This window comes from Mucilaginibacter tolerans, from assembly GCF_030519375.1.
Taxonomy (GTDB): domain Bacteria; phylum Bacteroidota; class Bacteroidia; order Sphingobacteriales; family Sphingobacteriaceae; genus Mucilaginibacter.
The window spans coordinates 230,687-287,813 of sequence record NZ_JAUMKB010000006.1; the positions used below are offsets into that span (position 1 = coordinate 230,687).

57 protein-coding genes, 2 tRNA genes and 1 pseudogene (2 of these 60 cut by a window edge) are annotated in these 57,127 nt (G+C 41.9%); 26 read left to right on the top strand and 34 right to left on the bottom strand.

All coding sequences use genetic code 11. From position 1 onward, the window contains the following. The 3 genes in view from Q3A68_RS10940 to Q3A68_RS10950 are tightly spaced (at most 12 nt apart) and all read left to right on the top strand, a layout consistent with a single transcriptional unit that may run on beyond the window. Window positions 1-717, top strand: partial view of a sensor histidine kinase gene (locus Q3A68_RS10940; RefSeq protein ID WP_302901124.1) — the end only. The gene continues 1,410 nt to the left of window position 1, outside the view; only the last 717 of its 2,127 coding nucleotides appear in the window; the start codon falls outside the window, past its left edge; its stop codon occupies window positions 715-717. 12 nt (window positions 718-729) lie between these two features. Beyond that, complete coding sequence (locus tag Q3A68_RS10945) at window positions 730-1,815, top strand: hybrid sensor histidine kinase/response regulator (RefSeq protein ID WP_302901125.1); 1,086 nt, start codon at window positions 730-732, stop codon at window positions 1,813-1,815. Window positions 1,816-1,817: 2 nt separating this feature from the next. After that, window positions 1,818-2,237 carry a response regulator gene (locus tag Q3A68_RS10950; RefSeq protein WP_302901126.1) on the top strand — a complete coding sequence of 140 codons (420 nt, stop codon included), beginning with the start codon at window positions 1,818-1,820 and terminating at the stop codon, window positions 2,235-2,237. On the opposite strand, the gene Q3A68_RS10955 is transcribed toward Q3A68_RS10950, so the two are convergent. The 3 genes from Q3A68_RS10955 to Q3A68_RS10965 all read right to left on the bottom strand — a co-directional run bounded on the left by Q3A68_RS10955 (window position 2,238) and on the right by Q3A68_RS10965 (window position 3,654). After that, the gene (locus Q3A68_RS10955) at window positions 2,238-2,681 is read right to left on the bottom strand and encodes a response regulator (protein WP_302901127.1); all 444 of its coding nucleotides are present in this window, start codon (window positions 2,679-2,681) and stop codon (window positions 2,238-2,240) included. A gap of 150 nt (window positions 2,682-2,831) precedes the next feature. Continuing rightward, complete coding sequence (locus Q3A68_RS10960) at window positions 2,832-3,233, bottom strand: putative quinol monooxygenase (protein ID WP_302901128.1); 402 nt, start codon at window positions 3,231-3,233, stop codon at window positions 2,832-2,834. 25 nt (window positions 3,234-3,258) lie between these two features. Beyond that, window positions 3,259-3,654, bottom strand: a complete 396-nt coding sequence (locus Q3A68_RS10965) for a (R)-mandelonitrile lyase (RefSeq protein WP_302901129.1) — start codon at window positions 3,652-3,654, stop codon at window positions 3,259-3,261. A 575-nt stretch (window positions 3,655-4,229) separates the two neighbouring features. On the opposite strand from Q3A68_RS10965, the gene Q3A68_RS10970 reads away from it, so the two are divergent. Beyond that, window positions 4,230-5,015, top strand: a complete 786-nt coding sequence (locus Q3A68_RS10970; RefSeq protein WP_302901130.1) for a hypothetical protein — start codon at window positions 4,230-4,232, stop codon at window positions 5,013-5,015. Between the two features lie 103 nt (window positions 5,016-5,118). Here the strand turns inward: Q3A68_RS10970 and Q3A68_RS10975 are convergent, their stop codons facing one another. The 10 genes from Q3A68_RS10975 to Q3A68_RS11020 form a co-directional block, all read right to left on the bottom strand. Next, window positions 5,119-5,979: an ATP-grasp domain-containing protein gene (locus Q3A68_RS10975; RefSeq protein WP_302901131.1), complete on the bottom strand. Its 861-nt coding sequence runs from the start codon at window positions 5,977-5,979 to the stop codon at window positions 5,119-5,121. Between the two features lie 349 nt (window positions 5,980-6,328). Then, window positions 6,329-6,700, bottom strand: coding sequence for a response regulator (locus tag Q3A68_RS10980; protein WP_302901132.1), 372 nt, complete (start codon window positions 6,698-6,700; stop codon window positions 6,329-6,331). A 98-nt stretch (window positions 6,701-6,798) separates the two neighbouring features. Then, on the bottom strand, window positions 6,799-7,491 hold the full coding sequence (locus Q3A68_RS10985; RefSeq protein WP_302901133.1) for a TapB family protein: 693 nt from the start codon (window positions 7,489-7,491) through the stop codon (window positions 6,799-6,801). A 112-nt stretch (window positions 7,492-7,603) separates the two neighbouring features. Beyond that, window positions 7,604-8,326 carry a peptidase associated/transthyretin-like domain-containing protein gene (locus Q3A68_RS10990; protein ID WP_302901134.1) on the bottom strand — a complete coding sequence of 241 codons (723 nt, stop codon included), beginning with the start codon at window positions 8,324-8,326 and terminating at the stop codon, window positions 7,604-7,606. A 62-nt stretch (window positions 8,327-8,388) separates the two neighbouring features. Continuing rightward, window positions 8,389-9,186, bottom strand: coding sequence for an alpha/beta fold hydrolase (locus tag Q3A68_RS10995; protein WP_302901135.1), 798 nt, complete (start codon window positions 9,184-9,186; stop codon window positions 8,389-8,391). 24 nt (window positions 9,187-9,210) lie between these two features. Next, a complete protein-coding gene (locus Q3A68_RS11000; protein ID WP_302901136.1) occupies window positions 9,211-9,438 on the bottom strand; it encodes a hypothetical protein in 228 nt (75 codons plus the stop codon). A 2-nt stretch (window positions 9,439-9,440) separates the two neighbouring features. Then, window positions 9,441-9,812 carry a DoxX family protein gene (locus Q3A68_RS11005; RefSeq protein ID WP_302901137.1) on the bottom strand — a complete coding sequence of 124 codons (372 nt, stop codon included), beginning with the start codon at window positions 9,810-9,812 and terminating at the stop codon, window positions 9,441-9,443. Window positions 9,813-9,873: 61 nt separating this feature from the next. Next, entirely contained in the window at window positions 9,874-10,371 is a 498-nt protein-coding gene (locus Q3A68_RS11010; RefSeq protein WP_302901138.1) for an SRPBCC family protein, read from the bottom strand. Continuing rightward, window positions 10,355-10,693: an ArsR/SmtB family transcription factor gene (locus Q3A68_RS11015; RefSeq protein WP_302901139.1), complete on the bottom strand. Its 339-nt coding sequence runs from the start codon at window positions 10,691-10,693 to the stop codon at window positions 10,355-10,357. The genes Q3A68_RS11010 and Q3A68_RS11015 overlap by 17 nt, the downstream gene beginning before the upstream one ends. 198 nt (window positions 10,694-10,891) lie before the next feature. Beyond that, window positions 10,892-11,767 carry a glycoside hydrolase family 25 protein gene (locus tag Q3A68_RS11020; RefSeq protein ID WP_302901140.1) on the bottom strand — a complete coding sequence of 292 codons (876 nt, stop codon included), beginning with the start codon at window positions 11,765-11,767 and terminating at the stop codon, window positions 10,892-10,894. Between the two features lie 244 nt (window positions 11,768-12,011). Between Q3A68_RS11020 and Q3A68_RS11025 the strand changes: the two genes are divergently transcribed. Both Q3A68_RS11025 and Q3A68_RS11030 read left to right on the top strand, forming a co-directional pair. Continuing rightward, the gene (locus Q3A68_RS11025; RefSeq protein WP_302901141.1) at window positions 12,012-13,094 is read left to right on the top strand and encodes a hypothetical protein; all 1,083 of its coding nucleotides are present in this window, start codon (window positions 12,012-12,014) and stop codon (window positions 13,092-13,094) included. Between the two features lie 147 nt (window positions 13,095-13,241). Then, window positions 13,242-14,144, top strand: a complete 903-nt coding sequence (locus Q3A68_RS11030; RefSeq protein WP_302901142.1) for a metallophosphoesterase family protein — start codon at window positions 13,242-13,244, stop codon at window positions 14,142-14,144. A gap of 2 nt (window positions 14,145-14,146) precedes the next feature. Here the strand turns inward: Q3A68_RS11030 and Q3A68_RS11035 are convergent, their stop codons facing one another. Together Q3A68_RS11035 and Q3A68_RS11040 are read right to left on the bottom strand one after the other, a co-directional pair. After that, window positions 14,147-14,857, bottom strand: a complete 711-nt coding sequence (locus Q3A68_RS11035) for a LytR/AlgR family response regulator transcription factor (protein ID WP_302901143.1) — start codon at window positions 14,855-14,857, stop codon at window positions 14,147-14,149. Next, complete coding sequence (locus tag Q3A68_RS11040) at window positions 14,850-15,908, bottom strand: sensor histidine kinase (protein ID WP_302901144.1); 1,059 nt, start codon at window positions 15,906-15,908, stop codon at window positions 14,850-14,852. The genes Q3A68_RS11035 and Q3A68_RS11040 overlap by 8 nt, the downstream gene beginning before the upstream one ends. Before the next feature lie 304 nt (window positions 15,909-16,212). On the opposite strand from Q3A68_RS11040, the gene Q3A68_RS11045 reads away from it, so the two are divergent. Continuing rightward, window positions 16,213-16,896 (top strand): GNAT family N-acetyltransferase, encoded by a 684-nt coding sequence (locus Q3A68_RS11045; RefSeq protein WP_302901145.1) that lies wholly within the window; start codon window positions 16,213-16,215, stop codon window positions 16,894-16,896. A 57-nt stretch (window positions 16,897-16,953) separates the two neighbouring features. After that, the gene (gene xth, locus Q3A68_RS11050) at window positions 16,954-17,727 is read left to right on the top strand and encodes an exodeoxyribonuclease III (RefSeq protein WP_302901146.1); all 774 of its coding nucleotides are present in this window, start codon (window positions 16,954-16,956) and stop codon (window positions 17,725-17,727) included. 22 nt (window positions 17,728-17,749) lie between these two features. On the opposite strand, the gene Q3A68_RS11055 is transcribed toward xth, so the two are convergent. After that, window positions 17,750-18,604, bottom strand: a complete 855-nt coding sequence (locus Q3A68_RS11055; protein WP_302901147.1) for a hypothetical protein — start codon at window positions 18,602-18,604, stop codon at window positions 17,750-17,752. A 44-nt stretch (window positions 18,605-18,648) separates the two neighbouring features. Then, a complete protein-coding gene (gene thiL / locus Q3A68_RS11060) occupies window positions 18,649-19,689 on the bottom strand; it encodes a thiamine-phosphate kinase (RefSeq protein WP_302901148.1) in 1,041 nt (346 codons plus the stop codon). Window positions 19,690-19,888: 199 nt separating this feature from the next. Between thiL and Q3A68_RS11065 the strand changes: the two genes are divergently transcribed. Next, window positions 19,889-21,499, top strand: a complete 1,611-nt coding sequence (locus tag Q3A68_RS11065; protein WP_302901149.1) for a hypothetical protein — start codon at window positions 19,889-19,891, stop codon at window positions 21,497-21,499. Window positions 21,500-21,610: 111 nt separating this feature from the next. Here the strand turns inward: Q3A68_RS11065 and nadA are convergent, their stop codons facing one another. Continuing rightward, the gene (gene nadA / locus Q3A68_RS11070) at window positions 21,611-22,603 is read right to left on the bottom strand and encodes a quinolinate synthase NadA (protein ID WP_302901150.1); all 993 of its coding nucleotides are present in this window, start codon (window positions 22,601-22,603) and stop codon (window positions 21,611-21,613) included. 408 nt (window positions 22,604-23,011) lie between these two features. Between nadA and nadB the strand changes: the two genes are divergently transcribed. Together nadB and Q3A68_RS11080 are read left to right on the top strand one after the other, a co-directional pair. Continuing rightward, the gene (gene nadB, locus Q3A68_RS11075; protein ID WP_302901151.1) at window positions 23,012-24,604 is read left to right on the top strand and encodes an L-aspartate oxidase; all 1,593 of its coding nucleotides are present in this window, start codon (window positions 23,012-23,014) and stop codon (window positions 24,602-24,604) included. 72 nt (window positions 24,605-24,676) lie between these two features. Then, window positions 24,677-25,168 carry a hypothetical protein gene (locus Q3A68_RS11080; protein ID WP_302901152.1) on the top strand — a complete coding sequence of 164 codons (492 nt, stop codon included), beginning with the start codon at window positions 24,677-24,679 and terminating at the stop codon, window positions 25,166-25,168. A gap of 5 nt (window positions 25,169-25,173) precedes the next feature. Here Q3A68_RS11080 and Q3A68_RS11085 read toward each other — a convergent pair. Continuing rightward, window positions 25,174-25,246: transfer RNA gene (locus tag Q3A68_RS11085), tRNA-Gly, on the bottom strand. A gap of 81 nt (window positions 25,247-25,327) precedes the next feature. On the opposite strand from Q3A68_RS11085, the gene Q3A68_RS11090 reads away from it, so the two are divergent. Continuing rightward, entirely contained in the window at window positions 25,328-25,852 is a 525-nt protein-coding gene (locus tag Q3A68_RS11090) for a gamma carbonic anhydrase family protein (protein WP_302901153.1), read from the top strand. On the opposite strand, the gene Q3A68_RS11095 is transcribed toward Q3A68_RS11090, so the two are convergent. From Q3A68_RS11095 to Q3A68_RS11115, 5 genes are all read right to left on the bottom strand, one after another. Continuing rightward, a complete protein-coding gene (locus Q3A68_RS11095) occupies window positions 25,830-27,389 on the bottom strand; it encodes an Ig-like domain-containing domain (protein ID WP_302901154.1) in 1,560 nt (519 codons plus the stop codon). The two genes, Q3A68_RS11090 and Q3A68_RS11095, sit on opposite strands and share 23 nt — an antisense overlap. Window positions 27,390-27,583: 194 nt before the next feature. Continuing rightward, window positions 27,584-29,446: a tRNA uridine-5-carboxymethylaminomethyl(34) synthesis enzyme MnmG gene (gene mnmG, locus Q3A68_RS11100; protein ID WP_302901155.1), complete on the bottom strand. Its 1,863-nt coding sequence runs from the start codon at window positions 29,444-29,446 to the stop codon at window positions 27,584-27,586. A gap of 39 nt (window positions 29,447-29,485) precedes the next feature. Further along, window positions 29,486-29,734: a CBU_0592 family membrane protein gene (locus tag Q3A68_RS11105; RefSeq protein WP_302901156.1), complete on the bottom strand. Its 249-nt coding sequence runs from the start codon at window positions 29,732-29,734 to the stop codon at window positions 29,486-29,488. Further along, window positions 29,735-31,603: an ABC-F family ATP-binding cassette domain-containing protein gene (locus tag Q3A68_RS11110; protein ID WP_302901157.1), complete on the bottom strand. Its 1,869-nt coding sequence runs from the start codon at window positions 31,601-31,603 to the stop codon at window positions 29,735-29,737. Next, window positions 31,600-32,256: an NAD(P)H-binding protein gene (locus tag Q3A68_RS11115; protein WP_302901158.1), complete on the bottom strand. Its 657-nt coding sequence runs from the start codon at window positions 32,254-32,256 to the stop codon at window positions 31,600-31,602. The genes Q3A68_RS11110 and Q3A68_RS11115 overlap by 4 nt, the downstream gene beginning before the upstream one ends. A gap of 95 nt (window positions 32,257-32,351) precedes the next feature. On the opposite strand from Q3A68_RS11115, the gene Q3A68_RS11120 reads away from it, so the two are divergent. From Q3A68_RS11120 to Q3A68_RS11135, 4 genes are all read left to right on the top strand, one after another. Continuing rightward, complete coding sequence (locus Q3A68_RS11120; protein ID WP_302901159.1) at window positions 32,352-33,062, top strand: pirin family protein; 711 nt, start codon at window positions 32,352-32,354, stop codon at window positions 33,060-33,062. An 88-nt stretch (window positions 33,063-33,150) separates the two neighbouring features. Continuing rightward, entirely contained in the window at window positions 33,151-33,927 is a 777-nt protein-coding gene (locus Q3A68_RS11125; protein ID WP_302901160.1) for an MlaE family ABC transporter permease, read from the top strand. 1 nt (window position 33,928) lies between these two features. Further along, the gene (locus Q3A68_RS11130) at window positions 33,929-34,708 is read left to right on the top strand and encodes an ABC transporter ATP-binding protein (protein WP_302901161.1); all 780 of its coding nucleotides are present in this window, start codon (window positions 33,929-33,931) and stop codon (window positions 34,706-34,708) included. Further along, entirely contained in the window at window positions 34,705-35,487 is a 783-nt protein-coding gene (locus Q3A68_RS11135; protein ID WP_302901162.1) for an MlaD family protein, read from the top strand. The genes Q3A68_RS11130 and Q3A68_RS11135 overlap by 4 nt, the downstream gene beginning before the upstream one ends. 48 nt (window positions 35,488-35,535) lie before the next feature. On the opposite strand, the gene Q3A68_RS11140 is transcribed toward Q3A68_RS11135, so the two are convergent. The 4 genes from Q3A68_RS11140 to Q3A68_RS11155 all read right to left on the bottom strand — a co-directional run bounded on the left by Q3A68_RS11140 (window position 35,536) and on the right by Q3A68_RS11155 (window position 40,316). Next, a complete protein-coding gene (locus tag Q3A68_RS11140; RefSeq protein WP_302901163.1) occupies window positions 35,536-36,048 on the bottom strand; it encodes a glutathione peroxidase in 513 nt (170 codons plus the stop codon). Window positions 36,049-36,131: 83 nt separating this feature from the next. Beyond that, complete coding sequence (gene ybeY / locus Q3A68_RS11145) at window positions 36,132-36,560, bottom strand: rRNA maturation RNase YbeY (RefSeq protein WP_302901164.1); 429 nt, start codon at window positions 36,558-36,560, stop codon at window positions 36,132-36,134. Then, window positions 36,560-36,982, bottom strand: a complete 423-nt coding sequence (locus tag Q3A68_RS11150; RefSeq protein ID WP_302901165.1) for an ATP-binding protein — start codon at window positions 36,980-36,982, stop codon at window positions 36,560-36,562. The genes ybeY and Q3A68_RS11150 overlap by 1 nt, the downstream gene beginning before the upstream one ends. Before the next feature lies 1 nt (window position 36,983). Further along, window positions 36,984-40,316, bottom strand: a complete 3,333-nt coding sequence (locus tag Q3A68_RS11155; protein ID WP_302901166.1) for a DUF4175 family protein — start codon at window positions 40,314-40,316, stop codon at window positions 36,984-36,986. Window positions 40,317-40,462: 146 nt separating this feature from the next. On the opposite strand from Q3A68_RS11155, the gene Q3A68_RS11160 reads away from it, so the two are divergent. Together Q3A68_RS11160 and Q3A68_RS11165 are read left to right on the top strand one after the other, a co-directional pair. Continuing rightward, window positions 40,463-40,900, top strand: a complete 438-nt coding sequence (locus Q3A68_RS11160) for a MarR family winged helix-turn-helix transcriptional regulator (protein ID WP_302901167.1) — start codon at window positions 40,463-40,465, stop codon at window positions 40,898-40,900. 34 nt (window positions 40,901-40,934) lie between these two features. Next, window positions 40,935-42,194, top strand: a complete 1,260-nt coding sequence (locus Q3A68_RS11165) for an MFS transporter (protein ID WP_302901168.1) — start codon at window positions 40,935-40,937, stop codon at window positions 42,192-42,194. Window positions 42,195-42,530: 336 nt separating this feature from the next. On the opposite strand, the pseudogene Q3A68_RS11175 reads toward Q3A68_RS11165, so the two are convergent. After that, window positions 42,531-43,183, bottom strand: a pseudogene (locus Q3A68_RS11175) (DUF4249 domain-containing protein). Window positions 43,184-43,375: 192 nt separating this feature from the next. Between Q3A68_RS11175 and Q3A68_RS11180 the strand changes: the two are divergent. Both Q3A68_RS11180 and Q3A68_RS11185 read left to right on the top strand, forming a co-directional pair. Next, window positions 43,376-44,530, top strand: a complete 1,155-nt coding sequence (locus Q3A68_RS11180) for an alpha-hydroxy acid oxidase (protein ID WP_302901171.1) — start codon at window positions 43,376-43,378, stop codon at window positions 44,528-44,530. Window positions 44,531-44,642: 112 nt separating this feature from the next. Beyond that, window positions 44,643-44,716, top strand: a tRNA-Pro gene (locus Q3A68_RS11185). Between the two features lie 539 nt (window positions 44,717-45,255). Here Q3A68_RS11185 and Q3A68_RS11190 read toward each other — a convergent pair. Then, the gene (locus tag Q3A68_RS11190) at window positions 45,256-45,492 is read right to left on the bottom strand and encodes a hypothetical protein (protein ID WP_302901172.1); all 237 of its coding nucleotides are present in this window, start codon (window positions 45,490-45,492) and stop codon (window positions 45,256-45,258) included. A gap of 103 nt (window positions 45,493-45,595) precedes the next feature. Continuing rightward, on the bottom strand, window positions 45,596-45,820 hold the full coding sequence (locus tag Q3A68_RS11195; RefSeq protein WP_302901173.1) for a hypothetical protein: 225 nt from the start codon (window positions 45,818-45,820) through the stop codon (window positions 45,596-45,598). Window positions 45,821-45,856: 36 nt separating this feature from the next. Here Q3A68_RS11195 and Q3A68_RS11200 point away from each other — a divergent pair, with 36 nt between their 5' ends. Beyond that, on the top strand, window positions 45,857-46,969 hold the full coding sequence (locus tag Q3A68_RS11200) for a Fic family protein (RefSeq protein ID WP_302901174.1): 1,113 nt from the start codon (window positions 45,857-45,859) through the stop codon (window positions 46,967-46,969). 41 nt (window positions 46,970-47,010) lie between these two features. Here the strand turns inward: Q3A68_RS11200 and Q3A68_RS11205 are convergent, their stop codons facing one another. Continuing rightward, on the bottom strand, window positions 47,011-47,589 hold the full coding sequence (locus Q3A68_RS11205; RefSeq protein ID WP_368045669.1) for a site-specific integrase: 579 nt from the start codon (window positions 47,587-47,589) through the stop codon (window positions 47,011-47,013). A 567-nt stretch (window positions 47,590-48,156) separates the two neighbouring features. Between Q3A68_RS11205 and Q3A68_RS11210 the strand changes: the two genes are divergently transcribed. The 5 genes from Q3A68_RS11210 to Q3A68_RS11230 all read left to right on the top strand — a co-directional run bounded on the left by Q3A68_RS11210 (window position 48,157) and on the right by Q3A68_RS11230 (window position 54,001). Further along, entirely contained in the window at window positions 48,157-49,074 is a 918-nt protein-coding gene (locus tag Q3A68_RS11210; RefSeq protein ID WP_302901175.1) for a family 2A encapsulin nanocompartment shell protein, read from the top strand. Then, complete coding sequence (locus Q3A68_RS11215) at window positions 49,061-51,352, top strand: family 2A encapsulin nanocompartment cargo protein cysteine desulfurase (RefSeq protein WP_302901176.1); 2,292 nt, start codon at window positions 49,061-49,063, stop codon at window positions 51,350-51,352. The genes Q3A68_RS11210 and Q3A68_RS11215 overlap by 14 nt, the downstream gene beginning before the upstream one ends. 8 nt (window positions 51,353-51,360) lie before the next feature. Further along, the gene (locus Q3A68_RS11220) at window positions 51,361-52,206 is read left to right on the top strand and encodes a serine O-acetyltransferase (RefSeq protein WP_302901177.1); all 846 of its coding nucleotides are present in this window, start codon (window positions 51,361-51,363) and stop codon (window positions 52,204-52,206) included. Window positions 52,207-52,214: 8 nt separating this feature from the next. Continuing rightward, window positions 52,215-52,667, top strand: coding sequence for an RrF2 family transcriptional regulator (locus Q3A68_RS11225; protein ID WP_302901178.1), 453 nt, complete (start codon window positions 52,215-52,217; stop codon window positions 52,665-52,667). 86 nt (window positions 52,668-52,753) lie between these two features. Then, window positions 52,754-54,001, top strand: coding sequence for a vanadium-dependent haloperoxidase (locus Q3A68_RS11230; RefSeq protein ID WP_302901179.1), 1,248 nt, complete (start codon window positions 52,754-52,756; stop codon window positions 53,999-54,001). Between the two features lie 96 nt (window positions 54,002-54,097). On the opposite strand, the gene Q3A68_RS11235 is transcribed toward Q3A68_RS11230, so the two are convergent. Together Q3A68_RS11235 and Q3A68_RS11240 are read right to left on the bottom strand one after the other, a co-directional pair. Beyond that, window positions 54,098-55,534 (bottom strand): SusD/RagB family nutrient-binding outer membrane lipoprotein, encoded by a 1,437-nt coding sequence (locus tag Q3A68_RS11235; RefSeq protein ID WP_302901180.1) that lies wholly within the window; start codon window positions 55,532-55,534, stop codon window positions 54,098-54,100. A 5-nt stretch (window positions 55,535-55,539) separates the two neighbouring features. Further along, window positions 55,540-57,127 carry the end of a SusC/RagA family TonB-linked outer membrane protein gene (locus tag Q3A68_RS11240; RefSeq protein WP_302901181.1) on the bottom strand. The gene runs 1,592 nt beyond the window's last position, so only the last 1,588 of its 3,180 coding nucleotides appear in the window; its start codon lies off the right edge, out of view; its stop codon occupies window positions 55,540-55,542.

The following is a 57,127-nucleotide window of genomic DNA, read 5'->3' on the forward strand; positions in this document are numbered from 1 at the left end:
TCTCCTTTGCGCAGAGACATAGATATGATATTTGATGCGATCAACTTTATGGAAGATGTTGCGCTATCAGACACCACACCCGACAGCAAAAGGGCACAGTTGGAAGAGTATAAAGAAGAGCAGGAACTTGATTATCTTCAAACAGAGATCAAACATCTGCTTAACGGCGTTTATAATGGCGCTTCCCGGACTGCCGAGATCGTAAAAGGCCTCAGAATATTTTCCCGTCTTGATGAAGACGATCTTAAACAGGCCGACCTGAATGAAGGGATTGATTCATCGATGATCATTCTTAACAATCAGCTGGGTGGCATAAACGTCATACGGGAATATGGCGACTTACCGCTGGTAGAATGTTACCCCGGTAAACTCAACCAGGTTTTTCTCAATATTTTGTCCAATGGGATTTACGCAGTTCATAAACGTTTTGGGGATGAGAGCGGAGGCGAGATAAAGATAAGCACCAGTGTTGGTCACGATAATGTTCAGATCAGTATTAAAGATAATGGCATAGGTATAGATGAAGAAACACAGAAAAAGATATTCGACCCATTCTTTACAACAAAGGACGTAGGCGAAGGCACCGGTTTGGGTATGTCTATCGCATATAATACCATCAAAAAGCATAACGGTTCAATCAGGATAAACTCCTCGGCTGGCAATGGTGCAGAATTTATAATTACGCTGCCTGTACAACATGTGATCAAAATAAATTAAAGCCGAAACTTTATGGCAGAGAAAATTAAAATACTATACATCGATGATGAACAGGATAACCTAACCGGGTTCAAGGCTAACTTCCGTACAGAATACCGTATTCTTACCGCTGAAAATACCGTGCATGCCATTGAACATCTGCAAAAGAATCCCGACATCAGGGTAGTGTTTTGCGACCAGCGTATGCCAGGGAAGACCGGCGCTGAATTCTTTGAAGAAATCAAAACACTTTTCCCGCTACCTATAAGAATACTCATCACTGCATATACAGATATTGAAGCTGTTATACAGGCCATCAATAAAGGCAACATTTTTAGGTATATCCGGAAACCATGGATAGAGCAGGATATTATTTCGGCTATTGAAGAAGGCAATAAATTCTATATAGCCAGTTCGATGCTGGCAATGAAAAATGAAGAACTGCAACGGGCTTATACCGAACTGGACAAATTTGCTTATAGCGTAAGCCACGATCTGAGGGGCCCGCTAACCGGTATTCTGGGGGCCATTGATGTAGCCAAGGAAATGTCTGACATTAAGGAGCTGAAAGATTTGCTGGTGTTAATGGAAAAATCGGTATTTAAGCTGGAGGATTACATATCCAGCATGCACGATTACTATAGCTCAAGACGTGGTGAGCTTAAGATTACTGATATTGACTTTAACCATGTGGCCGAAGAATTGAAAGATGTATACCGGATATATACCACAACCAATAAAATATGCTTTGAAACCACGATAAGCCAGCCAGAATCTTTCCGGAGCGATGAGCTGGTAATCAAAATGATATTGAATAACCTCATCACAAACGCCATCAAATACCAAAAGAAACACTTTGAGGGCAAAAAGATCGATCTGAATATTTCTGTGAACGACGGTCTGGCAACTATCCTGATCAGCGATACGGGTATAGGCATTCCTGAAAGCCATTTTGATGAAATATTTAATCTTTTTTCAAGGGCCACATCTCATCGGGCGGGCTCCGGCATAGGCCTTTATAATGTTAAAGGAGGTTTGCTTAAGCTGGGCGGCAGCATAGATGTAAGTTCCGTTTTGGGTGAAGGCACAGTTTTTAAATTAATTATTCCAAGCAAATAATCATGGGGTTGTCATTCATTCTTATCGAAAATTTAGAGATTGATCTGTATATAGCACATAAATTGATCAAGATGACCGCGGGAGAGGATGTACAGGTCGAAACTTTTATGAGTGCTGAAGACGCTTTGGATCACATTACATCGGCAAAAGTAAAAAAAGCCGACCGGACCATTATATTGCTCGACCTGATGATGCCACGACTAAACGGAGCAGATTTCATTAGCCTGTTTGAAGTGTTACCTGACAATATCACCAATCACTACCAGATCGTCATCGTCACTTCATCAATGAATAAGACGGAATTGGACAGGCTTGGCAAGAAAAAAAATGTAGAGACCGTAATCGCCAAGCCCCTCACACAAGATAAGGTTAAAGCTGTATTGCAGCGCATTCAAATTGACATGGACAAGAGGGAAGCCTGATCAGGAAAGTAACTTTTGCCGCAGCAAAAACTCAAGTTGCTCATTCGAGTCCTTCAAAGCCTGCTTATCCTGCCACGCCTTATAGGCTCTCTCAATAGTCATTGTTAATTCTTCCTCATTCCAGGGTTTTGCCAGGTAATGAAATATCTTACCTTTATTCACAGCATCAATAACAGCACTCATATCGGCAAAGCCGGTTAATAATACGCGAATTGGGTCGGGATATTTTTCCTGTATTTTTTCAAAGAGTTCTACGCCGGTCATCTGCGGCATACGCTGATCTGAAATGATCACGTGAAAGCCTCTTTTTTCCAGCAGGTTCAGTGCTTCTTCCCCACTTGTGGCAGTAAATACTTTAAAAGTAAGGCGAAAGGTAGCCTGGAAAGAGAACAGGTTATCCGGTTCATCGTCTACATAAAGAACTACAATTTTGTCTGCCGCCATATCAACTTATTATTTAGTATCAAAGTTAATTAATACGGAAGACATAATAAACTATACTCAGCAAATAGCACACAATACATGAAAAAGCAAAAAAAGCAAAGTTCAATTCGTGTGTCCGTTTTTTTTTAATAGTTGATGTGTCTGACTAAACTACATTCCCGGCTTTTTGGCAACGCTTATTAGATTAACATCTATCAGCTCAAGGGATTTCACCATGTTCTGAACTGTTGCCTTATACTTTTTGAAATGAGTAGTTTGTATATGCGATTGGTACGCCGCCGTATCGGCATAAATTTCCAGGATAGTAATATCTGATGGATTGCCTTTATCAGCAACAGCATAGTAGGTTAAAACCCCAGGCTCTAATTTCACAGCTGTTGCCATTTGCTCCTTGAGCGCGGCATTAAAACTTTCGAGCTGTGCAGGGTCTACCTGTATCTTGGCTATTCTTGTGATGCGATGACCTTGCTGGGCATTCACCTGCTCAATCGAAAATAATGTTACCCCCATGGTGGTAAGAATTAATAATAGCCGCCGTAAAATAGTCTTCATTGTATTGTTAATTTGATTGCATACGTTACCCATTATACTGAATGTCCGTTACATGTTCCATCCAGTCCACCGGTGAACCGTTCAGCCTTTCCTGTATGGCAATGTGGCTCATGGCAGTAGTTGCCGACGCGCCATGCCAGTGTTTTTCATTCGGTTCAAAATAAACTACATCTCCGGGTTTAATTTCTTCTCTCTGTCCGCCTTGGCGTTGTACCCATCCGCAGCCTGCTGTAACGATTAAGGTTTGACCGAGTGGATGCGTATGCCATGCCGTGCGTGCGCCTGGTTCAAATGTTACAAGGGCCATTGCTACACGTGCTGGTTCGGGCGGGCTATTAAGAGGATCTATCCGTACCGTTCCGGTAAAATATTCAGCAGGCCCCTTGCCCGAAGGCTGTGAACCGATTCTTTTGATTTCCATTGCTTTTGATGTTTCTTTCTAAAACATCGTAAAGATAGCCCTGTTTTCACATGCGCTGGTAATGATTATCAAATCAATATTTAAGAATTTCAAACAAATAATTTCATCAACATTATCTAAAGGTTACAATTTTTTTGCTGTTAAAGTAAATATCCGTATCAAGCCAATATTGATTTATCATTCCGCGGCGCTTGTACTCTTTTGCTTAACTAATTGATTAAACCGCCTTTTTGAAAGGATTGGGGACAGTATGGGGAAATTATTCTACCAATTCCCCAATTTAAACAGGAAGAAAATATTATGTCTTAAGATTAAAATTTTGCCGCGGGAATTATTCGGTTTAAAGCACAGGCAAAATATCATTCTTTAGTGGTTGATTCACAACTGTTTGATTTTTCGCTATTTATAAAAGTTGGCTAAATAGGATTAATTGATTTAATTTGGCTGAAAATGTTGTTGTTATACCAAAAATCAACGAATGGTACAATAATTGGCTATATCATTCCGAATTTATCTACTGACTAATTAATAGCTCTAAAAAACGCAAAAAATATTACTGATTAATTACTAAAACTATGGAATTGAAACCTTACAAAACTGGAACTGTTGTGGAACGTTACATAAAAGGTATTTTACCGATTATGCTTTGTGTACTTTTGGTGTACACGTCATGTCGCAAAGACAGCACTACGGCACCTTCAACATCAACTCAATCAACATCAAATGCCGCATTGAGCAAACAAATTGCATACAATCTTTCAAAATCATTGGCCGGTACATTTGGCGGTGTAAATCTTAATGACGGTGTTAATGTATCTGTCGAAAATCACCTTGGCCCTCACTACGCATGTGGTTGTACTCACAATAACCCACTCTGCGGGTTCTATACCGATTCGCTGGTAAACTATAATGCTACGATTGCCGATACCACTATCCACACCGGTGGTAACCTGAAGTTCTATTTTAACTGTGTTGACGGCAAGTTATCGGGTTACTCTGCTTATGATTCTCTAACTACTGTTAAAACTACACCTGCATCTGTATCTACCTACAAAGTGCAACAGTGGTATACTATCGTGGCCCTTGACTCTGCTAAAAACTTTATTGGTGTAAATGGCACTAACGACTTACATACTTCGATAGTTTACACTAACGGTTCTGCTTCTGAAATCGGTGGTGCGTTCTATGAGTTGTCAAACTTAAAAATTGACGTAACCAACAAAGATATTTTAAGCGGTTCAGCAACGTTCAAAGCATATGGCAGCAACTGGAATGCAAATGGTACTATCGTATTCCTTGGTAACCACAAAGCTAACTTTACTATGAACGGCACCACGACTCAGATTACGGTCACGTTTTAACCAAGCTATACCAAAATATAAATCCCCTTAGCCGGGAAAAGAAGAATCCCTTAGATCAAAAGATTTAAGGGATTCTTCGAATTAAATGGATACTATATTGTTTTTACAAACGCCTTAAAAAGGAAAAGAAGAACATACTCAGGCTGCCTCCAAAGCGGGGGTTAATTTCAAATACGTATGGTTTCCCATCTATCTCCTTGTAGTTAAAACAACATATCCCTTCAAAATTTATTGAGTTAAGAATATCGGTAAAAAGATCCAGGTGCGGGCATTTACCTAACTTGTTACAAATGAATTTATCGACACCTTTAACATAGGTCGGTGTCGAAAAAATATATACCACGTTTAGTGAACATAACACTTTTCCGTCCCTGAATATCAGGTGCGTGGCATATTCTTTTTTACCCTGCACAATTTCCTGGCAAAAGAAATCCGGGTGATTAATTTCATTTAGGTGCTGTTTTTCTTTTTCCGGCGTATCGATCACATAGCAGTCCACACCCATGTGGGCCACTTTTCTCTTTACGATATAAGGTATTTTTAAATTTTTGCCAACACGGGGCATATCGTTCTCGAAACCCTTCTCAACCAGTGTTGTATAGAACACATATTTATCGTCGCATATATCTATTGCCTCCATCGTAGGCGTCGGCACAAGGTTATTATCAACTAATTCTCTGTTCGGGATAAGCCGGCGCAGGTTACCCATGTTCAGCGGCATCACGATGTCATACTTTACAAAATTTTCTGGCGTAAATTCATCAAAATGTATTTCGTGATTTAAATTACGAAAGCTTTTCTTTATATCTTCTTCACGTTCCGCATTGAGGGAAAAGAGTATTTTAAATTTACGCTTCGACAAACGTGCCCTGGCGGTTTCATAAGCAAAATACAAGAGCTTATTTAATATAGCTTCCCATCGTAAAAACTTAGCGACTGTTTTATTAGTGGTATTGGTGGGCATCAGGTTAAAGTATAAAAGGAGTTCTGTATAAATTTCGAACTATAAATAGAACGTTTAACGAAAAAACTTAAGTCAGTGTTGTCATCATTAGCTGCATAAAATATATGCATTATTATTACTAAAAAGCGCGCTGAGGGACTTTTTTTGGCTGTTTATAACGCGCTATATATTAAAAGGTTACAGATTTTAATTACATATATTAAATTATATGCCTTTTTGCCGGGTAAAATAAATGCTCAAATTACCCATAAGGCCCATGTATTTATACTATTTGCAGAGAGGATACAATTAAAAAAACGCCATCATATTTCATAAAATATAATGGCGTTGAACTAATTTTTTTACCATACTAATGCTGATGGTGCCCAAGCAATTGATTGATTTTTCGTACCAGCATATTAATATCGAAAGGCTTGGTGATAAATGCATCAAAGCCGAAATTCCCAAGTGATGATGCAAGTTCGGGATAAGCAGATATTAAAATTACAGGAATATGACAGGTATCTTTGTTACCTTTTATTTGCTGGCAAATTTTACCACCATTTGTACCGGATAATAAATAGTCAGTTAGTACCAGGTCGGGGTTATATTCACTTACTGATTTAAGTATATCATCTGTCCGGCTTAAGCCTTTGACAGTAAAATCGTTATATTCAAGCACGGTCTCCAAAACCTGCAATATATCTTCGTCATCTTCAATTATTAAAATCCGCTTTGCCATGATGTTCGTGATAAGCTATTAGTGTGAAAAACCCAATTATACTCAAATTGTTTTTACTCTGCTTTTAAATCCTAAACCAATAGCTTATACGTTAATTATTAGTTAATAGATACAAGCTCGGTTGTTCCGGCAAGTTTTCCGTTTTTTGTATAGGTTTCAGACTTTATCTGACGCGCCAGCTTAGGGGAGAACCACTCTATCACATGCATGTGCACCGGGAAACCGATGCCCATCATTTTCATTTTTACCATAGCGTCATAACTGATGCGGAAACAATCAAAACTCCCGGCCGTGCTGGTCAGAGTTTCCTGTTGTTCCACCTTTCTGTTGGTAATATCCATCTGCATTTCGCCCATTTGGCTTCCGTTGTTGGTAATATTCATGGTCATGCTTCCATCGTCCAAAGTTTGTCCTGCCTTGAGATTAAGCGGATACACCAGGTACTTGGCTTCCCCTGTTATTTGCATTTTTCCCAATTGCTTTGCTGACGAGGATGGCATAAATGATTTCATGTCAATGCTGATTGCATTTCCCGAGCATTTGATCTCTGAATCTGATGCTCCAACTGACTTACCGTTCTTATCAATCACTTCGGTGTGATAGCTAACTGTTGACGCATCTTTTTTGACCGAAGTATAGGTGAATTTGCCCTGCTCGTTACCTTTGGCATCTTTGTTACTGTAAACAAGTTTCTTTCCGTTAACGGCGTTGATAAACTCTGAGCAGCTTTGCGCCTTAGCCAGGGGCATAAGAATAGATACAGCAATTGCTGTGACAATAAACTTTTTCATAGCGATTAAATGGGGACTATAGATAATTAAGAAGGGTCGCTACAAGATAGGAAATTATCGGTTAATCAACAAGTTAGAGTTATAGGTTTAAGTATTATTAGTAAAATGACAACTATTTATTATTTATCATATCAACATCTTTATTTTTTTTGAAATCCTGGTATGATTTAATAACATAGTTTACCAAATCGTAATCATTCCAACTGCGAATTTGTTGCGCTGTTGGCCAATAATCTGCCTTAAAATCGTCAAGCTCATTCTCATTAATAGGAGCATTCTTTTTTATTACTTCGTCGGTAAAACGAGCTGCTACCTCATAATAAGCTATTTCATCCTTGGCAAACCTGTTGAACTTCCGCGCATTAATTACCTCGCTTTTAAAATTCTCATAGATAAAGGTCATCGGTTTTAGTACCAGGTAATAATAATGAGGAGTACCTGTATAAAAAACGCTTTTCTTTCGATATCCCCGTTTTACCGAATTCAGATCGGCTAATACTGTATTTTCCTTTATTACTACTTCCGATAGTGGATAAGCCGGTTCAACGAATACAACTTTGTCCACTAAATCTGTTACAACAAGCTGCGTTGAAGTATAGTCATCGCAGCTAACGTTCAGGGTATCATTAACCGAGGCAGCAATAAAAAAATCTCCATATAGATTTGTCACCGTGGATGTTGAAGTCTTCGTGTTGACAATCCTGACACCGCATAAACGTAAATTTGTGCCGGCTTTAAATACCATTCCTTTTTGTACTTGTACATCCTGTGCATGGATTAAATATGGCCAACCAAATAGGAGAAAACTGATCAATAGTAATGTATTGCCGCGCATGCCTTATAAAGGTAAACATGGCGACATATCAATGACAAGGGTTTAACTTTTTTTAACAATGACTATTGATTACTCGAACATTTTGCGTCAAAGAATTCAATTAACACGGGCGCTATCACTTTCCCTGCCACATTATGAGTTTCCCCTTTTAATATTTTAAGGTCGCCATTAGGCATTATTTCCGACAGTTTTTTTACTGCATTCTGCATGGTAGCCGGGCTTTTACCCCCGCCTGAGATAAGCGTTTGGGTATTAACAGACGAAGCCTTCTTTTCGGGCAACGAAAAATCACCCAAAACAGCTACGTCATATGGCAGTGCATGCGCCGCGCGTTTGAGCTTGGACCAGACCGGCGTTAATTTCATGATAAAAACAACTATCCCTGGCACACCCACCATGTCTTTCAGGAAAAATTTTACTGCATCACCGCGCCTGTTTTCGGCTATCATTGTCTGTAACTGCTGTAGGGAATCAGCTGGAGGTTGCTGCCCCTGATCTACCATAAACGGCGGTTCGTATAATGCCAGTTTAGTGATATTCAACCCATGTGCTGCTGCTGCCAGGGAAAGGGCGGCACCCGAAGAGAAACCAGTAACAAATGCTGACCCGCCGTTTGCACTGATCAATGCCTCCAAATCCTCTATTTCGCGTTCAACAGCATAAGGCTGTGTATCGGAGCTTTCGTTCCGGCCGCGGCGGTCGTAAGTGATTACGGTAAAATCGCTGGTTAATAATCGGGCTAGTTTTGGCATCGGCCCGAATGCTCTGCTGCATAAAGCGCCATCCACCAGAATCAATAAGGGCCCGCTACCCGATTTGTCATAAGCTATGCGGGTACCATCTTTTGATATAGCTTCCATGATTTTATGGGTTAATAGTTCAAATCATTCCAGTACACTGCACTGGTAACCATTTTCTGCCACCATGCGGGCAATTTTTTCCTGCGGGATGTTTTTGCCTTCAACACGAAGTATCTTGTCGCAATCCTCGAGGTCAAAATTGATACTGAACATGGGGAATTGCTTTGACAAAACACCTATCAGCCTTTTTGCCTGCCTTTTGTGCCTTACATTTGTTTTATACACTTCTACCATATTCAGTACCATTGTCATGACTATTGCGCTTTTAGTTTATGATAACAGATATAAGAGCCAGCGACAAGTACCAATCCTAAAATGAGCATTGGCGCCCAGGTGACTGCAGGGAATGTGCCATTTGCATAAAATGAATACATGGCGCCAAGCATATCAAACGTGAATCCGGCGTAGGCCCACTCTTTTAATCTCGGATTGCCCGGCACCAGGATGGCTATTACGCCTAAAACTTTTGCTATCGCCAGAAATTTAAAAATGTAAGTAGGATAGGCGAATTGCTTTGCAAATGCTGCGCCTTCAGGGTTCGGAATAAAGCTACCTATGGCTGAGAAAAGCATTAGCGCAACCAACAGAACGGTAAATACCCAGTAAAGAATTTTAGTTGTTTTCATTGTTTTAAGTGATTTAGTTTGATTTACATATGTTTTAGTTCTTATCTAAGTTATAGAAATATTATTCTTTAATTTTTAGCAGATACTCAGCAAGCTGATCCAATGTACCTCCAAAGCCTTGCTGCATTGAAGCTGTCATTTCTTCAAACTTGTTGTATTCCTCCTCGGTAGCATTAATTGGCGCCCCCTTTATAGTAAGCGTGGTTTTGCCTGCGCTTTCAGTAAATGTTACCGTATTCAAAATCTCTAAAGGCCATGGATCAATAAATGATGTACGGATACTGTTGCCTTCTTCATCGGCAAATGAGCTGGCAAATACTATCTTTTCGGGCTCCACTATTTCCCGGTAAACAAACTTGCCCCACATTTTGCCTCCACCGAAAGACATGGTATAATGAAATATCCCTCCAGGACGAAACTCTAATGTTTTCACTTCAATCTCAGAGCCCTTTGGTCCCCACCATTGGGCAAGATGCTTTGCCTCACTCCAAACTTTAAACACCAGTTTACGCGGCGCGTCAAATACACGGGTAATCTCCAAATCATTTCTTTTTGCCATGTTTTTTCTTTTTTGACTGTAATTCCTTCAGATAATTGTCCAGTGAATCAAACCTCGCTTCCCAAAACTGCCGGTATTGTTCTACCCAGTCGGATACTTCATTCAGTTTCTCCAACCGGCCTTCACAAAAGCGCTCACGCCCCTGTTGCTTTATCTCGAGCAAACCGCACTCAGCCAGTATTTTCATGTGCTTGTAAATGGCCGCCCTGCTCACATCAAAATTCTCAGACACCGCATTTATGTTGAGCGACTTGTGCGCTATCATTCCCAAAATCTCTCTCCTGGTCGGATCGGCAATCGCCTGAAACACATCTCTTCTCATATAATATGAAACCTTTTGGTTTCAAATATAAATGCAACCTTTTGGTTTCACAAGTTTTTTCGAAAAATATTTCAAAGTACCGTTGGCAGCTATCGGTATAACAATCAACAATACAAACTTAGTGGCAAAATAGGGGCTATAAAACAGCTAAATGCGGCAATACGGAGGGCGAATTGCGACAAGGACCGGAAAGAAAATTTATTGGATCAATAATTTCCTAAAGGCTAAACTATCGCCTCTGAAGGCATCAAAATCAACCACATGATTGATGCCGTTTATAGTAGCTCTGTCTGAATGCTGCCAGAAAAGCCATTTTGTTTCGGGACTCAGGTTGAGTTGCGCCTGGTGATAATGTGCAATCCACAGTGGGTAACCCTCGAAATACCCTTGCAGGTAATCCTGATAAAAACTGATGCCAGAGTAGATGATGGGCTTTACACCAGTTCTGCTCTGGATATAATTTAAAAACTCCTTCAGCTCCTGCCGCATCTTATTGGGGTTGGTGCCGTTAAGTTCTTCAATATCTACTACAGGAGGGAAATCTCCTTTTTCTATCTTAACGGTTTGAAGGAAAAACTTGGCCTGCCATTTACCACTTTTGGATGGTTTAAAATAATGATATGCGCCACAAATGAGTCCAACCTTCGGAGCCTCGCGCCAATTGCGCTGAAAATATGAATCTACCAGCAACACGCCTTCCGTTGCTTTAATAAAAGCAAAACTGATGTGCACACTATCCTCCTCCATATTCTTCACCTTTTGCCAGTCGATTTTTCCCTGCGCATAGGATACATCGATGCCATGGATCGCGTATTTATCCGGTATCCGGATATTGAAACTTTTATACGTACGGTAATGCGGCTCTTCGCCTATATCGCGTATCCATCTCCAGGTCGAAGTGAATGTTCTTAGAACATAAGCATAGTAAAATGGAGATAGTAATATCAACATTAGGCCAGCAACGGCAACTTTTAACTGTATCGGCCAGCCTTTGCCCTTTTTCTTTTTAGCAGGAGCCTTTTTTCTTACAGGTGCTTTTTTAGATACTACAGTTTTTTTATTAGGAGCGGGCACGCTCCAAAAATACAAAATGGCACATTAAATAAGTGGCGGATGATGGCGGTGTTGAAAAAGTTAAAATACAGATCGCTTTTTAATGGATAAACAAACTTATCTTTCAGGAAGCCAACCTCAGACAATCAATGCCCGTATACCTTAAAAAGTGCTGTTTAAATAAAATTTCACCTGCTGATAAAACATTTAGCTTTTTTACGTTATTACCTATTAAAATACAAATTTTATATCCCACTAAGCTAAAATGAAAACAAATATACTTTGGTTACTTTGCGGGCTCGGATTGACGCTGTTCATTAGCGCCTGTTCAAAGGAAAAAACCAAACCTGTTACTACCACAACTTCAACGTTGGGTTTGTACGAATACGGTGCGGATAGCGGGAAACGCGCATTTATTCCGGTTACAAAAATAGGCACGCAAACGGTTAATTATTATAGCGTATTCGACACAGGATCGGCCGGAATGACCATTGATGCACATGGTATTATACCCGCTGCGATGATAACCAGCTCAGGCATATCGTTTACGGGCGATTCTACAACAGTGAATGGTATTACCATTAAAGCAGGGCAATATACGCTTAGCTATGGAAATAAGACCGGTTTAACTAAGGAATATGGTTACCTGGCGTACGCCCCTGTCACTATTGGCGATGCACATGGAAGCACAAGTGCTGGCCGTGTGCCGGTATTTTTATATTACAAAGTTGTCGACGTGACTTCAGGTAAAACCGAAACGGTTAACCATTCATTGGATATTTTTGGCGTGGGCCCGGGTAGCAGCTATGCCAATTCGGCAATAGTAAGCCCCTTGATTTATTTTAATACCGACGCAAGCCTTATCAGTGGATTTAAACTTGCTTTATTACACAGAAGCCAGTTCAGCACCACAGGAACTTATGTGTCGGCATTGTTAAAAATTGGATTAACCACGGCAGACATAACTTCCAATGGTTTTATAATGCACCCATTAACGTATAGCAGTGTTGGAGGATATTCAGCAAATATACCATCTACAATAACCTATAACGGGCAAACAATAAGTGCCAATGTTTTATTTGATACCGGAACCCCTCTGATTTCTACCATCGAAAATAAACTGGCAGTAAACAGCACTGGTCAGCTTCCTGCAAACACACAGGTAACCGTAACCACTAATATGGGATTTACTTATACTTATACCACCACCAGTACAGCCAATTTAACGCAGGTTGAAAACCCCAATGTAACCGGTGATTATCGCACTATATTCGGTATCGATTTTTTTATGGATAACGAATACCTGACTGATTATATGCATCACCAGATAGGATTGAAGAATAATTAACTGCCGGATAAATTCTTATGGTTTGACCGCAAGGACTTATTATTCCACTTAGCATTATTCTGCGTTACATCAGCATTAAATAATTCATCCTATTTCCCGAAAAGAGCAACTTACAATATTTTTATACCGACTTTGTAAGCTGCATATATGAAAAGAAGAACCGCACTCAAAATGTCGGGGTTATACCTGTTAACCCCTGCTATAAAAAAGCTGAATATCAGCGCCGAAAGAAGAAAGGTTTTAAGGATAGCCCATCTTACCGACATCCACTTGAAAGATCAGTTTGGTGCACCTGGTAAACTGGCAAAATGTCTGCACCATGTTCAGCAGCAAAGCCCTAAGGTTGATCTGATACTTAATGGCGGCGACATCGTTTTCGATATGAATAAAGAGAATATTGATACCATCAACAAGCAATGGGCGCTTTCTCACAAGATCATGAAATCCGAATGCGGCCTGCCTGTGCATTATTGTTTGGGCAATCATGATATCTGGTGGAACGAGAACGACAAAGGCCAGGCACTGTATGGCAAAAAATATTCGATGGACCAGTTGCAGCTTTCCAAAGCCTATTACAGCTTTGAAAACAATGGTTGGAAATTCATCATACTCGACAGTGTGCACCTCGATATTGACGGTACCTGGTACATAGGCAAACTGGGCGACGAGCAATTTACCTGGCTCGAAAATGAACTAAATACCACCGATGCTAAGACCCCCGTGCTGGTAATGTCGCATATACCTATCCTTACTGCAACATTGATGATTGAGGATAACATCGTGAATAAATGGGAGATGCTGGGTGGAGATATGCATACTGATACTTCGAAAATCATCAAACTTTTTTACAAACACCCTAATGTGAAATTATGCCTAAGCGGGCACATCCATTTGCGCGATAAGGTGGTATATAACAATGTTACTTATATCTGTAATGGTGCCGTGAGCGGTGCCTGGTGGGAAGGCAACCGGCGCGAAACGGCTCCCGGTTATGGCCTGATCGATCTGTACGATGATGACAGCTTTGATGAAACTTATGTGAACTATTAGTACTAAAGCCTTTTAAAAAGATTTCTTTCAATCCGTTGCATCACCTGTGCACGGTAGCTTTTGCTGATGGGTAGTATATGATCGGCTAAAATCACCTCATTATTGTCTATGGTTTGAATAGCATTCACGGCAACTATATATGATTTATGTATCTTGATGAAAAGGCCATCTGGTAATTGGCTTTCCATGCCCTTAAAACTCATGTAAACAATGTGTTTCTTGTTTTTAGTGTAAAGTATGACATAGTTTGACAGCGCCTCGACATACAGGATGTCCGCTATCAACACCTTCTCTATTTTCTGGTTCGATTTGATAAAGAAGTAATTTTCTACCTGCGTTACCTCGTGCCGCAACCTTAAACTCAAATAAGCCTGCACTTTTAATACCGCTTTAAAAAACCGCTCAAAACTTATTGGTTTTAACAGATAGTCCATTACATTTAATTCGTAACCTTCTATGGCATATTCGGGGAAAGCAGTGGTAAAAATTACGAGAGGGGGATTATTTAAGTTTTTAAGGAAATCAATCCCTGTGATTTTCGGCATTTGTATATCAAGAAAAACCAGGTCGATGTGATGACTTTGAAGTGCTGTGCTGGCTTCAATTGCGTTTTTACACACCGCCATTGCGTGCAAAAATTCTATCTGGTCAATATACTCCAACATACCCTGCCTGGCGATCGGCTCATCGTCAACTATCAAACAATTAATCATTATACTGCAATTTGAGTACTGTTTGAAATATGTTCTCTTCTTTATTAATGCTCAGGTCATGTTTGCCCGGATAAAGCAATTCCAGACGCCTCTGCAAATTTTGTATGCCCAAACCACCAGTCTGCATTAAGTGTTTCTGCCCGGTAGCCTGGTCATAAGTGTTTATTGTATCGATGATTAATATCTCATTATCCTGCTTTCTAATAGTGATTTGTATCTTATTTTTTCCGGCTTCTTTAAAATTCGAAATATGCTTAAAAGCGTTCTCCACGATTGGCAATATCAGCAATGGCGCTATCGAAAAGTCCTCCATTTCACCCTCGATAGATAGATTGATATCCGAGTCCCTTTCAACCCGCAGGGTTTGTATGGCGACATAGTTTTTGATATAATGCAGTTCTTTTTGTATCGGTATTTTATCTGTATTGCATTCATATAGCTGATAGCGCAGCATTTCCGAAAATTTTTCAACCGTTAATCGGGCATCCGTATTTGCTTTATCTATCTGGAAATAAATGGTATTCATCACATTAAAGAGAAAATGCGGATTTACCTGTGATCGCAGAAAATTAAGTTCGGATGTCACCTTTTCTTTTTCGATCTCCAGTATCTGCTGTTCCATAAAATAACGGTCGATGATAATCTTGATAATACAACTGATAGCAATCAGGCTGATATCGATCAATACGGTTTCAAAAAATAAGGAAACTGTTCTCAATACTGAACCGAAAACAGGTATTCCGGTGACCAACTGATAAATATATAAAGCAAACAAAAAAGTAACTACTGCATTTAAAAAAGCCAGCAGCAGTAGATAAGAGATAAAAGCGCCGATTTTACGGGTATAAAGGTACCTGGGGGTAAGTTTATAAGCAGTATAATAACAAACAGGTACGGCAGTGCCGAGTATGATCATATGGCCCCACCATTGGGGTATCCAGGGCGTGCGTGGGTTATAGTTGATGAGCATGATAATAAATGATGCCACCATCCACGTGAGTATGTAGAATACCTTGTATTTGGTTAGCCAGTATACCACATTTTTAGCCATTACATATCCAATTTAATCCATATACAAGTTACAACCATTATCAAAGGTGTCAACCCTCTTACGTCAAGTATTTCGTGCTCATCGTCAAGTATTTAGAACATTAGGTATAATGAAAGAAAAAGAGTTTTACAGCTGTACTATTTTTAAATATACAGGATGTATTTGTATTTGGGAATTGTGTTTGGTTAGTTGGATTGAATACCGGTCGGGCAGGACCGGTATTTTTTGTAATCCTGGTTTCAAAAGATCACACAAGTAGGTAAAACTATACGCGAAAGCAAAGCTTTTTCATAGGTTTGCCACGATGGAACATGTATTGGATAATCCGGCATGGAATGCGTTGATATCGGGTAACGAAAATCTTTATTACGGTAACGACCATATAAGATATTTTGCCCGGGATGTTTCGCCATTTGTAGCATTTAAAGAAAATACGAACGAGAACTTTGAGGAACTCTATCACATGGTACCCCAAGGCCGGGTGCTTTTATTCGTAACACCGGTTGAAATTGAAATACCCGGTCCGTGGAAAGTGTTGAATTGTATAAAAGGCAACCAGATGATCTGTAAACCGGGTGTTGATGCCGGTGAACAGGCTGTAGTGCTCACTACCTTAACTCAAGAGCATGTTCCGCAAATGCTCTCGCTTACCAAGCTAACCAATCCCGGGCCTTTTGCTGAAAGGACGATCGATTTCGGCCATTACCGCGGCATTTTTCAGGATGGCGAATTGGCTGCAATGGCGGGTCAGCGCCTGCATGCTTTTAACTATGCCGAAGTTAGCGCTGTTTGCACCCATCCCGATCATACCGGTAAAGGTTATGCCCGGCAATTGCTTGTCTATCAAATCAACCGCATCCGAGCAGCAAACGAAATACCCTATCTTCATGTGCGGTCAGACAACGACCGTGCCATAAAAGTTTATGAAAGCCTGGGCTTTGTTACCCGCTGCAATGTGTGGTTTTCAGTGATCCAAAAAGCGAAATAAAGTTCCGCGCTGATTCTGTTTTTTATTAAGTTTGATTACTAATCAACCCCATCTGCCATGAGAATTGCAACCTACAATGTAAACGGTATCAACAGCAGGCTGCCTGTATTGCTTCGCTGGCTAAGCGAAACACAACCCGACATAGTTTGCCTGCAAGAGCTGAAAGCGCCACAGGAAAATTTTCCGGAGCAACCGATAAAAGATGCCGGCTATAATGTCATATGGCATGGTCAAAAAAGCTGGAATGGCGTTGCTATGCTAACCCGCGGCCTCGAAATAAAAGAACGCAGACGCGTGCTGCCCGGTGACCCTGAAGACTTGCACAGCCGTTATATTGAGGCTGAAGTTGAAGGACTTATTGTAGGTGGCCTTTACTTACCCAATGGCAACCCTGCTCCCGGGCCAAAATTTGATTATAAACTAAGCTGGATGGAACGCTTTATCATCCATGCAGGTGATCTGATGGCTTCGGGCCTTCCGATAGTGCTCACAGGCGATTACAATGTAATACCGACAGAGATCGACGCCTATAAACCGGAGCGTTGGGTAGAGGATGCGCTGTTCCGTCCAGAAACACGGGCTGCTTTTAACCGGCTGCTTGACCAGGGCTGGACGGACGCTATTCGGAAACTACACCCCCAGGAAACCATATATACTTTTTGGGATTACTTCCGCGATGCCTATGGTCGCAACGCCGGCCTTCGGATCGATCATTTCCTGTTGAGCCCACAAGTTGATAGTCGCCTCCAATCGGCAGGAGTGGACCGCCACGTACGCGGATGGGAAAAATCAAGCGATCATGGGCCGGTCTGGATAGAACTAGCTGATTAGTCGATAGCGCGATATTAACCCCTCAATTTATGGTACAATCATATTTAGAGGTAATAACGGCGGTACCATCAACATTTATTTTAGGCGATGTGACTTTGATTTTCATAGTGATGTTACCTTCTTTTGATAGCGGGAAATTATCTTTTATACTATAGACCATTTTACCGGTCCCTGTACCGCTCATATCAACAGATATATTCTTTACCTGAACATTCAGGCTAAAATTCGGAATCATATCAAAATAGGCTTTACCATCTGCAATCCTCACCAATTTATAAGTTACACCGGCGTCAATTTTTGCGCTCGTACCATCTTTGCCAATAGGGATGTTCATTGGTGCACCCTGTGTAAAGGAATCGCCGGGTTTTAATGGCTTATCCGGAAATTGTATCTGTTTTTGCACCATATTCATCATTTGCTGCATTTTTTTCTGGGCAGTATCACCTACGGCTTTGCCATTAGCAGAATCCAGTTTTATCTTCCAATCCTGGCTGATATGGCCGGAGGCTTTTATATCTTTTTCAGTAGCTTTTGGTGGGATAGGGAATTGTTTTCCGTTGGCACTAAGAGAAATATTGCTAATTTTATAATCCATATTCATGGGCATGGAGTTATCGGACGCCAGCGCACCTGTTTTCATCATACCGCCCAAAGCGATAGAAAGATTAGCATCAACCGGTTGCGTTATGCCTTGTTCTTTTAATTTATCCAATATCTGTTGATCTCCGGAAACCGTGGCATTAATTTTCATATCCACACTGATGTTGGATTGATAGTTGTGACTTGGAAGGTATTTTATCTTAAATACCACACCCTGCTGGGCCCAAAGTTGTGTGAAACCCATGCATATAAATGCAATCAAATAAATCTTTTTCATAAGGCTAGCTTTTGGTATTCTATACTATTAAATATTAAAAATAATCAGCTTTTAAAAGCATTCCACCCCTGGGCAGTAATCGCGTGAACCCGGCCTGACCTGGTGATCAGGTTGCATCCGGAGGAAGCTTCGGTAATATGGCCGATCACCGAAATATCCATCATCAGCTTTATTTTCTCATAGTCTACCTGCTTTATGGTAAATAATAGTTCATAATCCTCTCCACCGCTTAAAGCACAAACTGTTGGGTCCAGGTTAAATTCACGAGCGGTTTCATAGGTCATCGGATCAAGCGGAATTTTATCTTCATAAATATTACAGCCTTTATTACTTTGTTTACAGATATGCAATATTTCCGATGCCAAGCCATCAGATATATCGATCATTGCTGTCGGCTTAATATTAAGATCCTTCAGCAATTCCACAATGTCTTTCCTGGCTTCCGGTTTAAGCTGACGCTCAATAATATAATCTTTCCCTTCCAGATCAGGCTGAATATTCGGGTTCTCAATATAAACCATTTTTTCACGTTCCAGCAATTGCAGGCCAACATAAGCTCCTCCCAAATCACCCGAAACGCAGACCAAGTCACCTTCATGGGCCGTATTACGGTAAGCTATATCTTTTTCATCGGCATAACCTATCGAAGTAACACTAATTACCAAACCCTGCCGGGATGAAGAAGTATCGCCCCCTACCAGATCCACATTATATTTTTCGCAAGCCAGGTATATGCCTTCGTATAATTCTTCAACTGCCTCCAATGGGAATTTGCTCGAAATGCCTATCGATACCGTAACCTGTGTAGCAATACCATTCATCGCATAGATATCACTCAGGTTTACCTGGACAGATTTGTAGCCCAGATGCTTAAGGGGAGTATATGCCAGATCAAAGTGAATACCTTCTAATAGCATATCTGTTGATATCAAAGCCTTTTTCCCTTCAAAATCAATTACTGCGGCGTCATCTCCAACACCTTTTAATGTACTACTTTGTTTTATTTTGATCTGGCTGGTTAGATGGTCTATTAATCCAAACTCACCCAGCTGCTCTATATTGGTTCTTTCCTGATTCTCAAACATTTCCTGCTATCTAAAACTTAGTGTGCAAAAATACGAAAGCTTATCTCAAATCCCCTCCATCGTATTTTATTTTTAACAGGTGCAGTTGTGTGTCATAAATTAACTTTTGGTTTATACTGTAATTATTAATATTAAAATAATAATTAATAAACAACATACTTAATTATTATGTTGAGTTTTAGTACTTAAACCACTTTTTATGAAAAATATCAAAACTTACCTAAAACCGCTTATGGCTTTTGCCATAACCACAGTTTTCCTGGTTTCCTGCAGCAAAACCAGCAACCTTAATCCACAAAACTCTTCCATCCCGCAGGCCAATAAAATGGTCAGCCTTTCCTCCGTCTCCGAATCAGAAGATTTTGAAGTAGGTGCAACCAGTCCAAAAACAGCTTATGATGTTTCGCCGACCGGATCGAGCAGCGGCGATAATGTTACTTTACAGGGTAACTCATGGAATATGTATGACGCTTTGATAGGCAACTTGAGCAGCGACCTAAAGGATGGTTCATGGTCGGCCCGCATACGCAACACCGGTAAAATAACCATGCTGTTTGATGTCACTACAGGGATCAGCACAATTACTGTTAAGCACGGTACCTATGGTTCAGATGCAGCAAGCCAGTGGGGTTTGTGGTATTCAACCAATGGCGGCAGTACCTGGACCCAAAGTGGTTCCAACGTAACTACCACATCAACATTGCAGAGCCAATCATTTACTTTAAATATTACTGGAACAGCACGTATAGAAATACGCAAGCTTACCGGCTCAAGCAATCGTATTAATATTGATGATATTACCATTAATGATAATACAACCGGTGGTGGCGGAGGGGGAACGGTTTTAACCGGGAAAAAATTCCTGTTTGATGCTACCAAATATGAAAATGCAGGTAGCGCCGATTGGCAAATAGATGCTGATGGAACCGAGAACGTTCCTATTTATACCGGCGGTACAACGGTAGAAACTAAAGCTCAGCGTACACCAACCCCTTCTTATGCTGGTATCACCTCAACTACAGCGGAAACCTATTGGAAAGGTGCCTCTTCCGCATGGGCCGTATCCCTTGTGAAGCTGGGCGAATTGGTTGAAACCTTGCCTGAAGGAACAGCCATCACTTATGGCGATTCTAGTAACCCACAGGATTTGAGTAACTATGATGTATATGTAGTAATCGAACCAAACAGGTTATTCACAGCATCAGAAAAAACTGCTATTATGAACTTTGTTTCTCATGGCGGCGGTTTAATGATGGTGGCCGATCACACAGCTGCTACAACAGGTGGAACGGATTCCAATGGTTATAATCCATCAGACCGAGATGGTGATGGTTATGATTCACCGCGCGTATGGAATGACCTGATGACTAACAATGGTATTAATAATAACAAGCCTTTTGGTTTCAATATTGACTATATCGACATCAATGAACAGCCAACAAGCAATGTTTATACCGGTACGAATGCCGATGCTCAGAAAGTATTAAATGGTGCTGCAGGTACCGCTTCAAAACTTTCATTCTATGATGGAACAACGGCAACTTTATATCCTGCAAACAATTCAACCGTACAGGGTTTATTCTGGAGAGCTAGCAGCACCAACGGTGGCAATACAGGCGTAATGGCCTTATTAGCAACTTACGGTTCGGGCCGGGTGGTGTTTATAGGTGACAGTTCACCGGCTGATGACGGTACTGGTGATACGAATGATAATCTGATCAATGGCTGGTCTGGTGACTCGCCATCGGGCTTCACCTCACACCCTGCATTTCACCTGAATGCATCGTTGTGGCTGGCAAAAGCTCAATAAAACTCTAAATTTTTTAATATGGCACCGGTCGTTTTTTTACCGGTGCCATAATTTTCCCCCGCAATGCCCTGTCTGGAATATACCGCCGAAGGCGGGAAAAATTTTTGGTTTTTACAGACCTAGCTGAGCTGATATCTCCAACATCCTTTCAATCGGTTTTACAGCTCTTTTTATAACATCTGCCGGAACTGTTACCTCAGGCAATTCATTTTTCATACACAGGTAAAGTTTTTCCAGTGTATTTCTTTTCATGTGCGGGCAATCATTGCAGGCACAATTGTTATTTGGCGGCGCCGGAATAAACACTTTATCCGGGTTCTCCTTTTGCATCTGGTGAATGATGCCTGATTCTGTCGCTACTATAAATTCTTTTTCAGAACTTTTGGTAGCATATTTTAACAGACCGGTTGTTGATCCTATGTAATCAGCCATTTTAAGTATCACATCCTCACATTCCGGATGTGCCAGCAATTTTGCCCTCGGGTAGCGTTCCTTCAATTTGGTGATCTTCTCTCTCGAGAATATTTCATGCACCATACAGGCACCGTTCCATAACACCAGGTCGCGTCCTGTTTTTTTTGCCACGTAAGCTCCTAGATTTTTATCCGGCCCGAAAATGATCTTCTGATCTTTTGGTAGGCTTTCCACTATCGCCACTGCATTGCTCGATGTGCATACGATATCGCTCAATGCTTTCAGTTCAGCTGTACAATTCACATAAGTGATCACCAAATGATCAGGGTATTTTTCCTTAAACTTCCTGAACAAATGCGGCGGACAGCTGTCTGCTAAAGAACAACCAGCCTTCAAGTCGGGTAAAAGGACCTTCTTCTGTGGCGATAATATTTTCGCGGTTTCAGCCATGAAGTGCACACCGGCAAATACAATGATATCGGCTTCTGTTTTGGCTGCTTGCTGAGATAACCCCAGACTGTCGCCAATATAATCAGCAATATCCTGTATGTCCGGCTCCTGGTAATAGTGAGCCAAAACAACTGCATTCTTTTCTTTTTTTAATTTTTCAATCTCCTGAAAAAGGTCAAGTGTCGGATCTATTTGTTCCTCCACAAACCCTTTGAGATTTAGTTCAGCTAAGGTATCCATTTCAACAATTCAAATAATAATAATCATTTTTATTTAAAAGAAAAAGCTATTGTTATTGGTGTGTTAATTCTGTTTAAAAGTAGTGATACAAAGTATATGAATAGTAAGTTTTACATTTTTATTAACAAGAAACCTATGTTTTTTGTATCGTAGTTTTTTGATTTTAAGACGGGTATATTTCTCTTAATTTTATTTTAAAACATTTTTGTTAATAAGTTAACGGGGTGTAAAATGTTGATTAATGACTTTATTAGTCTCAAAATTACTGCAAAGATTATTTAGAATTGGGGCTGAAATTGTCATTATCCACGACTTAATAATTTATTATTTTTTTACTTACACAAAATTAACACGTTTTAGGGCGCTTTCTAACATAAGCACTATTTTTACACAATATAATACATCTGTATGACGAGAAAAGCGGATTTTTTGGTGATTGGGTCTGGTATCGCCGGATTGAGTTTTGCACTCAAGGCGGCCAAGCATGGTAAAGTTCTGATAGTTACGAAATCAAATGAAGATGAGTCTAACACTAAGTATGCCCAGGGTGGTGTTGCGGTGGTTGTGGATAAAAAAGATGATTCTTTTGAAAAACACATAGAAGATACCTTAATTGCTGGAGATGGGCTTTGTGACAGGGAAGCTGTGGAGATAGTAGTTGAGGAAGGCCCTGAAAGAATTCGTGAGATTATTGACTATGGAACCAACTTTGATAAGACCAATGAAGGCATGTATGATCTGGCTAAAGAGGGAGGTCATTCTGAATTCAGGGTGTTACATTATAAGGATATAACCGGTTGGGAAATAGAAAGGGCCTTATTAGATCAGATACATCAGAACCCTAACATCACTATTTTAACTCATTATTTTGCTGTAGACTTAATTACACAGCATCATTTAGGAGAGTTTGTAGATAAGTCAAGCGAGGATATTACCTGTTATGGTGTTTATGTTTTGAATACATTGAATGGCCATGTGGAAAAGATATTATCTAAGGTAACCGTAATGGCATCAGGCGGTGCCGGGCATATTTACTCTATTACCACTAATCCGACTATAGCCACAGGCGATGGCGTCGCAATGGTTTACCGGGCCAAAGGAAAAGTGAGGAATATGGAGTTTATCCAATTTCATCCTACAGCTTTATATAACCCGGGCGAATATCCTTCATTTTTGATATCAGAGGCTGTACGTGGTTTTGGGGGCATATTAAAACGCACGAATGGTCAGGAATTTATGCAGGAGTATGATGCGCGTAAATCATTGGCACCAAGAGATATTGTGGCAAGAGCTATTGATGCCGAGATAAAAAAATCGGGTGAGGATTATGTTTACCTGGATATAAGGCATCGCAGTAAGAGCGATATACTGGCCCATTTTCCAAACATTTACGCTAAATGTTTAGATATCGGTATCGATATGACCAAAGATATGATACCTGTCGCACCAGCTTGTCATTATATGTGCGGAGGTATTATGGTTGATCATATTGGTAAATCGTCTATTTTGAATTTATACGCCTGCGGAGAGTGTTCATCAACCGGGCTTCATGGAGCTAATCGTTTGGCATCCAACTCATTATTGGAGGCGTTGGTGTTCGCCGACCGTATTTATAAGGACGCAGTTCAGCAATTTGGGAATAATGTAATACCAGATGGTATCCCTGATTGGGACGAACATGGTGTTCAATTATCGAACGAAGATATCTTGGTAACTCATAATCTGAGAGAAATGCAAAAGATGATGAGCGATTATGTAGGTATCGTAAGATCAGATTTTAGATTGGAAAGAGCGATGCGCCGCTTACATTTATTGTATGAAGAGACAGAGGAGTTTTATAAAAAGACAAAGTTGTCTGTAAAGCTTTGTGAGCTTCGTAATCTGATTCAGGTTTCTTATATTGTTATTAAATCGGCTATGTTAAGGAAAGAGAGCAGGGGATTGCATTATACTACAGATTATCAAGTTCATGCTGAAGGGGTGCATGATACAGTATTTTAATGAAAAAGATGCGATTTGGTTGTTCACACCCGATGTTATAACTGCGTCTTGTAAAATATCTATAAATATTTAATGACATTTTTTTCACGTTTTAAAAAGAAGGCTGAACCGGAAATAGTTCCAATTGATAGTGTGAAGGCGATTGCTGACGGAATATTATTTGAAGATGCATTTTTCCTGAAATGGGGAACTGATATTGAGCTTGATAAAAAGTATACAAAGAAGGAATATCGAGCTGATCGGACAATTTATCATTGGGCCGATCGGACTATACTGAATGGCCTATCCTTATATTTTAAAACGGTTTGCTGGAACCATAAGCAACATAGTGGTTCTAAATCTTTTGAGTCTATTGACTTTTTATCAGAAGACAGTGAAGCGGAAGATATCTTTGAGAAAACGAAAGCACACCTGATCAGAATTTTCGGCGAGCCAAAGCTGGAGGAAGATGTTAAACAAGGTGATATTGCCCTGGAATGGAGGATCAAAGCGGTAAAAATATCTTTAAACTTTTTCCATAAAGAGCGAAAGAAAGTGCATCTGGAAATAGGGTTGTGGTTGTAAAAAAGAGCGGAAAACGGGATTCGAACCCGCGGCCTTCAGTTTGGGAAACTGATGCTCTACCGACTGAGCTATTTCCGCTAAATTTGTACCAAACATAAATAAAATATACTTTATTAAAAATTACTAATTCACTCAATCACTAACTCACTAGTTAAAAAGATGCCTGTTATCCTGCCTGTAAAAGATAAAAGCCCAATCTGGGGAAGCAATTGCTTTATTGCCGAAAACGCTACCATTGTAGGTGATGTAACAATGGGGGATAATTGCTCGGTCTGGTTTAATGCTGTGATCAGAGGAGATGTGCATTATATTAAGATAGGAAATAACACTAATATCCAGGATGGAGCTGTCATTCATGCTACTTATCTTAAAGCTTATACCGAAATAGGTAATTGCGTATCCATAGGGCATAATGCATTGGTACATGGCTGTACGCTGCGAGATCACGTGCTGGTGGGTATGGGCGCCATTGTGATGGATCATGCCGTGGTAGAAGAGTTTGTGATCATAGGCGCGGGCTCAGTGGTATTGGAGAAGACGATCTGCGAGTCGGGATACCTATATGCTGGTACACCGGCGAAAAAGATAAAGCCACTTACTCAAGAACAAAAAGATATGCTGCGGCAGTTACCGCATAACTATATCATGTATTCGGGATGGTTTAGTGGGTCGCCGGCTCTTTAGGAATATCAATAGGTTCTTCAGCCTCCCAGTTTGATCGTAAGGTGATCTGTTTAGGATAAACCCATATATTTTCTGGTTGAATACGCTTTTTTACATTACCGCTATCCCATTTGCCGTTTTTATTGTCATCATAAATCACCCTCACGTTGTACTTACCTACAGGATAGTTTTTATAAACAACATTGCCGCTTTTAACTAAGGGGTCCCGGTGAACAATATTTTTTTGATCGTCCAACAGCTCTATTACATAACCTTTGGAAGTATCCGGGACAGTTACTTTGAGTGTTAAAGGGCCATAATTATCGGGCTTGTCTAATTGAAATGGCTTTAGGAATTTCTTGTTCTTATCACCGTATATACTGGTTAAAGCGCCTTCATTAAATATCAACTGATACCTGCTATTGGCTTTCCATCTATAATTAAACGTTAACCTTTTCATTGTTGCTGTATCCTTAGTAATGGTAAAATTGGAGACGTTTGTTGAATCCTCATTTAAGGTGATCAATGAATTGTCAATCGTTTGAATAGGAGTACTGGTTGTTACTACAAGTGTGTTTCCAGCTCTAATCTTGTTGTCAAATGTTGTGTTGTATTTTAAGGAGATAGTACGGTCAAATGTCTCTTTCCGGCTTTTTCGCAAAGCAACAGTATCTATGGGGGTTGCATTTTGAAGGAAAGATACTCTGATAGAATCGAAATCCATATTTTTCATATATACCATAGCTGTGTCCCTGGTCTTGTTAAAATCAACTATTTTTTCGGCATCTAAAGCGGGGGGGTATAATATTTTTACAGATGGTTTTTCAACAGGTTTATTGAAAATAAATAGCATTTTTCCATCGGCTTCAAAACGACGTTCGGTTAATCGGAATTTATCGGGTTCTTGCTTAAATAGATTCAGATGAATATTTGCGGTGTCTTTTTTAAGGTGAATTGTAGCCGTCTGGAATGCAACCAGTTCGTCGTCTTTATCATATATTCTGTTTGGAGCCTTTTCCTTAAGGGCGTAAATACGATAATCGCCATCGTGAAGGTTATTTAAGGAGAAATTACCTGACGAATCGGTGACAGCAAAAATGGTCGGCTTTTTCTTTCCCCAAAGTGTGTCCTTATTTAGTGGGAACAGCATTACGGTTACATCCTTTTCTTTTTCCTGTGCCATCAAATCTTGCACATTTCCGGAAACACTCAATGAGTCGATATGTGGACCGGTAGAAAAAACATAAGTGAAATTATTCAGAACATTTCCTTCGTTCAGGTCAGCGATTGATTTTCCAAAGTTGATGACGTAAGTTGTATTTTTTTGAAGCGTGTCTTTGAAATCTACGATGAGAGATTTTTTGCTCGTCTTAAAGGTAGGCGGTTTATCGGTTGTTGGGCTGACTGTGATTTCCTGGGTCTGGTTTTTTAAACTAAAGTATTCGTCAAAGTCAAGCCGGATCTGCCTGGCAGAAAAATTCCGGGTCATGTTTGGCGGAGTCGCCTTCAGTAATTTTGGCGGAGTGCGGTCTTTTGGTCCGCCCTGAGGCTTTTGCATGCTTGCGCAGCCAATTATTAACAATGCAATGATGAAAACCAGAATTTTTAGGGGTGAAAAAGCACTCTTTTTATTTAGCCTCATTTTTAAGCCTTATAAACGATTTTTATTTTTTTATGAAGATTATCATTCGGAATTAAAAAAAGTCGCTTTAATCGAATATTTATAATCAATTGATAATCAATAATTTATATCTATCTCGATATGTGTACCATTAAAACTGAAATATCTGACGGCGAAACCCCGGAAATACGCGACGCCTGTCCCAAAGTACGCGGTTTTATTTTCATCAACTTTTCACGTGCTTCTTTAGAAAGCGAGACAAGGTTGTGATAATTGAATTCAGGATTGATCTCCTTGTCTTCCATCTTCCGCATCTTTTCTACAATGTCTAATTCCTTCTCAAAATAACTCTCATATTTAATTTTTATTTCAGCCTGCTCGATGGTTTCTTTATCATATTTTGAAAGCAGTTCGTCGAGCGATGAATCAGCATTTCTCAGGTCATTAAATGATATCTGCGGGCGGCTCAGCAAATTGAACAGTCTGACATTTTGAGAAAGCGGGGCGGTAGCTAATTGTTCTAAAAGTGGATTGATGGAGCTTGCTTCGGCCGAGACATTTTTGGTATAGGCTACTATGTCGTCAGAGTTTTTTACTTTTTGACTTACCTTATTCATCCGCTCATCACTGATCAGACCTAGTTCGTAGCCGATTGGGGTAAGCCGGATGTCGGCATTGTCCTGGCGCAATAGAAGGCGATGTTCGGCGCGAGAGGTGAACATACGGTACGGTTCTTCAGTGCCTTTCGTTACCAGGTCGTCTATCAGTACCCCAATGTATGACTCTGAACGCTTCATGATCAGCTCATGCTTGTCATGTACTTTTTGATGAGCATTGATCCCGGCAATGAATCCCTGGGATGCCGCTTCTTCGTATCCTGTGGTGCCGTTTATCTGTCCGGCGAAGAAAAGGTTCTTCACCAGTTTGGTTTCTAATGTCAGATCTAATTGCGTAGGCGGGAAGTAATCGTATTCGATCGCGTATCCTGGCCTGAACATCTTTGCATTTTCAAAACCTGGTATTTGGGTCAACGCTTTGTATTGTACATCTTCGGGAAGAGAAGTAGAGAAACCATTTACATAGATCTCCACCGTATTGAATCCTTCAGGTTCAACAAATATTTGATGACGTTCGCGCTCGGCAAAGCGATTGATCTTATCTTCAATGGATGGGCAGTATCTTGGGCCTAGGCCTTTGATGCGGCCTGTGAACATCGGCGATTTTTCGAAACCTTCTTTCAAGGTTTCGTGTACGTTGGTATTGGTGTAAGTGATCCAGCAGCAGCGTTGTTCTGTTGGACGCTCTACATCGGTAAATGAAAAACGGCCGGCGTTTTCATCGCCCCATTGTTCTTCCATTACGCTATAGTTTAGCGTGCGACCATCCACACGGGGAGGGGTGCCAGTCTTCATTCTGCCCGATTCAAAACCCAGCTCAACCAGTTGCTCGGTTAAACCGGTAGCAGCTTTTTCGCCCGTACGTCCACCGCCAAATTTCTTTTCGCCGATGTGAATTACACCGTTCAGGAAAGTACCGTTGGTAAGCACAGTAGCGTCGCATTCTATCTCTACGCCTAAGGATGTTCGAACACCTTTTACGGTGTTTCCGTTTACAATTAATGAGGAGACCATGTCTTGCCAAAAATCGACGTTGGGTGTTCTCTCCAGCGCCAAACGCCATTCTTCAGCAAAGCGCATGCGGTCGTTTTGTGTGCGTGGGCTCCACATCGCCGGGCCTTTTGAAAGGTTCAGCATACGGAATTGTATCGTGGTTTTGTCCGCTATAATACCAGAGTACCCACCCATAGCATCTATCTCTCGCACTATTTGTCCTTTAGCTACGCCACCCATAGCGGGGTTGCAACTCATCTGTGCTATCGTCCCCATGTTCATGGTGACCAATAAAACAGTGGAGCCAAGGTTAGCTGCAGCAGCTGCTGCCTCACAACCGGCATGGCCGGCACCCACAACTATTACATCATATTTCTTAAACATTTTACCTCCATGTTCCACGTGGAACGTACAAAATTACATTCAATTCCCCGATGTTCCACGTGGAACTTTAAATAATGATACTAACGCAACAAAAGCCCAAACGCCCTCAAGTATGACAAAAGGGTAGAAGCTCACCATCCACGAAGCAAAACAACATATCCCAGCGCCAATAAAATTCAATAAACTGTATACTTTATTGTCCGCAGGAAGCTTCTTGTATAAATTCAACAGGAATGCAATCAGTAATATGATAACCCCAATAGATGCTATGATATCAGAAAGCTTCATTTATGCTTCGTTTAGTTCGGTTAATTCTATCCAACGAATGCTTTTCTCATCAAGTTGACTGTTTAAAGCAGTGATCTTTTGCGCTATTTCGCTTAACTGTTGATGATCTGACAGGCCAGAGTTAAGCTCTTCTGTTAATGTTTTAATCTTGGCCTCGATCTGTTCAATTTCTTTATCCAAATTCTCCAGCTCCTTTAGCTCTTTAAAGGCAAGCTTATTCTTTTTAGGTTGAGGTTTTGGTTCTGTCTTTTCTTCGACAGTGGATTTCTTGGCCTGTTGTTTTGCAACGTCAAGTTCAAAGCGATAGGAAGAATAATTGCCATTATATACCTTAACATCGCCATTGCCTTCCATAATGAATAACTGATCGGTGAGTTTATCCAATAAATAGCGGTCGTGGGATACGAGCATTAATACGCCTGTATAATTGGTTAGGAATTCTTCCAGTACATTCAGGGTGTCAATATCCAAATCATTGGTGGGCTCATCCAGTATCAGGAAATTGGGGTTCTTCATCAATATCTGCAGCAACTGCAATCGCTTCTTTTCTCCGCCACTCAGATTTGAAATAAATCCATGCTGTTTTTTAGGAGGAAATAGGAATAATGTTAGCAATGCGGAAGCAGATATTGTTTTGCCATCTGCCATTGTGATAAACTCGGCAACGTTTTTCACAACATCAATCACGCGCTCATCTTCTTTAAAGCTCATGCCCGACTGGTGGAAATAGCCCATTACGGTCGTTTCTCCCGGAATCACATTCCCCTTATCAGGCTGCAAATTGCCAGTGATGATATTCAACAGGGTGGACTTACCACTTCCGTTCTTGCCGGCAAGACCAATACGGTCTCCCTTTTTGAACACATAATTGAAATCAGAAATGAAAGTATGCTCATTGAATGCCTTGTTTAAATGATGTAGTTCCAATATTTTATTCCCCTGGCGGGATGTTTTCACACTAAGTTCAACCTTAGCCTTAGGACCTGCATTTTTGGTTTTCTCTTCCAAATCATAATAGGCGTCTATGCGTGCTTTCGATTTTGTGCCGCGAGCTTGAGGTTGCCGGCGCATCCATTCCAGTTCTTTACGAAGCAAATTGGAATTCTTTTGAAATTGTGCTTCTGATTCTGCTTCACGTTCGGCTTTTTTCTCCAGGTAATGCCCATAGTTTCCATTATAGGGGATCACCTTACCATTGTCCAGCTCCAATATCTCGTTACACACATTATCTAGAAAATACCGGTCGTGTGTTACCATCACTATCGTATTGGCACCCTCAGTCAATAGTTTTTCCAGCCATTCAATAGTGTCGATGTCCAGGTGGTTGGTAGGCTCGTCCAGTAAATACACATCGGGTTCTTCAATTAATAAACGTGCTAGTGCTAATCGTTTTCGCTGACCACCAGATAAGGTGTCTATTTTTTGATTGAGGTGATGGATATCCAATCGACCTAAAATGGTCTTGATCTTATATTCATACTCCCAGGCATCGCTGTTACTGATCTCTTCGGTGACTTTATCTATAGCTTTAGTATTATTTGGGTCATTCTCCAGCAGGTTCTCGTATTCCCTGATCAATTGCTGCTGTTTATTATCGGAATGGAATATATAATCGCTGATAGTATAAGACTTATCGAATGTTGGATCCTGCTCCAGGTACCCCAATCGCAGATCACGGGCTTGTACAACCTTGCCTTCAACCGGCAAAAATTGTCCGGCCAATAACTTCAATAGGGTAGACTTGCCAGCGCCATTCACACCCACCAGCGCCACTCGCCGGCTACGGTTAATGCCGATGGTCAGGTTTTTAAACAGCCAGTGGTCATGAAATGAATGGCCTAAATTTTCAGCAGATAGATACGTACTCACGCTAATAACTTTATTTTATCGGAAGCGTGTACAAACACACCTTCCTGTTTCTTTATTGATTCATTAAACATCGCCCTGGCAACGGTTCCAGCAGAGATGCTCCTGTATTTTTTCAGACTCCCGGCCAGCAATGGGTCGATCACTTTCATCAAGCCGATAATAAATCGTTCCATGGGCCTAGATTTTTTTCTATCACCGGTTAGTACCGATGGTTGATAGATATGCAAACAATTCAACCCAACATGTTCAATATCCTCTTCAACCTCACCTTTCATCTTCATGTAAAAGTTAGATGAATGGCTGTTAGCACCTATAGCTGATATCAAATGGTATTGTTCAACGCCATTTTGCGCAGCTAATTGTGCCAGCTTCAATGGATAATCATGATCAATCTTGCGATAGACTTCGAGGTCAGGAGTCTTTTTCTTTGTCGAACCCAGGCAACAGAATACAGCATGACCTGTAATCGCAGCTGTATGATCCCCCAGCTTATCAAAGTCAATCACCAATTGAACCAGTTGTTTATGATTGATTGGTAATTCATTGCGCACTAAAATCAGAACTTCATCATAGTAGGATTCTTGCAGCAATATATACAGCAATTTACTGCCAATTAGTCCGCTTGCTCCTGCTATTACAGCCTTGTTTGACATAATAAGTTCATAATTTTAGGCAAAAATAAGCAATTGTAAATTGTGGAATGAAAATTGTGTGTTTAAACATATAATTCGGAGGAAATTATTAAATCATGAAGAAAACAATTCACCCTGCTAATGAGCGCGGGCACAACGACATTGGTTGGTTAAAAGCTAATTTCTCATTCAGCTTTGGGCCTTATTACAATCCTGCCAAGGTGCATTTCGGTGCATTACGCGTGTTGAATGACGATATCATTGCCGGTGGCACGGGCTTTGGTACCCATCCGCATGACAATATGGAGATCATCACCATCCCTATTTCCGGTGCATTGGAGCATCGTGACAGTATGGGCAACATCGGTGTGATCACTGCTGGTGAGGTACAAGTAATGTCGGCCGGAACCGGTATACAGCACTCAGAATACAATCATTCAAAAAAAGAAGATGCCAATACGCTTCAGATATGGCTTTTCCCTAAAGAAATGAACATCGAACCAAGGTATGATCAGAAAAGCTTTGTTGAGGATTTAAAGCCTAACCAGTTCACCACATTGGTATCTCCGGTAAAAGGTGGCGAGGCTTTGTGGATCAACCAGGATGCCATATTTTCCATGGGTGATTTTGAAGCTGGACAACAAGTAAAATATGATATCCAAATACTAGGAAACGGGGCTTATATTTTTGTAATCGACGGTAAAGTAGCTGTGGAAGGTACCGATCTAAACAAAAGGGACGCTTTAGGTGTTGAAGATACAAGTTCATTTACCATTGAAACCCTAAATCAGTCACGTATATTGATCATGGAAGTACCAATGCGATAAGCGGGGGTATTCCCAGGGCCAGGGTTTTTGAACCGCCTGAAACAATTTAGATATCAATTGTTTATAACAGGCAACCAATCAACAACCTATGGCAGAACAGGCAATACCCGGATGGAAGAAGTGGCTTGAAGGAAGCGGTGACCAGGTAATATTTTTAAAAGGCTTTTTTAGAAATGTTTTCAGGGGCGGCTTTGAGTGGTCAGAATTTGTACGGCAGTGCTACGAAATAGGCTACAAGTCTTTTATGCTGGTCGGCACTACAGCATTTATAATGGGGTTGGTTTTAGCTTTACAGCTGAGGCCAACCCTTGTTAATTTTGGGGCTGTAAGCATGCTGCCTAAATCATTGGCAGTATCGATCGTTCGAGAGATAGGCCCCATAATTACAGCCATGATATGCGCCGGTAAAATAGGATCGGGAATAGGGGCGGAGCTGGGCAGTATGAAGGTGACCGAGCAGATAGGTGCTATGGAGGTTTCAGGCGCTAATCCCATTCAGTATCTTGTAGTTACCAGGATATTGGCTACGACCCTTATGGTGCCTGTTTTAACGCTTCTGGGCGACGTTTTGGGTTTGTTGGGAGGATTCCTCGCTATAAATATTACCAGCAGCGTCAGTGCCATGCTTTACTTTAATAAATGCCTCGCATCAATTGACTTCACTGACTTTCTGCCCGCCTTTATTAAAACTATATTTTTTGGGTTTGTCATCGGTTTTGTAGGATGTTATAAAGGGTACAATTCAAACCGGGGCACAGAGAGCGTTGGTCTTGCCGCCAATTCTGCAGTAGTGACAGCCTCGCTATGGATATTCGTAATTGATGCTATCGTGGTTCAGATTAGCAGTTTACTTTTTTATCGTTAATATGAAAGAGACAGAGAAAGTTTCGCAGAAGAAAGGTAATTCATCTGAAACGGTGATTCATATCAAGGGTCTAAAAAAGTCATTTGGCGCAAATGATGTTTTAAAAAACATCAACCTTGACGTGAAAAGAGGAGAAAATGTGGTGATCCTTGGCAAATCTGGCACGGGTAAATCAGTTACTATTCAATGTATTGTGGGGGCCCTGGTTCCCGACGGGGGTGAAGTAGAGGTTTTTGGAGAAGAAGTTGCTGCTTTAAAAGAAAAGCAATTAAAGGAATTACGCATGAAGATAGGGTTCCTGTTCCAGAGCGGAGCCTTATACGATTCCATGACCGTCAGGGAAAACCTTGAATTTCCGCTTACAAGAGTGTTGAAATTAAAAGATCAAAGCGATATAAATAACCGGGTTGAAGAAGTTCTGGAGAATGTGGGGCTGTCGGACGCTATAGACAAAATGCCATCTGACCTTTCGGGAGGAATGCGTAAGCGCGTTGGCCTGGCCAGAACATTGATCGTGAATCCTGAGATCATGCTTTATGACGAGCCCACAACAGGACTTGACCCTATAACATCAAGGGAGATCAGTGAGCTGATCCTGCAGATGCAAAAGAAATACAAAACAACCTCTATCATCATTACGCATGATATGGAGTGCGCCGATATTACGGCCGACCGTGTAGTGATTATGAACGATGGGGAATATATAGCAGAAGGCTCAGTTGCCGAGCTTAAAAACTCAAAAGACGGGCTTGTAAGGTCATTTTTTAAATCTACATTATGAAAACAACATCAGGACAAAAAATTAAAATAGGCGTCTTCACACTGGCAGGCCTTGCTGTGCTGGTGATAGCCATTTTCCTTATCGGGAACAAGAAGGGGTTGTTTTCCAGTACATTTAATGTGCATGGGATGTTTAAAAATGTAAACGGCCTGCAGATAGGTAATAATGCCCGGTTTGCCGGCATAAACGTCGGCGTTGTAGAGGATATACAGATAGTGAACGATACAACTGTAAAAGTTGTACTAATGCTGAGTGAAGATGTAAGAAAATTCATTAAAAAGGATGCCAAACTAAGCATCGGCAGTGATGGCTTGATGGGCGATAAATTGGTAACTATATCACCCGGTGGAGGCACTAGTAACCAGGAGGTGAACAGCGGCGATCAATTGGCCGGAGTTAATCCGCTGGATGTGGATAAGATTATTAGTAAGTTCACCAAAATAGCGGATAATGCAGGTGACCTGGTGGAAGGCCTTGCATCAATCGTTAATAAGGTAAACAGCGGAAAGGGTAGCATAGGTCGTTTGCTGAACAATGATAAGATGGCCCGGAATATGGAAAATACCGTGAAACAGGCCCAAACCACCATGGCCAATGTACATAAAACGACCGGAACACTAAACGAAGACCTCAAAGCAGCCCAATCGAACTTCTTGTTGAAGGGCTTCTTCAAAAAGAAGAAAAAGCTGGAGAAGGCCCGCCAGGATTCTATCAAGAAAGTCCAGGACCAACAGAAACAGTCAGACCAACAAAAAAAGGATGACCAGCCAAAGCCATAAAAAAGGCCCCGAATTTCGGAGCCTCTGCAGAATATCCCGGTGAATTTATTATAAATACTTAGTCAGTTCTGGAGAAAGCGGTGTAGTTTGTGAACGGAAACGGTGGATCAACTTACCGTTTTCGTCTATTAGGAATTTTTCAAAGTTCCATTTAATCTCGCCTGTAAAATCAGGATTTGGTGCTTCTGTCAGATACTTGAACAAAGGATCGATGTCGTCGCCTTTAACACTTACTTTTTGGCTCAAAGGGAAAGTAACGCCATAGTTTTTCTGGCAGAATGACTTGATTTCCAATGCATTTCCAGGTTCTTGCTGGCCGAAATTGTTAGCAGGAAAGCCAACTACAACTACTTTGTCTTTGTATTGATCAGCCAATTTTTGCAATTCGGCATACTGAGGGGTAAAACCGCATTTTGATGCTGTATTTACGATCAACAATTTTTTGCCTTTGTATTTGGCTAACGAGAAAGCGTCGCCGTCTATGTTTTTCAGTTTGAAATCATAGACAGAAGAAGCAGGAGCGACGAATAAAAGCGTTAGAAAGATTGCTAATATTTTCATGGTATTAAATTTTGGTTTCGCTTTAAAGTGATGAGTAAAATTACACTAATAAAACCGCAATTGACTGAAAATATCTATCGGAATTATGTAAAATTTATCTGACTGAGATAATGATCTTCTTTTGCTGTCATTATCTTCTTTTTTTCTGCCGCTTTGTCCTGATAGCCAAGTAAGTGGAGGACGCCATGGATAATCACCCTATGTAGCTCATGTATCTCTCCCGAATTGAATTTTATGGCATTTTCGCGAATACGGTCAATAGAGATAAAAATATCACCTTCGATAATTCCGTCTTTTTCTGAATTATCAAAGGTGACAATATCGGTATACGTGTCATGATCCAAATACTGCTGGTTGATCTTCAGCAAGTATTCGTCTGAGCAGAAAATGTAGTTGAGTTCTTTAAGCTTGTAACCTTCGGCTTCAATAGCGGCTTTTACCCACTGTTTTACCGCTGTTTTATTTTTTAGTTTAAAGCTGATATCCTCTTCAAAAAAATTTATGGAGGGCATTATATTTTAAAATGAAGTTCAACTTCATTTCCTTTTTGGTTGAATATGCACTGGTCGGCAAGCTGTTTTACAATGAAAACACCACGTCCTGTTAAGCTTTCGAGGTTTTCTTCGGCAGTTGGGTCAGGCAGGTGATCGTAATCGAATCCTTCACCCTCGTCGGTTACTGTCCATATAACACGTTTCGCATCTACTTCAGCGTTGATGATCACCTTCTTGTTTTCGTCTAATTTGTTACCATGTACAATAGCATTAATAGCAATCTCATTCAGGCAAGTCATCATATTAGCAAATGTATCTTCGCTAACATGGTGCTTATCTGCTATCTGCTCTATTAAAAGCTCCAGCTGCGTTATGCTTTCCGGTTTGGAAGGGAGCTGTAAAGTATAAAGCTCGCTGGTTTGTACGTTCGCTTCTTGCATGTTATTTGGCATTAAGTTGATCAAAGTAAGATTTTATTTTTTGTTTATAGTACAAATTAAGTGCCGGAGATACTGTCTTAATTTGTTCGGTCTGTTTTTCTTTCGATTTTTGGTAGTCCTGCAACGCCTTAATGTATCCTGGAGGCATATCTTTCCCTACATTGCTTTCCCTTTTTTGATCCTGATCCCTTTGTTGCTGAGCTTTTTCTGCTTCAAGCATCCGGGTTTGGATCTGTTGCTGCCTCTTTAGCACTTCATCAGTTATTCGTCTGTTTACGATATCGTTCTCAGTTTGTTCCATTTCTTTTGAAATTTTATCCAAATTACCAAGACCTCCGGTACCGTTTTTATTCTCTTCTTTATTAATTTCCTGCAGCGCCTGTCTTATCATTTCCTGCTGCCTGGCCATTTTTGCCAGCTGCTCGCTCATGCCGGCCCGCTGACTTTGTGACATATTTCCACCCTGTTTTTGCAGCTGATCGCGCATCTGCTGCATGTTCTGGTTCAACTGCTGCTGCATCTTGTTTAGCTGCGATAGGGATGGCTGTTTCCCCTTTCCTTTGCCACTTTTTCCGTTCTTCATCGAATTCTGCAACTGCTCAAGCGCTTCATTCAGCATCAGTGCCAGGTTGTTCATTGATGTCATGGCATATTGCTGGTTTCTTGATGCTTCTGCCGTGCGGCGGTCGCTCAAATTTTCCAACGACTCTTCAATGTGGCTATTTATGCTTGAGATCTCTTGGTTTACAGTCGATTGTATTTGTGGAACCCGTCGACTCAATGCATAAAGGCTGTCTTCTGCCGTTTTTAAATTGTCTTTTATGTCCTTTTGTTTTTGTGCTAATATAGCATAATTTGGATCAGTTGGGTTAGTATTTTTCAACGTTTCCATAACTTTTTCCTGATCGAATGAACTATTAACGAGATTTTTTAACAATTCGCGTAGCTGCTGCGCATCAACGTTGTTTTGTGTGTCTTCTCCCTCCTGGTTTTTATCCTCCATCTGCTTGGCCATCTGCTGCATTTGCCTTGCGGCATCTAGCTGTGACTGAGCTGCTTTCGGCTTATTATTCTTCTGCAATTCATCAGAACTTTGGCTCATTTGCTGATCGATTTTATGCTCTTCGCTTTTCGGATTTTCAAAATTATTTTTCTGTTCAGCACTGTCATTTTGCTTTTGCAGATCATCGAGCGACTTCTTTACATCCTGAAAATCCTGCTTGAGCTTATCCTGCTCCTGCTGCAGTTGTTTGGTGTCAGAGCCCTGCTGTTTTGTTTGTTCAGAAAGTTTTTGCTGCTTATCAGCTAACTGGTTCAACGTGTTAATGTTCTGATTTAATTTCTGGTCAAATTCCAGTTTTTTATACAGTTCCAGTATACGGTCGAGCTCCTTTTTCAGCGATTTATTATCCATCTGCATCTTGGATAGCTGATCGCGCGTAAGGTCCTTTTGCTCCTGGTCCATCAGCGCCTGTAGTTTCTTCAGAAGGTCCTGGGTTTTTGGGTCGAGCACGTTATTAAACAGGTTCTCGATCTCTTTTTGCTTCTCTAAAATCTCCTTATTCTGCTGCTCATTTTCCTGGCGGTTAACCATGTTCTTTTTATTCTCTGCCTGTATATCTTTCACTAGGTTATCGAGGTCCTTTTTCTTCTGCAGCAGGTCATCTATCTGTTTCTTTTCATCAAATGATAAAGTGTTTTTATCCAGTAACTTTTGATTCAGCTTTTGGGCATCACGCTCTACCTGAGTGGCAAGCTTAATGGCTGATTGCATTTTTTCCTTTACGGCCTGCGTGCCTTTTTCCAACTCCTCATTCAACTGCTTCTGATCCGGTACATTCAGTGTACGCTCAGGCGATCGCACCTTTTTAGGGCCGCTAACACCGTCATTATCCGCTACCTCAAAATAGTAACTCACCTGGTCGCCGGCCTTAGCGCCCAATTGCTTCATATCCCAGAAATAGAAGAAATCAGCTTGGGTTTTGCTCAGATCAGCCTTAACAGAATGGGTTGTTTTATGCTCCGAATTTTTATCACCCGGCGCACCGATTTTATAGTTGAAGGTTAAAGAAGAAAAGCCATGATCATCCTGAATTTTTCCGTTGAAATAAAGCGCTTTGCTGCTGATAGAATCTGATTTCTCCTCAACACTTATGGCCGGCATCTCATCAGCGATCACATTGATGCGATATGAAGCCGAATCGCCCCGGCTTACATTTTCATTTTGCGGACTGATCTTGTAAAAGGAATTTTTATATACCCTTTCGGTATGCTCAAACACGTCATCCCCTGATTTCGCCGCATTAGAGCGGTTATTATTCATATCAAACTGGATGCCTGTAGCATTCTGCGTATGGAATTGCCATTTTACAGTAGTTCCGGCTGGAAGGGTAAGATCACCAGCATTAAGTAATTGCTCGGATTTTTTATTCAGATAAGCGGGGTAGCTTAACTGAACATCAAAATGCAGCAAAGAGGGCTTTAGGTTAACTTTTATCTCATATGGCAGAGATGTGAATCCATTGGCTGTTAATCGGAAAACAGTATTTTTTTGCAGATTACTGAACTGGTAATGAAAGCGGCTGATATTTTCCTTATCCAACTTAAAAGTATTATTGGCCGTTTCTATATAAACATCCGATGGCAACTTATTCCCATCCAGTTTTAAATTCAGTTTAAAATCATCGCCCTGAACAACAGATAGCGATTGGTTCAACACTACAAACTTAAACGGGGCCACCGGGGCAAAATACTCGTTGTGCCTGATGATCCTTTTGGTGCTTTCGGTTAGCATAGAAGGGGCCGTTAATGCAATAATGCAGATAATAGCCGCTGGAAACATGACCCATTTAAGGTATTTGGTATTCTCCTTAATATTGATGGCCGATGGAAAACTAACGGGTTTGAGAGTCTCGATTTTCTGATCAATGCTGGCTTCTATCAGCTCACGTTGCTGCTGGTTGCTGTCTGCCAGTTTTTTAAGCTGAAGGGTGTTCAGCAGTTTGTCGCGCACGTCTGTAAAATGTATCCCGATGATCTCAGCCGCCTGGTCATGCGTAAGGGTTTTTCCAAGTTTTAGCCAGGCCAAAAGGGAAGGAAGAATCAACCATGCGGTTAACCCTAAATTAAGCAGGATAAAGAAGTAAAACAGGAAAGTCCTGAAGCCGGAATTGAAGTTGCCGTAGTACTCGCTAACGGTGATAACAATGTAGGCTGAGAATATCCCAGCACCTAAAAAGATCAACCCACGAAGCAAATTGTTGAAATAATACTTGCGGATGAAAGTATCGATCTTGCTGATTAACAACTCGTAGTTTTCTGATGACCGCACCATAATTCCAGACAAATACGCCAAATACAGCTCTAACGCAATGTAACTATCAAAATTATAACTTTTAAATGATAATCGTGCATTTCAAAACCGGGATAACCGCTGTATATTTGTAAGGCAAACTGATAAGTTTAATTAACTATTTTACTATGGCTCAATATCCTGATCTGGAACTGGCATCTGAACTGCGGACATTGTTTACCCGGTTAATAAAAAAGCTGCGCAAAGAATCGGTTTCCGGCCAACATCTTTCGCTAACCGAGCGGTCGACAATGTCGATGCTGTATCAGCAAAAACAAATGCTGCCGAGCGAATTGGCGGCCTCTGAAAAGATCACTAACCAATCCATGTCGCAGATATTGAACCACCTGCTGGAACTAGGATACATCACCCGTACTGCCTCAGATACCGACAAACGAAAAGTGCTGATATCGCTGACCAAACCGGGTGAAGAAACCTTGCTACGCGTTCGTGCCGAGCGGGATGAATGGTTGGCAAAAGCGATAAGTGACAGCTGTGATGAAGAAGAAATAAACATGCTTAAGAAAGTGATGGGACCATTGAATAAGATCGTCGATCACGAATAGAGCTTAAGCACAACAAAATCTACCAAACAAATAAATGAATATTACAACTTTTAAAGCATTCAAAAGCCGAAACTACAGGCTATATTTTATCGGACAATCCGTTTCTCTTATCGGGACATGGATGCAAAAAACTGCTGTAAGCTGGGTGATATATTCGCTTACGCACTCCACCTTTATGCTTGGGCTGACCTTATTTGCAAGCCAGTTCCCCTCTTTTTTATTTTCGTTATTAGGCGGTGTCATCTCCGACAGGTACGACCGCTTTAAGGTGTTATTGTGCACACAAATTGCGTCCATGATACAAGCCGTTATATTGGCAATTCTGATATTATTGGGCCAATATGCTGTCTGGGAAATATTAGCGCTGAGCGTCCTGCTTGGTATTATCAATGCTTTCGACGTACCAGCACGGCAGGCATTAGTGTATGAAATGATCGATGATAAAAAGGATCTGCCCAATGCATTGGCCCTCAATTCGTCCATGGTTAACTTATCAAGATTGATCGGCCCGGCCATTGCAGGTTTTGTGTTGGAAAAACTGGGTGACGGCACCTGTTTTACGCTGAACGCTTTAAGCTTCCTGGCTGTTATTGGCTCGTTATTACTAATGCGGTTGCCAAAATATATCAAACAGGTGCATACCAAAAATGCCTTTGGAGAAATGAAAGAAGGATTTGTGTACCTGAAACAAACGCCGTCGATCGCATTTATCATTATCATGCTGGCGCTGATCAGTTTATTGGTGATGCCATTCAGTACTTTACTACCGGTGTATGCGCGGGATATTTTTAAAGGAACGGCATCAACATTTGGAATTATAGACAGTGTGATAGGCCTGGGTGCATTTAGCTGCGCCATATTCCTGGCATCATTAAAACCGGGTGCTAACCTAAAGAGAATACTGGCAGTTAACACCCTGATATTTGGTGCCGGCTTGGTGCTTTTTTCGCACGAAGGCAGTTATCCGCTGGCGCTGGTATTTTCAGCAGTTACGGGTTTTGGCATGATGGCCCAGGTTACGGTAAGCAATACCCTCATACAAACAACCGTTGACGCCAATATGCGCGGGCGGGTAATCAGTTTTTATGCGATGGCCGTTTTCGGCATGCAACCTTTGGGCGGCCTGGTGATCGGTTCTGTATCCAAATGGATAGGAACACCTGCCACACTGCTCGGAGAGGGGATCATAGCCGGGTTAATTGGGTTGCTGCATTTGCGTTTCCTGCGGAAAGAGAAACTCAAAAAGCAACAGTCAATTCCGGTTTTAGGGCAGCAGACGGTACAGGCTGCTTAGTGCTGGCATTATTTCCAAAAGGCAGGTTTTTTATTAGTTCCTCTTAAAGTGCAATCGGTACATTCTTTGGTTGCGGCTGTAAATCCAACTGGCGGGTGGGCGGGCAATTCAATTGCCGAAACAGGTATATAGAGGTACCCGATAGCCCCAGGCATATAATAATTGATGTAAATATCCACCTGATCCACCGAAATCCCCTGTTTGTTTTTGATGGCATAATAACAACAGGGCAGTTCATTGGCATAATCAACCAGGAGCACACAACCGGCGCAGGCTGACTCGTTTTTCCAGGGCAGGTAATAGCCCTTTACGAATAAATATTCGCTGGATTGATGTTTAGCCTATGCACAAATAACCTATAACAGGCTCAGCAGGTGTAGTGACAAAATGTATATTACCTCTGATCGCCGAGGGTTGTGCATCAAAAATGCTACCCAATTGCTCGGTATTCTTTTTCAGATTAGCATAAAATTTATAAGCGTCGGCGGATAATGCGTATTGTTTTACCAGTATACTATATTCTACGCTCAATTTCTCTGCAGATGAAGCAATAGAAAGAATCGGATTTTGATAATAACGCTTTGAGATAATTTGGCTGAGGATCCTAAAACAATTGTGCTTGACGTGTCGCCTTGCCAGCAAGTATAAATATTATCGTTGGTTTCGTCTCTGTGTAACGCCGTATCACCATTGGATTTATAATGCGAATCAAATCCCGAATTAAACTCCCATGTTTCCTGGTATTCCCAGCCGTAGTAGCGTACCTTATTAGTTTGGTCGTGTGTATTGGCATAAATATTCAGACCTGCCCCCTGCGGGGTTCCTTGTATGTCGTAACTGATGCTATCAATCGGCGGGGAATCAAATATTTTTACATAATCAGATAAATATTGCTTGTTGCCATTGGTTTCTATACGCAAGCGGTATTGGTGGGTGCTATCCAGATTTAAGCCCGCACAAGCATAATTACCTTTTCCAATTTCTGCCAAGGGAAAAGAAATGTTTTGATTATATCAAATATAACTAAATCTTTCTTTATGTAAACCGGAGACTCGTTTTATATCGAATTCCCCGATTAAAGGATTTTGCGGCTGCAATATTTGTGATTAATTAAATTTCTTCAAACAAAAAGCAAGCCCAGCTGTATTAACTACAAAGCAACCAACACATTGCCCCGTATTATGAGTATGGTAGACAAATATCCCTCTGTAGACGATCTTATCAAAAAAGCAAAATCCAGGATTCCAAATTTCGTATTCGAATATTTGGATGGCGGCTGCAACGACAATGTTGCTGTCTCAAAGAATACTGCGGAGCTGAGGGATATCGAACTAAGGCCATATTATATTACCGATCATAAGGAGCCCGATTTAAGAACGGAACTATTTGGCCACACCTATGATCTTCCATTTGGTATTTCTCCTGTGGGCCTTCAGGGTTTGATGTGGCCCAATTCACCCGAAATATTAGCAAAAGCATCATTAAGACATAATATTCCCTTTGTAATAAGCACCCTGACCACAAGTACTATCGAAAGGCTCTCCGAATTAACGGAAGGCCGGGCGTGGTTTCAATTATATCATCCTAAAGAAAATGATCTGCGTGATAAAATTATGAAAAGGGCTGAAGATGCGGGTTGTCCTGTGTTAGTGTTGATAAGCGACATGCCGAGCTTAGCTTATAGACCGTGGGATATGCGTAATGGGTTGGGCTTACCACCTAAAATGTCCATTAAAAACATTCTTCAAATTTTGGGCAGGCCGGAATGGTTGCTTAAAACGCTGAAATATGGCAGACCAAAATTTGCTATTATGGAACCGTACCTGGAGAGCTTAAATAATCAGATCAGTTTTGACAACCGGCTCACTGAACAAAAAATTGCGGCCATAAGGGATAGATGGAAAGGTAAGCTGGTCATAAAAGGGATTGCCTCAGAAGAAGATACAGAGGCGGCGATCCGATTGGGAGTAGATGGTATTGTGGTTTCTAATCACGGAGGGCGACAACTGGATGCCGGCCCATCCTCTATAAAAACATTGGGACCTATAGTTGAAAATTACCAGGGTAAAATAAAGATCATGCTGGATAGTGGATTGCGAAGTGGGCCCGATATTGCAAGGGCCCTGGCCTCCGGTGCGGAATTTACTTTTATGGGCCGGAACTTTATGTATGCAGTTGCGGCACTAGGCGACGAAGGCGGCGACCATATCATCGAATCTCTGAAAATCCAGCTAAAACAAGTAATGGAACAAATTTCCTGCTCATCAGTAAGCGATTTGAAAAATCATTTGGTGACTCCTTTTATTAACTTAATAAACACCAGAGCTATTGCGTAAGGCTTACGTCCACCAACAAGCTAATTCTGATATAGAGTCCAAATACTTCGAACTGTTTCTTTACATCTTATCTTTCATGTTTAAGTAGCGATACATTATATTTGTACCCTTACGGGATGTAGCGTAGCCCGGTATCGCGCCAGCATGGGGTGCTGGAGGTCGTGGGTTCGAATCCCGCCATCCCGACTTGATTATCAAGGCTTTATGAATTTAGTTCATAAAGCCTTTTTCCTTGCGTCAAACATTGGTCAAACATTTTTAACATATTTTCTTAGGCTTTATTAGGTTGAAAGGAAGTCTCAATTTATTTCTTTGAGATTCTTTTAGCTCCGACTTAAAGGAATATAAGTCCTGCTCCCGCTACCTTTTTATTTTGGGGTGATGCAAAATGCGGTGTAATTTGGCATCAAACCATACCTCCTTCATCTTCCTAATGAGCGCCCATTCCATTTTTACGATGTAAGCAACTAACAGCGCCTAGCCGGGTAATAACTCAAGGACAGGCGGCGCTGAAAGACAAAAGCAAATCAGCCTACTTGTATATCCTTGAATTTTATCCTGGCGTTGGCCATCTTCGGTGAATGGCGAAAATGGAATAACTGTTAAAAAGAGAAAAAATTCTGTGTTAATAAGCAAAACAAAATTACCCTTACAACATAAAAGGCGAAATACCTCAGGCTATGAATAGGAGTAAAATATAGCAGCCGCAAGCAAACTAACTCGAATCATCTGCCGTTGATTAAACGTTTAAGTGCAAATCTAATTTGCCTTTCAAAGCATTTAAATGCGATTGAACCGCGAAGCAACCTTATTCTGTCCTTAAACTTCTTACCGGGTTCATCAGCGCTGCCCGGATCGCCTGCGAACTGATCGTCAAAAACGCGACAAGCACCGCACTCGCTCCCGCCAGAAGGAATACCCACCAGTTTAATCCGATCCTGGTCGCGTAGCTTTGCAACCATTGATCACGCCGCGCCGCGGGTCAAAACCGCGCAAAGACAAAAAATATAACATAGGCTTATCATAGGTTAGATGCAAAATTGGAAAAAATATTGAAATGCCCGGTCATCCTCCGGGGGATATGTCCATGAAAAAGGGAAAAAATGAACGGATGCGCTGCTTTTGTTCAGCCGGTGTCAGCCGCCTGGCTATTTGTTCAACAAACAAAGAAAAATGAACAAATGCCGCTTTGGTGTCCATGGAAATCATTCCGGGAACAATTTGTTCACGAAACCAAAGAAAATGGACAAATGCTCTTTTTATGTCCACTAAAATGCCGTTAATTTGCATTTGTCCAGAAGATCAGATAAAATGGACAAATAGCTTATGCCATACGACCGTAATCAGCCTTACAATGCGCTGCCACTGCTTCCGCCGCCACCGCAGAACGACGATGACGTAGAAATCCTCAAAAAGCTGGTGACCACGTCCCGTGCGCTGGCAGCAGCCAACGCCAATGTCAAACGGCTGCCGAACCCCTATATGCTCATCAATACCATCGCTTTACAAGAAGCCAAGACTTCGACCGCGATCGAGAATATTTTTACCACCGAAGATGAACTTTACAAGGCGGTTTCTGAAACCATCCGCGAAGAACAGACGAATGTCGGTACCAAAGAAGTGCTCCGTTACCGCGAAGCCTTGTGGCAAGGTTTCGATGTGTTGCAAGCAAAGGAACGATTAGATATGGATTGCGTGGTTGGCATATTCCAGCGGATCAAACAATCCTCCGCAGCTTTGCGCCCGCCACAATCCCAAACCGTCATCAGGCGCGGTCAAAGCGAATTCCGTTCCGGCGAGGTGATTTATACGCCGCCCCGCGGCGCGGGCATCCTGGAACAACTCATGGATAACCTGCTCGATTACCTGAATGATGATGAAACCTATCCCACAGATCCGCTTTTAAAAATGTGCATTGCGCACTATCAATTCGAAGCGATTCACCCCTTTCCCGACGGCAATGGCCGTACAGGCCGAATCATCAACCTTTTATACCTTGTCCATAAAGGTTTACTGGACCAGCCCGTACTGTACTTGTCAAAATACATCATCGTAAATAAAGATGATTATTACCATCATTTGGGCGGTGTAACCCAACGCGGCAGCTGGAAACCCTGGATTATGTATATGCTGGATGCGGTAGAAAAAACCGCACAACTGACCAATCAGCTGATCACCAGTATCCTTAACCAGATGGAAGCTACCCTTGAACATGCACGCGCCGAAATCAAATGGTATAGCAAAGAAGCCAACGAAGCGCTGTTCAGCCAGCCCTATATCCGCCCGGAATTGTTAGGCAAGACATTGGGACTCACATCCCGCACGACGCTGACCAAATATTTTAACGAACTGGTGGCCGCCAAAATACTATATCCCGGAAAGGATGGCAGGGCCGTATATTACATCAACGGCGATCTGATGTCCATTCTGGAAGGATAGGCCGGTTAATCAATAGGGCGTTTCTTTTCAGGCAGGAGAATTTAAATACAATCATTTATCCGGTCATCAAAAAGAGGATCGCCAATTTCGTCCAGGTAGGTTTCTGTCGTCTTGATACTATCGTGTCCAAGAGATTTACCAATATCTTCCTTTGAGATGCCTTTTGTTCTTAATGCTGAAGCATAGCTGTGACGCGCGACGTAAGTAGTCAGGTTTTTCTGAATTTCAGCCTTCTCGGCCATGGTTTTCAAGTCCTGATTAACACGTTTTAATATCTTTTGCTTCCTATCTCTTTGTGAGCGTACCGTTCCATGCCGTTTATACAAAATCGGGAAAACATAGCCAGCATCACTATTACCTTCCATATGCCGGTAATACTCAAGTATCTTAATGGCCTCCGGATGCAGTTTGAAATCAAATTCCTCTTTGGTTTTAGCACGTACATAGTTGATAAACCCGTCCCTGATGTTAGACCATTTTAAATTAGCCAGGTCAGTAAAGTTGATGCCCCGGCAATAATAACTGAATAAAAAATAATTACGTGAATTAATCAGCTTATCGTCTTCAAGTTCAAGTTTGATGATCTTCTGAATTTGCTCCTGGCTGATAGCTCTTCTAATGAAAGAGAATCAAAGTATTATTTGATGACCTCCTTGGTAGTGAATCAATCATTGAAGTGGAGGAGTAAAAGACTGATTGGAGACCAGCTGATAAAGAAGATAATGGCTTGGGACTATTTCGATAATATGTTCCCAATTAGTTGTAAATAAAATACCTTTAGTTTGCATTTCAATTATTCGACATTTTTGACTTCGATGTTTCAACTCTCCATCCAGTGAAAAGGTTTTATCAAAAAAAGAGTTTGCAGAAAGGATTTGTGATACCCACTTCCGGTGCGATTAAAAAATTGCTCTTTATATAGATCGGTTATTGCTTTGCCAACTCATACCCACCTGCATTAAACGTCAATTCCAAAATTGATCAGATTTAAAGACGAGAAACTCAAAATTCATTAACACCCAATAATCAAAACTTAGAAAGCGAATAATATTTTTCATAAAGTATATATATTCTATAGATTTAATATACTATATTGCATTGTTTTCCTTAGAGACTTTGCTCGCCTGTCAAGTACAGACAACGAGACCCTTAGTGATTAAGCAAATTGGTTATATAAATTTTATCAAATGGCAGAACAGAAACAAAAACAAACCGCTCTTGGCGATGTAGCCGCAAGACAGCTTGCGATTGCGACACGTACAGTCCCTCAACTCTCAACTATTACACCGCGTTGGCTGACACACCTATTAAACTGGATCCCGGTCGAATCGGGCGTCTACCGGTTAAATAGGGTAAACGATGCGGACGCCGTAGAAGTCGATTGCTCTGCAAGGGATGAACGCTCACTTCCTTCAACCTTTGTCGACTATGTAGAAAATCCGCGCGAGTATAATCTTAGTGCGGTGAACACTGTATTGGATGTGCATACACGCGTATCTGACCTTTACAGCAAGCCTTATAATCAGATCAGCGAACAGCTGCGTCTTACGATAGAGATTGTAAAAGAAAGACAGGAAAGCGAACTGATCAATAATAAAGAATACGGTTTGCTAAATAGTGTGGTGTCTTCGCAGCAGGTCAAAACACGGAACGGTTCACCAACGCCCGATGATCTGGATGAACTGATCACAAAAGTGTGGAAAGAGCCGGGATTTTTTCTGCTCCATCCACAAGCAATAGCAGCATTTGGCCGGGAATGTACACGCAGGGGCGTTCCACCTCCCACGGTATCTCTCTTCGGTTCTCAGTTCCTTACCTGGAGGGGGATACCACTTATTCCTTCAGATAAAGTCCCGATTGTTAACGGTAAGACCAAAATAATTCTGTTGCGTACAGGCGAAAGCCGCCAGGGAGTTGTGGGCCTATACCAGCCGGGTTTACCGGGTGAACAGTCTCCGGGCCTGTCAGTGCGCTTTATGGGAATCAATAACAAGGCTATCGCATCCTACCTCGTTTCACTGTATTGTTCATTGGCGGTTTTGGTGGATGATGCAATTGCTGTTCTCGAAGATGTTGAAGTAGGCAATTATTATGAGTACAAATAATTATCCCGAGGGCTTGCCCGATATTGCTGAACTCGAAAAGCTCGCTAATCAATTCTTTTCTGCTTTACCAGGTGCCACCGCACCGGTACCTCCGGAACTTTCATCACAGCAACATCCTGGCGACTGGCAAGGTATAAGTCCATTGGGTTTGGAGAATATTCCTGCTTCTGCAAGTCATAGCAATTTCCCTCCATCAGCAATTAATGTAGTTAGTGGTGTGGTATCGCCTCATGCACATCCGGTCGTGCCATCGCCTCAATCAGTAGGATTTAGTAAAGTCCCTCCATCCGTTGGTGGTTTGGGTATTTCGCCATCCGGGTATGCCGGCAGCGACGCTATTGATCTGCGTGGCATTCAATCCGGTTTGTCTAACTCAGGCAATATAGGTTTTAGTACGCCTGCATCGGTTGCAGGAAGCGGTATTTCACCTTCTGCCGCTAACCAGGGTAATGCCGTTGATATTAAAAATCCGCAGACCAGTTTACCCGATCAGAATAATCTTGGCCTCGGGCACATTCCTGCTTCTGTTGCCGGTGCGGGAAAGTCGCCATCAGCAATTGACAAAGGGGGTACTGCAAAAATAGAAGAACAAAAACCCAACCTGCCAGGCTCACAAACGACAGGTCTGGGCAATATTCCGCAATCTGTTGCAGGCAGCGGCATTTCACCCTCGGCTATCGAACATAACAATGTGGTGGATCTTCAAAACCCGCAAACCAGTTTCCCGGACCCTCATAGGGCATTAAAAACCGATACTAAAACAAATAATGGGTACTCAACTTATTTGGAAAGCATAAATGATCATCCTGTTTTTACCGGAAACCTACCTTTATCTCCAGAAGCACCAGCTTATCTACCCTATCAGTCAGAGCAACCTTTTGAAGATGAACTTAATGAGTTATTGAGAAATATTCCTTCGGTTCCTTTTACTGCCCAGTTACCTTGGCGTAACCCGACCGGCATTGCATTTTACTTTTTTAATGAAAAAAGTCATTTACAACATTTTGCAAACAGCGCAACTGCACAGCAAGAATTGAAAAATGATGAAGGCCATTCGTTTGACGTAAACCGAATCAAGCAGGACTTTCCAATTCTGCAGGAGCAGGTGAACGGCAAACCACTAATCTGGCTTGACAATGCTGCTACAACCCAGAAACCGAAACAGGTGATTGACCGGATAAGCTACTTTTATGAGCATGAGAACTCCAATGTTCACCGTGCCGCACATGAACTTGCTGCTCGGTCTACCGACGCTTATGAAGATGCCCGCAAAAAAGTTCAACAATTCCTGAATGCAGGGTCGCCAAACGAGATCGTGTTTGTACGCGGAACAACGGAAGCAATCAACCTGGTTGCTAAGAGTTGGGGAGAGCAAAACCTCAATGCAGGCGATGAGATCATCCTCAGTCACCTGGAGCATCATGCCAATATTGTTCCCTGGCAACAACTTGCAGCAAAAAAAGGATTAAAGATCAGGGTTATTCCTGTGGATGATGACGGGCAGGTAATTTTAGACGAATACGCAAAACTGCTGACAGCGAAAACCAGGCTGGTATCCTTTTCGCAGGTTTCCAACGCGTTGGGCACTATTACACCTGCAAAACAAATTATTGACATGGCCCATAATGCTGGTGCGAAAGTCCTGGTAGACGGCGCACAATCGGTTTCACATATGCGCACTGATGTGCAGGCACTCAATGCTGACTGGTTTGCTTTTTCAGGTCATAAGATATTCGGTCCAACCGGTATCGGCGTGCTCTACGGGAAAGAAGATCTGCTGAATGAAACGCAGCCCTGGCAAGGCGGGGGCAACATGATAAAGGATGTCACATTTGATTATACACAATATCATAATGCACCACTCCGGTTTGAAGCGGGTACCGGCAATATTGCGGATGCAGTGGGTTTAGGGGCTGCCATAGATTATGTAACAAAACTTGGCATCGACCTGATATCGCAGTATGAGCATTATCTATTACTGTACGCTACCGGATTGCTGAAACAGGTACCCGGGCTGCGGCTCATCGGAACAGCGCCGGAAAAGGCAAGCGTATTGTCGTTCGTACTCGATGGCTACACCACTGAACAAGTTGGTTCGGCCTTGAACCAGGAGGGTATCGCCGTTCGCTCAGGACATCATTGTGCACAGCCCATTTTGCGAAGGTTCGGACTGGAAAGCACTGTAAGGCCCTCGCTGGCATTTTACAATACATGTGCTGACATCGACGTACTGGTTGCAACACTTTACAGGCTTGTTAGTAACCGTTCACGAAAATAAATATCGCTATGATTAATCAGGGAAGCAATAAAGAATTTATTGATCTGTTACACAAGACCCACAGAGCCGAATGGGAGGCTACACCTTCCAATCAGCAAGCGATTGGGTGGCTGAAGGACCTGATCGAGTTTCTGTTTCCGGACAATCACTTAAACAAGCTTTCAACCTATGAGGGCCGGCTAAAGAAAAACCAGATTGACCTGGAGAATATCCTGCTAAGTTATCTCGACCCCGATAAAGTTGCGATTGAAAAAAAGGTGGCAGATTTCTATCATTCCCTGGCAATTATATATGGTAACTTACGCGAAGATGCAGCCAGGATATACGAGAATGATCCGGCAGCAACCAGCATACACGAGGTCATAGTATCATATCCCGGATTTTACGCTATTGCCGTTTATCGCATATCCAATAAACTCTCGCAACTTGAAATACCTATTCTGCCCCGGATACTCAGCGAACATGCTCATGGCAAAACCGGGGTAGACATTCACCCGAATGCAGTAATCGGCGTTCCATTTATGATCGATCATGGTACAGGAATAGTGATTGGGGCAACAAGTATTATCGGCAAAAATGTTTGCATTTATCAGGGGGTTACGTTAGGTGCATCACAGGTAAACAAGGAACTTTCAGCCGTAAAACGCCATCCAACAGTTGAAGACAATGTGATCATTTACGCCCGTAGCACCATCTTAGGAGGCAATACAATAATTGGACATGATAGTATAATCGGGGGCAGCGTGTTTTTGACGAAGACCGTAAGTCCGTATTCAAATGTATTTAATACACACCAGTTACGGATAGATGTAAAACAGCCCGATATAGAGGTTGCAGTACCGGATTTAAAATAAATACCAATATGTTATCAAAGAAAACAAAGTATGCTATTAAGGCCCTAATTCATTTGGGAAAGGCGGCCGAAAATCAGCTTATGCATATCACAGATATAGCTGAGCGGGAAAATATACCCGTTAAATATCTTAGTGCAATTTTGGGCGAATTAAGAAATGCCGGTTTAGTACATAGTAAAAAAGGCGTAGCCGGGGGCTATAGTTTAAATAAAAAACCCGAAGACATTCCGCTTGTGCAGATATTACGCCTGACTGACGGCCCAATAGCGATGGTGTCCTGCGCCAGCCTAAACTACTACCATAAATGCGAGGAATGTTTAGACGAATCAACCTGCGGCATAAAAAATACTTTTATCATTATTCGTGACGCATGCCTGAATATCTTATCGCAAAAGAGCATTGCGGATCTTATTGAAAAAGAAAAGGAATTGAGTGAACTAAAACTTTTAGAGCTCTCTTAAACCGCGAATAATTTGTAAGGAGCTTTAAAAATACCCCAATAAAACTACGTAACCTATAACTTTTTACTTATTAATCCTATCTGTTTATGAAATCACCTTTTTATCACGCAGCATTATTTTTAATGGCGTTTACTTCTGCCAATGGGGCAACGATCCAAAAAGCTACTGGTGGCCCGGACGATCCCGTAGTGGCCTGGAACCTTATCACCGTAAAAGCTACCAAAACAGCCGGGCTTAATAGTAATTTAAGCACACGCATTGAAGCTATTGAAGCAATTGCAGTTTATGACGCCGTCAATTCCATAAAACACATAGGCACACCGTATCATTATTTTGTACCGGTTAAGAAAAAGGCGTCGGTACAGGCGGCAGTCACCTATGCTGCGCATGCGGTGCTTGTAAATTATTTCCCCGGTCAAAAAACTGACCTTGATGCCGCGCTTGAAACAAGTCTTAAATCAGTGAGCGATGGATCTATAGGAAAGGCAGAATATGTTGGAACAGCCGCCGCTGCAGACATTATCGCGCTGCGCGCCAATGACGGTTCCACCCCACTCTCTACTTATGCCGGGCCACAAGAGCTCACAGCAGGGGCATACCGCGCAACGCCCGCTAAGTTTGCTCCGGGAATCGATGTCGAATGGGGTAAACTGAAACCTTTCATAATACCGGATGTAAAAACATTTCTTCCTCCCGCACCACCGGCATTAAATAGCGACGAGTATAAAAAAGCACTTGCGGAGGTTGCTGAAATTGGTGGTAGTAAAAGTACAGCAAGAAGCGAAGATCAGACACATATTGCTCAGTTCTATAAACAGGATGCAGAACTCACGGTCAATGAGGGGGCGAGGTTATTAGCAATTGCTCACGGAACAACGACAGAACAAAATGCCTTTATTTTTATGCTGACAGATATTGCTGCCGCGGATGCAAGGATAACTGTTTGGGGTGGGAAATATGGCTATTTGTTCTGGCGACCTGTCACTTCGCTTAATGCGGAGGCCGACGGAACGGTAAAGGACTATAACAAATGGACGCCACTGCTGGCCACGCCGCCGCACCCCAGTTACCCGAGTGGTCATAGCGCTACGGTGACCGCAGGCTACGAAGTACTTAAGCAATTTTTCGGCGATCAAAATAAGCTCGAACTGCATACCACGACTCAGGGTGAGACCAGCCGAACGGTGGAGTCGTTAAGCCGCATCGAATCAGAAAATGGTTACAGCCGAATATATGGCGGGATACATTATTCATTTGAAAATTCCTCTGCTCAGGATATAGGCCGGAAGATCGCCGCCTACACACTCGAAAAAGGCCCTCAACTTCTAAAATAAGTGGCGCACTTTTCATTTGCCTCTATTAATTAGGAGAAAAAAGAACCCCGCTTTCAGATAAAGAAAGCGGGGTTTCGATTTAAACATACATTGGCTTTAATTTACATCAAACCAAAGCTTCGTAGTCAACAAATCCGGCCCCTGATCGGCGACAGCTGCCTTGTAGCTTGCTCCATTGAGTGATTGCTCGGTTCCAGGATATATGAATCTTACAGGCAATTTGCCTCCCAACGTACCAGCCACGGCAGGCTGAAGTTGGGGGTAATCCAACCTGCGCCATTCGGCAAATGCCTCCAACCCCTGTCCGAATAAGGCGATCCATTTTTGCTCACCTATTGATTTTTTATAGTTTGTCGCATCGTATTGAACAGCAGCCGACGCAGTGTAGGTGGTAATAGCAGCATCGGCAATCCCATACTGCCGCAATGAGGCGGTGATTGCTTGACTGTAAAGACTTGCAGCATTTTCTGCCGTCAAACCACGCGCAGCCGCCTCAGCTCTGTCAAAAAGTACCTCAGCGTAGCTTACAATTACGGCTGGGGCATGTGGGGCACGGAAATAGGCGCCCGGCTTGGACGTTTTCGTAAAGCCCAGACTACTGGCATCGCCTACAAGCAACCCGTTGGGGATACCTACATAGGTTTGCGGAGTAGGGTCTTGTGTCGGACTGGCATATATTGGAAGACGAGGATCGTTCAGTGCGATCAGCTTGTCAACGATGGTTTTGCTAATCCGGTAATCATCACGGGTATCAAACAAATTACTTACTGGGTTCTGGTTTGGCGAATCCAGATAAACCAGTTGTGCGATCTCACTGTTGGAACTGATATAGCCGCTGCCTTCGGCCTGAACATCATCCAGCGCTTGCTTGGCTTTCACTGCATCCCGGTCTGCTATACGTAAAGCTATACGGAGGCGCAGCGAATTGGCAAACTTTTTCCAAAGGCTGATATTATTTCCATAAATAATGTCACCTGCAATAGCTTTCCCGGCGGGGTCGAGCGCTGCCTGGGCTGCTTTCAGATCATCAAGTATTCCATAATAAACGTCCTTCTGTGTATCATAAGCCGGTGTTATGGACTGGTCAATGTTTGCTGCCTGTTTGTATGGGATGTCTCCATAGGCATCAGTCAGTAAGGCAAACGTCCAGGAGCGCAGAACCAGCGCAACGCCTTTGTAATTTTTGTTTCCCTGGGCATCGGCCAGCTTGATGATCTGGTTGAGGTCGACAATACTTTTAGCGTAGCCTACCGTCCAAAGTTCCTGGAATGAGCTGTTGGTGTAAATGTATCTATCGGGGTCTGTATACTGAATTTTTGCCCAGTACTGTACAAAAAGCAAACTGGCATCCATGCTGTTTGCCACGCCCCAATAGGTGTCAGCCGTTGCTTTGGTAGCTGCGGTAAGCAAATAGTTGGGCTGAGCCGTTTGTGATCCATTGGGGTTTTGGTTGATCCTCACCAATTCTTTCTTGCACGATGCCGTTAACAATAAAAACAGGCCTGCGACAATAGTTATATATTTAAGTTTCATGATCATTAGAATTTAAGATTGATATTAAAGCCGATATTCCGAACAGTTGGTAAGGTAAGGTCCTCAAGGCCCTGGCCGTTACCCGTATTAAAGGCAGTTTCAGGATCGATATTGGGCGCATTCTTGTGAATGATCCAGAGATTACGGCCCACAAGAGATATAGTGGCCGATTGTAATCCGGCACCTTTTATCCAGGCTGACGGCAAAGAATAGCCAAATTTTACTTCACGTAATTTTATATACGTTGCGTTATAAACAAATGCTTCGTCCACGTTCGTAAAGCCTTTGTAATAAGATTGTGCAGGCAATATGGTGGTATTTGGAGTTCCGTCAGCATGTACGCCGTTAAAGATCATCCCGTCGTGATAAACTGTTTCACCATTCGGAGCTGTGCTGGCTTGTACCGCTGCCGCCGAAGCATTGCTGCCCGGGTAATAATAGCTGAGGCCTCCATTTTGGGCACCCCTGCCCGGAAGGGTTGATGCCAGAACACCTGTGTAGGTACCGGTACGATTGGTGTTGGAATAGATAGATCCTCCAAAGTGTCCATCTACGAGAAAGCTCAGGTTGAATCTCTTATAAGTAAAACTATTGTTAATGCTTCCCTGCCAGTTAGGCGTATATTTTCCCAGGTATTGTTTTGTTGGATTGATCACGGGAGTGCCGTTGGCGCCTATTATGATCTGTCCGGCCGCATTACGCTGGTAAGCATTCCCATAGATCGTACCATATGGCTGACCAAGAGCTGCAAGTATCTGTACAGTACGGTCGCTTCCCAACACGATACTTTGGAGGCGTCCGTCCGCATCCAGTGCTGCCACTTTGCTGTGGTTCAATGAATAATTGGTCGTCACATCCCAGCTAAAGTCTTTTAATTTAACAGGAGTGAGCCCCAACTGAACTTCTATGCCTTTATTATTGATACGGCCACCATTTATCACTTTTTGACTGAAGCCGGTTGCCGGGCTTACATCAACCGTAAGAATCTGATTGATACTATTGGTATTGTAAGCGCTGAAATCAAGATGTACCCTGTCCTGGAAGAATCCAAGTTCAAAACCAGCCTCTGCCGATGTGGTTGTTTCAGGTTTAAGATGATCATTCAGATCAATGGCAGGAGAACTTTGCTGCGGATTGCCACCAAATGGAGCCGTAAATGTATAGGCATTCAGCAATTGATAAGGGGTAGTCGCCTTTCCTACTTTTGACCAGCCGCCCCTAAGTTTTGCATAAGTGAGTATGTCGCTTTTAATGTCCAATGCCTCAGACAGCACAAGGCTACCATTAACTGAAGGATAGAAATAAGATAAATTTGCAGCGGGTAACGTCGACGACCAGTCATTTCGGCCGGTCACATTAAGAAACGCATAATTGCGGAAACCGAGTTGCGCCGAGCCAAAGTAGCTATAGGTTTTTAGTTTGCCATAATAGTTTGAGGATACCAGCGGATCGCGGGAATTACTTAGGGTATACAGGCCAGCGACTGCCAATTTCGGTGCTACCTGATCATTTTCTTCATTCAATATGGTATTGATATTGCCTCCGGCTAAAAGGTCAATAGAAAAATCCGAATTTAATTTTTTAGTATACTGC

Excerpts from the sequence above, each read along its gene's own strand:
- xth (WP_302901146.1), top strand. The coding sequence starts at position 16,954 with ATGAGAATTGCAACCTACAATGTAAACGGTATCAACAGCAGGCTGCCT.
- ybeY (WP_302901164.1), bottom strand. The coding sequence starts at position 36,560 with ATGCCCTCCATAAATTTTTTTGAAGAGGATATCAGCTTTAAACTAAAA.
- Q3A68_RS11160 (WP_302901167.1), top strand. The coding sequence starts at position 40,463 with ATGGCTCAATATCCTGATCTGGAACTGGCATCTGAACTGCGGACATTG.
- Q3A68_RS10955 (WP_302901127.1), bottom strand. The coding sequence starts at position 2,681 with ATGGCGGCAGACAAAATTGTAGTTCTTTATGTAGACGATGAACCGGAT.
- Q3A68_RS10995 (WP_302901135.1), bottom strand. The coding sequence starts at position 9,186 with ATGGAAGCTATATCAAAAGATGGTACCCGCATAGCTTATGACAAATCG.
- Q3A68_RS11200 (WP_302901174.1), top strand. The coding sequence starts at position 45,857 with ATGCCATACGACCGTAATCAGCCTTACAATGCGCTGCCACTGCTTCCG.
- Q3A68_RS10985 (WP_302901133.1), bottom strand. The coding sequence starts at position 7,491 with ATGAAAAAGTTTATTGTCACAGCAATTGCTGTATCTATTCTTATGCCC.
- Q3A68_RS10970 (WP_302901130.1), top strand. The coding sequence starts at position 4,230 with ATGGAATTGAAACCTTACAAAACTGGAACTGTTGTGGAACGTTACATA.
- mnmG (WP_302901155.1), bottom strand. The coding sequence starts at position 29,446 with ATGTTTAAGAAATATGATGTAATAGTTGTGGGTGCCGGCCATGCCGGT.
- nadA (WP_302901150.1), bottom strand. The coding sequence starts at position 22,603 with ATGGATACCTTAGCTGAACTAAATCTCAAAGGGTTTGTGGAGGAACAA.
- Q3A68_RS11215 (WP_302901176.1), top strand. The coding sequence starts at position 49,061 with ATGAGTACAAATAATTATCCCGAGGGCTTGCCCGATATTGCTGAACTC.
- Q3A68_RS11125 (WP_302901160.1), top strand. The coding sequence starts at position 33,151 with ATGGCAGAACAGGCAATACCCGGATGGAAGAAGTGGCTTGAAGGAAGC.
- Q3A68_RS11035 (WP_302901143.1), bottom strand. The coding sequence starts at position 14,857 with ATGATTAATTGTTTGATAGTTGACGATGAGCCGATCGCCAGGCAGGGT.
- Q3A68_RS11095 (WP_302901154.1), bottom strand. The coding sequence starts at position 27,389 with ATGCAAAAGCCTCAGGGCGGACCAAAAGACCGCACTCCGCCAAAATTA.
- Q3A68_RS11010 (WP_302901138.1), bottom strand. The coding sequence starts at position 10,371 with ATGGCAAAAAGAAATGATTTGGAGATTACCCGTGTATTTGACGCGCCG.
- Q3A68_RS11150 (WP_302901165.1), bottom strand. The coding sequence starts at position 36,982 with ATGCAAGAAGCGAACGTACAAACCAGCGAGCTTTATACTTTACAGCTC.
- Q3A68_RS11115 (WP_302901158.1), bottom strand. The coding sequence starts at position 32,256 with ATGTCAAACAAGGCTGTAATAGCAGGAGCAAGCGGACTAATTGGCAGT.
- Q3A68_RS11140 (WP_302901163.1), bottom strand. The coding sequence starts at position 36,048 with ATGAAAATATTAGCAATCTTTCTAACGCTTTTATTCGTCGCTCCTGCT.
- Q3A68_RS11210 (WP_302901175.1), top strand. The coding sequence starts at position 48,157 with ATGGCAGAACAGAAACAAAAACAAACCGCTCTTGGCGATGTAGCCGCA.
- Q3A68_RS11165 (WP_302901168.1), top strand. The coding sequence starts at position 40,935 with ATGAATATTACAACTTTTAAAGCATTCAAAAGCCGAAACTACAGGCTA.
- Q3A68_RS10990 (WP_302901134.1), bottom strand. The coding sequence starts at position 8,326 with ATGCGCGGCAATACATTACTATTGATCAGTTTTCTCCTATTTGGTTGG.
- Q3A68_RS10960 (WP_302901128.1), bottom strand. The coding sequence starts at position 3,233 with ATGAAGACTATTTTACGGCGGCTATTATTAATTCTTACCACCATGGGG.
- Q3A68_RS11155 (WP_302901166.1), bottom strand. The coding sequence starts at position 40,316 with ATGGTGCGGTCATCAGAAAACTACGAGTTGTTAATCAGCAAGATCGAT.
- Q3A68_RS11065 (WP_302901149.1), top strand. The coding sequence starts at position 19,889 with ATGAAAAATATCAAAACTTACCTAAAACCGCTTATGGCTTTTGCCATA.
- Q3A68_RS11225 (WP_302901178.1), top strand. The coding sequence starts at position 52,215 with ATGTTATCAAAGAAAACAAAGTATGCTATTAAGGCCCTAATTCATTTG.
- Q3A68_RS10950 (WP_302901126.1), top strand. The coding sequence starts at position 1,818 with ATGGGGTTGTCATTCATTCTTATCGAAAATTTAGAGATTGATCTGTAT.
- Q3A68_RS10980 (WP_302901132.1), bottom strand. The coding sequence starts at position 6,700 with ATGGCAAAGCGGATTTTAATAATTGAAGATGACGAAGATATATTGCAG.
- Q3A68_RS11025 (WP_302901141.1), top strand. The coding sequence starts at position 12,012 with ATGAAAACAAATATACTTTGGTTACTTTGCGGGCTCGGATTGACGCTG.
- Q3A68_RS11120 (WP_302901159.1), top strand. The coding sequence starts at position 32,352 with ATGAAGAAAACAATTCACCCTGCTAATGAGCGCGGGCACAACGACATT.
- Q3A68_RS11090 (WP_302901153.1), top strand. The coding sequence starts at position 25,328 with ATGCCTGTTATCCTGCCTGTAAAAGATAAAAGCCCAATCTGGGGAAGC.
- Q3A68_RS11105 (WP_302901156.1), bottom strand. The coding sequence starts at position 29,734 with ATGAAGCTTTCTGATATCATAGCATCTATTGGGGTTATCATATTACTG.
- thiL (WP_302901148.1), bottom strand. The coding sequence starts at position 19,689 with ATGTTTGAGAATCAGGAAAGAACCAATATAGAGCAGCTGGGTGAGTTT.
- Q3A68_RS11000 (WP_302901136.1), bottom strand. The coding sequence starts at position 9,438 with ATGACAATGGTACTGAATATGGTAGAAGTGTATAAAACAAATGTAAGG.
- Q3A68_RS11080 (WP_302901152.1), top strand. The coding sequence starts at position 24,677 with ATGACATTTTTTTCACGTTTTAAAAAGAAGGCTGAACCGGAAATAGTT.
- Q3A68_RS11220 (WP_302901177.1), top strand. The coding sequence starts at position 51,361 with ATGATTAATCAGGGAAGCAATAAAGAATTTATTGATCTGTTACACAAG.
- Q3A68_RS11230 (WP_302901179.1), top strand. The coding sequence starts at position 52,754 with ATGAAATCACCTTTTTATCACGCAGCATTATTTTTAATGGCGTTTACT.
- nadB (WP_302901151.1), top strand. The coding sequence starts at position 23,012 with ATGACGAGAAAAGCGGATTTTTTGGTGATTGGGTCTGGTATCGCCGGA.
- Q3A68_RS10945 (WP_302901125.1), top strand. The coding sequence starts at position 730 with ATGGCAGAGAAAATTAAAATACTATACATCGATGATGAACAGGATAAC.
- Q3A68_RS11235 (WP_302901180.1), bottom strand. The coding sequence starts at position 55,534 with ATGAAACTTAAATATATAACTATTGTCGCAGGCCTGTTTTTATTGTTA.
- Q3A68_RS11040 (WP_302901144.1), bottom strand. The coding sequence starts at position 15,908 with ATGGCTAAAAATGTGGTATACTGGCTAACCAAATACAAGGTATTCTAC.
- Q3A68_RS11195 (WP_302901173.1), bottom strand. The coding sequence starts at position 45,820 with ATGCAAATTAACGGCATTTTAGTGGACATAAAAAGAGCATTTGTCCAT.
- Q3A68_RS11135 (WP_302901162.1), top strand. The coding sequence starts at position 34,705 with ATGAAAACAACATCAGGACAAAAAATTAAAATAGGCGTCTTCACACTG.
- Q3A68_RS11130 (WP_302901161.1), top strand. The coding sequence starts at position 33,929 with ATGAAAGAGACAGAGAAAGTTTCGCAGAAGAAAGGTAATTCATCTGAA.
- Q3A68_RS11190 (WP_302901172.1), bottom strand. The coding sequence starts at position 45,492 with ATGGTTGCAAAGCTACGCGACCAGGATCGGATTAAACTGGTGGGTATT.
- Q3A68_RS11055 (WP_302901147.1), bottom strand. The coding sequence starts at position 18,604 with ATGAAAAAGATTTATTTGATTGCATTTATATGCATGGGTTTCACACAA.
- Q3A68_RS11015 (WP_302901139.1), bottom strand. The coding sequence starts at position 10,693 with ATGAGAAGAGATGTGTTTCAGGCGATTGCCGATCCGACCAGGAGAGAG.
- Q3A68_RS11030 (WP_302901142.1), top strand. The coding sequence starts at position 13,242 with ATGAAAAGAAGAACCGCACTCAAAATGTCGGGGTTATACCTGTTAACC.
- Q3A68_RS10975 (WP_302901131.1), bottom strand. The coding sequence starts at position 5,979 with ATGCCCACCAATACCACTAATAAAACAGTCGCTAAGTTTTTACGATGG.
- Q3A68_RS11005 (WP_302901137.1), bottom strand. The coding sequence starts at position 9,812 with ATGAAAACAACTAAAATTCTTTACTGGGTATTTACCGTTCTGTTGGTT.
- Q3A68_RS10965 (WP_302901129.1), bottom strand. The coding sequence starts at position 3,654 with ATGGAAATCAAAAGAATCGGTTCACAGCCTTCGGGCAAGGGGCCTGCT.
- Q3A68_RS11180 (WP_302901171.1), top strand. The coding sequence starts at position 43,376 with ATGAGTATGGTAGACAAATATCCCTCTGTAGACGATCTTATCAAAAAA.
- Q3A68_RS11045 (WP_302901145.1), top strand. The coding sequence starts at position 16,213 with ATGGAACATGTATTGGATAATCCGGCATGGAATGCGTTGATATCGGGT.